Below are 57,671 nucleotides of genomic sequence, written 5' to 3' on the forward strand. Positions count from 1 at the left end.
TGGCCGCAGCAACGGCAGCATTGACGGCATCCTGATCGGCCAGCGCCACCTGAGCCACGACTTCACCGGTGGCAGGATTAAATACGTCCTGCTGACGACCGCTGGCAGAATGTAACACCTGACCATTTACATAATGCTGAATCATGAATGTCATAAGAAATCCTTAGTCAAAATTAGAAACTGAGTAGCAGATTAATCGACTCGCCATAGCAAATCCAATGAGTTATTATCAACAGCAATATAAATTTTCTTTATAAAGCATTCACCTGCAATTCGGGTTTTCTGGCTCAGGAGTTGTCATGGACATTGTCCAGCTGCGTTCTTTCGTTACCGTCGCCCGTGAAGGAAATCTGACCCGTGCGGCAGAAAAACTCCATTTGACGCAGCCCGCCGTGAGCCTGCAAATTAAAGGATTGCAGGAAAGCCTGAATCTGCAACTGTTCAGCCGCAGTGCCAGTGGCATGCGTCTGACCAACGATGGCGTCAAATTGCTGCCCTACGCTGAACGTGTGCTCAGCACGCTGACCGAATTTCGCCAGGCGGCAGATTCCCTGCATTCCACTATCAGCGGCGAGCTGGCCATCGGGACCATTCTCGATCCGGAATTTACCCGCCTCGGGGTGTTCCTGAAACGGCTGGTCGAAACCTATCCGCAACTGTCGACGCGTCTGCAACAAGGCATGTCCGGTTCGGTGCTACAGCAGATACGGGCAGGAACGCTGGATATTGGTTTTTATATAGGGGATATTCCTGATGATGGAAAAACGCCCTGCCACAGCACCGTACTCACCCATTTTACTTATCGCGTGGTGGCGCCCGGAGGCTGGCATACCCGGGTACTGGGCCAGCCGTGGGAAAGCCTGGCGCAACTGCCTTGGATCTGGACCCCACCGGAATCGGCGCATCATCGTCTGCTGGGTAAAATTTTTGCCGCGCTCGGCGTGACGCCGAATAAAGTGGCGCTGGTCGATCAGGAACCATCGATGCTTGATCTCGTCAAATCCGGCGTGGGTTTGAGCCTGATCCGGGATTCAATTGCGATCCGCGAAGCCCATGCGCATGGACTGGTGATTGCGGACGCCGTCAGCGTAGAAACTCAATTAAGCCTGATCTGTCAGGAAAAACGAAAAAATGACGCCATGATTGCAGCCGCATTCCAGTTGGTCCGGCAATGCTGGCAATTATTGATATAAACCGTAATTGATACGGAAAGTCAGATTACAATGCCCGGTTATGATGTCGTATTTCAACCGAACCTTCCGGGGGAAAATGATCGTGTCCAATTCACGCACTCTGGCTCTTTTTCTTGCACTCGCCACTGCTGTGCCTGCCCGGGCCGATGCAGGAAACATCCGGTTGCTGATACAGGAGTTCGCACCATTCACTTACACGGATAAAGATGGACAAATCCGCGGCTACGTAACAGAAAAAATCATGGAAATCATGAAGCGTGCCGGGGAAACGCCCGTGATCAGCAGTACCTCGCTGGCCCGTGGACTGAGTGCAGTATCAAGCGAGGACAACACCTGTCTGTTTGCATTCCGGCGTACCCCGGAGCGGGAAAACTCCTATCAATGGGTGGGGCCCCTGACCACCGACACCTGGGTTTTATATGGCCGGAAAAACGATAACCACCTTCTGAAAAAATTGGAAGACGCCAGGCCCTACACCATTGGTTCCTATAAGAATGCCGCCACCGGCCTGCAGCTGACGGCGCAGGGATACCGCATTGTGTTTGCCGGTGTAGATGAGGAAAACCCACGCCTGCTGGTAAATAAACGTATCGACTATTGGATCGTTTCAGAGCTGCACGGTATGCATATCGCACATCAGCAAGGTTATGCCGATGATATCGTGGAAGCCATCCGGTATAAGACGATGGAACTGAATATGCTGTGTAGCCTTCATATGGAAAAAAAGCGGATTGAGCTGTTCAATAAACTCAATAAAGACATCGATAACGACGGAACTATGGAAAAAATTTTACGTCAATACGGAATCAGATAATGGCACGTTCAACCAAAGCCAGTCACGCAGTACAACGCCTCAAGGAACGGAGCCAGGGGCAAATCTATGCGATGGTCAGCATGGCCGATGGCCGCTTTTTTCTGACCCGCCGCACCGGAGACCAGCCAGCGCCTGAAGTGCTGTGCGAACCGCTGGAAATCGACGACTTTGTCAGCTACGTCAACAGTCTGGAAAAACAGGCTGCTAAAAAGATCAGTAAACTGGATCAGGCATTTGAACAAAACCTGCAGCGTGCCAAAAATAAATCCTCTGTCTGAATATTTAATCACTGTATTGTCATTGAAGGAATCCACCATGAAACCTGCCCTTTCCGCCATATTGCTCAGCACCTGCCTGATTCTGCCAGCCAGCAGTGTCATGGCACAGATGCAAAGCGATACCCAGGAAGTCAGCAGCCGCCTGCAAAAAATCGACGTAAAAACCGGCAACGGTGAAGAAATCCAGTCCGGCAGAACAGCCGTCGTCCATTACACCGGCTGGTTGCATGACCCACTGGCAGCAAAGGAACACGGTCAGCAGTTTGACAGCTCGCGGGGCAGGCCGCCGTTCAGTTTCGTACTGGGATCGGGGAAAGTGATCAAAGGATGGGAGCAGGGCGTTGCCGGTATGAAAATCGGCGGCAAGCGAACGCTGATTATTCCGCCGGAGCTGGCATACGGCTCACGAGGCGCCGGTGGCGGCATCATCCCGCCTAATGCAGCGCTGATTTTTGATATCGAACTGATCGACATCCGCTAAACTACCGCAGTCATATCCAGTTACACGATGCGACGCTCATCGTGTTGCGCCAAAGGTACTGACAATGTCTCTTCCTCGCGCAGTATCACCGGATCAAATATGTAGATAACATAGAAAAAGCAGGAAACCGCCAGCACCAGCGCCAGCGTGCCGACGAAAAACAGGGGTTGCAGGCCTTCAGGAAAAATATACTGATACCAGCCGATCAGGCTCGATACCACCATCAGCGCAAAAGTCACATTCATCAAGCGCCGGGATTTCCATCTCATGGCGGCAGCAAACAACAGCATCACCAGTAAGGATAACGAAAAACTGATAACTCCTGACACAGGATGACCTCTCTGTTTAAATATCTAATAATAAATTAGCATAAAAAAATATAAATTCCTTGATTTTTTACAATCATTTTCTTTTTTACAGCGTCCATTTTCCTGAGGAAAAATTATGACTTATCTGTTAGCGCTGGATCAGGGGACATCCAGTTCGCGCAGTATCATTTTTAACCACCAGGGGCAGATTATTGCAGCGGCACAGCAGGAATTCCGTCAGATATTCCCGCAACCCGGCTGGGTGGAACATGATCCGGCAGAAATCTGGCTGAGCCAGTTTGCAACTGCCCGCCAGGCGTTGCGAAATGCCGGTTTGCAGGCGCAGGATATCGCTGCCATCGGTATTACCAATCAACGGGAAACCACCTTGCTGTGGGATAAACAAACCGGTCAGGTTTTATCGAATGCGATTGTCTGGCAGGACCGGCGCACGGCCAGCGTCTGCGAGTCACTGCGGGCGGACGGTCATGCTGGAACCATCCGGGAAAAAACCGGCCTGATTCTCGATCCGTATTTCTCTGCCAGCAAGCTGCAATGGCTGCTGCAACATCTGCCGGGCGCCATGCAGCGCGCGAAACGGGGTGAACTCGCATTCGGCACGGTCGATACCTGGTTAGCCTGGCAACTGAGCGAAGGCAAACTGCATGTGACGGATAGCAGCAATGCTTCCCGCACCATGTTGTTCAATATCCATACCGGGCAATGGGATCCGGCATTACTGGAATTATTCGGCATTCCGGCAGCGATCCTGCCGGAAGTGCATCCTTCCAGCCACCATTTCGGCGAAACACATCTGTTCGGCAGCCCGATTCCGATTGCCGGCATCGCCGGCGACCAGCAGGCCGCCTTGTTCGGGCAAGCCTGCTTCACGCCGGGCATGGCAAAAAATACCTATGGCACCGGATGTTTCATGCTGATGCACACAGGACAGCAAGCGGTCACATCCCATAACGGGCTGATCAGCACGGTGGCTTGCCAGACAGGAGACCAGGCGCAATACGCACTGGAAGGCAGCGTTTTTATCGGTGGCGCAGTCGTGCAATGGCTGCGGGACGGACTCAAGGCGATCCAACATTCACCGGATGTGGAGGCGCTCGCGGCCAGCGTTCCCGATTCCGGCGGTGTGGTATTTGTACCCGCATTTACCGGACTGGGTGCTCCTTACTGGGTGCCGGACGCCAAAGCTGCGATTGTCGGCCTCAGCCGCGGCAGTACCGTTGCGCATATCGCCCGCGCAGCCCTCGAATCCATCGCCTTTCAGACTACTGCCGTACTGCAGGCCATGATCAAAGATGCGGTATGCCCAATTACAGAATTGCGCGTCGATGGCGGTGCAGCGGCCAATAATCTGTTACTGCAATTCCAGGCCAACCTGCTGGGTATTCCCGTGGTGCGGCCGCAAGTGACAGAAACCACCGCGCTGGGTGCCGCCTGCCTGGCCGGGCTGGGTGCCGGCATCTTCAGCCATATCGACGAATGTGCATTGCTGTGGCAGACTGAACGTCAGTTTTTACCGACCATGAGCCGGGATCAGGCACAGGAATTCATGCAACACTGGGAAACGGCAGTAGGGCGGGTGCGCTGACCGGACAAACAGGCAGCCGGGCTTGGCGCGGATCATTGCTGCCGTTATCTGTCAGACAGCGTGGGTTTCGTTTTTTCAGGGAGACGGAAATGAAAGCGGTTCGATACACACTGGGTTTTCTGTTGCTGCTGGTGCTGGTTATCGTCGGTCTGGCCTTACTGCAACCGAATCATTACAGCGTCAGCCGCAGCATTCTGATCAGGGCAGCACCGGAAAAAATCTATCCCCTGATCGCAACGCCGCGTTTGTGGAAAAACTGGTCGGTCTGGAATCAACGTGATCCGGCCATGCAGATGCAGTTTTCCGGGCCGGACAGTGGTCAGAACGCAAGCTGGGAATGGAAGAGTAAAACCCAGGGAAACGGCGGCATGCGCTTTACCAGCGCCGTGCCCAATCGGGAACTGGCTTATGAGCTGCATTTCGAGGGCATGGGAAAACCATCGACCGGTACCCTGCGCATAGAAAAAACCGGTGATGGTTGTACTGTACTGTGGGATATGCAGGGCAACACCGAAGGAAATCTGATGATGAAGCTATTTCAGCCATTTATGGATAGAATGGTGGGTTCCGATTTCGATGGCGGTCTGAAAAACCTCAGAAAAATCGTGGAGCAGGCACCCTGATTTCCGGTATTCCCGCGCAACAACAGCAGGACCAGCCATCAGGGCGGCGCATTTTATTTCGCTATTGACTCTCATGAAACTCAAGTTTTCCCTGTTGCTGGCGATCAGCCTGATCAGCAGCATCTGTTTTGCACTGGAAACCCGGACAGCTGGCAAACCAGCCGGCAGCCCGCCCGATACACCGTCCCAGTCTGTATTCGTAGTCGGCGCTGAAGATTTGCCACAGGCTGCATCTGGCGTCCGGATCGATGTTCCGACGATGGAGCAGGAAAAGGTCAGACCCTCCATCCCGGTGACGGCAGCACAGGTCTGGTCAGGGCCAGTGCCTTTGTCCGGAGTCCTGTTTGTACTGGTCGCCTCCATGCCAGTGCTGGCTTCGCTATATTTTGCTTACCAACTGTTCCTGTTCATCCGCGCCCGCAAACGCCGCTTGTCTGTCCACCACAGAAACGAACCATAAATTTATTTACAGGCAGTCTGTTTTTCACGAAAACTTCATTGAACTGTCACCAGCCTGTCACCTGAGCCGCCTACAGTCTCCGTATCTATAACAATAGCCGGAGACGATGATGTCCAGCAAAGCACTGATAGATAGCGCGGTTTTCAATTCAACCACAGCTGGCCGTAAAGGCATTGCGGATAAACTGTTTGCTCACTGGTTCAGCCGCCTGGTCTATGCCCAGATCTGGGAAGATCCGCAATCCGACCTGCAGGCACTGCAATTGCGTCCCGGTGCCAATATCCTGACGATTTCATCCGGCGGCTGTAATGCGCTCGCTTATCTGTCGGCGGAACCTGCTGCCGTGCATGCAGTGGATCTGAATGCAGCGCATCTGGCGATGCTGAATATGAAACAGCAGGCCATCAAGCATCTGCCCGACTATGATGCAGTGCTCGCTTATCTCGGGAACGCCGACCAGACGGACAATCTGAAACGTTATAAACGCCATATCCGCCAGCACCTGTCAGACGATGCGAGTAATTTCTGGGAAAGTCGTTCACTGACGGGCAAACCGCGCTACCACTACTTCACCGATCAGGCTTATCAACACGGCCTGCTGGGGCAGTTTATCGGCATTGCGCATGTCTTCGTCCGCATGATGGGCGGCGACATGCGCAAAATGCTGGAAGCACGCAATCTGCAAGAACAAACCAGCCTGTTTGAACGCTACGTCGCACCGGCGTTTGATACCGCATTGTTTAAATTGATCGCGCGGCAACCGCTGGCGCTGTACAGCCTCGGCATTCCGCCATCCCAGTTTGAAGCTTTGAAAAACGATGCCCGCGACGGCTTGCACAATCTATTCAAAGAAAGAATGCGTCATCTGGCCTGCGATTTCCCGCTCGATCAGAACTGCTTTGCGCAGCAGGCGTTTGGCCGCCGTTACGACACCGGTAAACAGGCAGCGTTGCCCATGTATCTGCAGCAAACGCATTTTCCGGCATTGCGCCGCAATATCGACCGCCTGCATGCACACCACACCACCCTGACTGATTTCCTCAGCACCCAGCCGCGTGCGTCAATGGATGCCTATCTGTTTCTGGATGCGCAGGACTGGATGGATCAGCAACAGATCACTGCATTGTGGGAAGAAGTCACCCGCACGGCAGCACCGGGAGCCAAAGTGGTGTTCCGTACCGGCGGCAGTGAATCTCCGCTGGAACACAAGCTGCCTGCGGGCCTGCTCACCGCCTGGCAGACCGACCCAGCCCACAACAAGGCGCTATATGCGACCGACCGTTCGGCCATTTACGGTGGCATGCATCTGTATCAGAAAATCTGAACGCGTCGGCCTTGAAATGATTAACTCTCCATACGCACTCTGATATCTGCTGATTTGAATACCTCTTTACCACCTCGCATGGTGGCTGATGCCCTGTGGCTGCTGACCGCACGTTCACGCGGCGGCAACCACTGGGTCAGCAATAGCCATTGCGATATCCAGACCACCGACATCGGCGGCCATCCTTATCCGGTCAGCCTGCTGGACAACAGCGACTGGCAGGAAAGCTACGTATCCAGCCCGCGTTCCACCTGGCTGCGGTATGCACGGCAGGAAGCCCTGCGCCAGCTGCCGCCGCCATTATCCGCTTTGCTGAAAGCCGGATCCTGCCTGATTTTCGGCCCGCTGTCGGCGCTGCTGCAGGCCAGCAGGCTGGATCAGGCCGCTGTCATCGGCAATCATCTGGTATCGACCAATCTGTATCCGGCCTGGAGCTATGCCGAGTTACAATGCATGACAGAAGCCATGAGCACCCGCCACCCACAACGGCCACTGATGATACGCAACATCTGCCCGGAAGTATGCCCCGACCTGATGCAGCATCTGCAACAGCTGGGCTGGAACATGGTGCCGGCGCGCATGATCTATCTGTGCGACCCGCAACAAAAATCCGTCTGGAAACATAATCACGTCAAACAGGATACCCGTCTGCTGCAGGATGGTCAGGTCGAAATCGTTTCGCAGGATCAACTGACCAGCAGCGATCTGCCTGCCTTGCGCCAGTTGTTCCGGCAATTATTCATCGACAAACATTCCCACCTGAATCCGGATTTCAGTCTGGCATTTTTTGAACTGTGTCTGGAAACACGCTTCCTGGAGTTCAAAGCCCTGCGCTGGCAGGGACGCTGGGTCGGAATTCTGGGTTTGTATGCCCCATCCGGCAGCAACTGGCTGACGACTCCGCTGATCGGCTACGACACCAGTTTGCCACAAGAACTCGGTTTATACCGCCGCCTGATGGCATTACTGCTGCACGAAGCCCGTCAGCGCCAGCTTGGACTGCATTACAGCTCCGGCGCCAGCCAGTTTAAACGTGCCCGCGGTGGCGTTCCAGCACTGGAATACACTGCAATCCACGACCGGCATCTCCCAAGCCGGCCCAAAAGATATATCCGCTTATGGGAAAAATTATTCCAGCAATGGGTACCGGGTTTGCTGAGACGCGCTGACAAGCTGTTATAAACGTCGCGAATCGGCCATCAATCCTTCCGAATAGACACCCATTCAAGATTGGTAGAATCCTGAAATGTGCCATTTCTAGCCCTCCGATTACCTGTATGAGTATGCTTTAGCCTGTGGATAAAGCGCTGCATATCCCCAGACGGTTTTGGGGAAAACTCCTTTTTTGACGACAACCTTTTTTTTTATCCCAAAACTATACGTCAGTCATACAAAAATTATCCGAAGACCTATCCTGCAGCTAAACGATTGTTTACGTGGATAAATAGTGAGTTATCCACAAAAAATGGCGCCGTTAACTATTACTACTATGTATATATAAACTAAATACTATAAACGAAGGTTTTTCCCCATATGGCTCAAAATCTGGAATTTTGTTAAGTCTTCAAGATGACATTCTAAGAAGGAAAGTTTCTGAGATTCGTTTTTACAAATCTGTTTGAATCTGGCACATTAAAACGGCTATTCCTGAAAACCAATGCCGAAAATACTTCAACATTTTGCAAAATCCTGGCCATGGACTAACTCTGACAGATGAATGTCATGCGGTTTTGCCAAAAAACAGATTTCCGATTGCTGACTCGTTGGCAATGAACTCACAAACAAGCTCATTAGATGTACCAGCTGATCATATTTATTGAATCACACCGTAAAACAGTCCGGAATCAGGCCAAAAGCAACCTGAAAACAACAGTTTAAAAATATTTATTGTGGATAAGTGAGCCGATATCCACTGTATAGCTTGTGCGCAACAAACTCGACTGACGCTATGCTTATTTTTGTCCAGTTTTTATCATGCAGATATACAGACTTTTTTCACCTGTTTATCCTTGTGCTAATTCAATGATTCCGTGGATGTTTTCTTAGTTATCCACAGCTATAAGTGATCGTTAACAATCACCACTATGTATATATAAATTTATTCAAGTTAACACTATCCACAAGCTGCAACAGCGAAAAAACCACAGCGCTGAATTTCCTTTAGAATGCGTTACTTACCAGACCGGAACAGTTTCAGAAGATCGAAATTGCGCCAGCTGCGGTGGTGTTTTTTATTGACCGGACTAACAGGCTAACCACTGCAGGCGGGGCCGCAGTGCGTATCGTATCTTGAATCGAATTAAGGACGGTAAGCGGGGATGAAAATGCATTTTTTACGCTGATTTTTCTAATGAGTTTACGAGTATTGCAAGTACAAGATGCCGATATGATTGCCAGCTTATGGTTGCGTGGTGCTGCAGAAAGCGCGCAGACAGACAGTGCTTATCAGCCGCAGATTTCTTTAACGGAATATGCTGCCATTCTGCGTGACAACTTGCAAAACGGAGACAACCTGGGCTGGGGATTATTCGCTGAAGAAGATGGACAGCTGCTGGCGTATCTGACAGCCCAAGTGCGTTATCCGGAACAGGAATTCAGCCAGCAGCCTTATCTGTGTCTGCTGGATCTGGATGTGCATGTCGCTGCGTGCCGACAGGGATGCGCAGCTCGTCTGGTCAGCGCCGCAAAAGTGCATGCGCAACAACATCAACTCAGTCATATCGAGGTCAGCTGGCTGAGTGCCGACCCACAGGCAGCGGCTTTCTGGGCCAGTCAGAGAGCGACGTCCTTCCTGAGCCGTGGCCGTATTCATACCGCCTGAAAAATTCCTTGCGAACAGATTTTTAATAGCTAAAGTTTTTATAAAAAACAGGGAGTATATTATCCTGAACAAAGGGTTGTTACAGGTGGATATGGGGTGAAAATTGAGAAGGAAGTGTCGGGTTTTTACTAGCCTCATTAGTACTTATCCACAAATTCTTGTGAATAAATTCGATATAAAAAAAACCACCAAAATTCATGCTGAGGGTTTTTCTTGGATGCAAATGCCTGCGAATTCAGCTTCTATTGTTGTATTGCACTTTTCTTTAAGATGACGTTGCAAAAGCAGGATTTCATAGGGATAGGATGTCAGTCATTTACCACGCTGCAGCATAGATTGCGCGGGCATCGGTTAATCCCACTTCACGTGGATTATTGCCGAGCAGACGGGTTTGCAGCATTGCATCGGCGGCAAGACGATCCAGATCCTGTTGCTGAATGCCGACCTGGCGCAGACGGGTTTCTATTCCTGTCCGGAATGCCAGATCTTCCATTGCGCTGATTAAGGCGTTGCAGCGCGCTTCGTTACTGCCTCTGGCATCAGGAGCAATAATATCGGCCAGTTCTGCATACAGTTCAGACGCAGCAACAGCGTTAAACCGGAGGACATGCGGCAGGACCAGTGAATTGGATAAGCCGTGCGGCACATGGAAAATTCCGCCAATCGGGTAGGCCAGTGCGTGCACGGCTGCACAGGGTGCATTGGCGAAAGACTGGCCGGCCATCATGGCACCCAGCAACATAGATTGGCGGGCGACCAGATTCTGGCCATTAGTACAAGCCTGATCAATGTTATTCCAGAGTAATTTCAATGCCTGCCGTGCCAGCATATCGGATACCGGGTTTTTCTTGTGCCGTGTGGTATAGGCTTCAATCGCATGAACCATGGCATCAATGCCTGTTGCTGCGGTGACTTTAGACGGCAGACCAACCGTCAGCGAAGCATCCAGAACTGCAATATCGGCATACAGCTGCGGAGAGACTACGCCCATTTTAGTGGTTGCGCCTGTTGTTACGATGGATATCGGCGTGACTTCTGACCCGGTTCCGGCAGTCGTCGGTATCTGAATCAGAGGAAGGCGTTTTCCTGTCACATTATCAATCCCGTACATCGTGGATAAGCTCTGGGTATTTTGCGTAAGTACAGCGATTAACTTCGCCACATCCATTGAACTACCGCCCCCTAAGCCGATTACCAGATCGACTCCCAGTTCCCGTGCATTGTGAGCTGCCTCTAAAACAATGGCTTCAGGAGGATCGGCAATCACATCCGCAAATACGGAAACCTGGAGTTTTTCGCTGTGCAGGCTGTCGAGCACGGGTTGCACCTGTCCAGTTTTTAAAAAGCCCTGGTCCGTGATCAAGAGAAGATGGCGGCATGCTGGATAATGTTTAGACACCAGCGTGCCAAGCTGACGGGCAGCACCCAGCCGACTGACGATGTGCGGGACGGTCTGAAATTCAAAGCTCTGCATGGCCATACTCCCCATGTTGTGATGGTGATATTTGTTTTACCCAATGTTGGCAAGACTTGTTATGCTGCATAGCTTGCCAGATGTTGGGCACGATTAGATGAAGGTTAATAAATTTCATGATGGATATGCTGTTGCTGGGTATTACCGCTTTTTTTGCCGGTTTTGTTGATGCGATCGTGGGAGGTGGTGGGCTGCTGCAGGTTCCGGCTTTGTTTTCGATTATGCCCGGAACTGTTCCGGCAACCTTGTTGGGAACTAATAAATTTGCCAGCATATGGGGGACAGCCGTTGCTGCCCGCAATTATATGCAAAAGGTATCTGTGCGATGGAGCATGTTGTTGCCAGCCGCAATGATGTCTTTTGTGTTTGCTTTCCTGGGGGCTTATCTGGTGACCCATATTCCACCAACCCAGTTGCGCAAGGTTTTGCCTTTTATTCTGGCGGCGGTAGCAATTTACACATTTATGAAAAAAGATTTTGGCACGCATGACAGACCGCTGTTTTTCGGTAATAAAGAGATTGTGCTGGCAATGCTGGTTGCTGCCGCAATTGGGTTTTATGATGGTTTCTTTGGTCCCGGTACGGGCAGTTTCTTTATGTTTCTGTTTGTACGTATTTTTGGATATGACTTTTTAAGGGCATCCGTTGTCGCTAAAGTGCTGAATGTCGCTTGCAATGCTGCAGCATTATCCTGGTTTGGTTTCAGCGGACACGTGCTGTGGATATTAGGGGGTGTCATGGCTGTGTGCCAGATTGGTGGCTCGCTGTTAGGCAGTCATCTTGCCATCAGACACGGAACAGGATTTGTTCGGAAAATGTTTTTACTGGTGGTCGTGGCTTTAATTTGTAAAACAACTTATGACGGATTCTTTCGTGTGTAAATGTGTATCTACCTCCACCGGATCAAATTGTTTCACGTGAAACCTTGCAATATTAGGCGTTATTACGTTAATGATATTTATTGAGAGTTTAGTGCTACGTTTCACGTGAAACATAGCATTAAATTGTTTATGGCGCAGTTGGTGGGTGCGGGTAGGGGCTGAAAACAAACTATAATCCTGACTGTCCTTGTTTGTCAGAAGCTAGCCATGTTTTATCCCAAAGAATTCGATGTGATTGTTGTCGGTGGTGGTCATGCCGGCACCGAAGCCGCCCTTGCCGCTGCGCGGATGGGACAATCCACTTTATTATTGACTCACAATATCGAGACCCTCGGTCAGATGTCTTGCAATCCCTCCATAGGTGGGATAGGCAAGGGCCATCTGGTCAAAGAGGTAGATGCAATGGGTGGGGCGATGGCAATTGCAACTGATGAAGCGGGGATACAGTTCCGTATCCTGAATTCCTCCAAGGGGCCGGCGGTGCGTGCGACTCGTGCGCAGGCTGACCGGATTCTGTATAAGCAAGCGATACGTAGTCGCCTGGAAAATCAGTCAAATCTGTGGCTGTTTCAGCAGGCCGTCGACGATTTACTAGTCGAAGGTAATCGTGTGGTTGGTGCTGTGACCCAGGTGGGAATTCGTTTCCGTGCTCGCGCCGTTGTGTTGACTGCCGGGACTTTTCTGGATGGAAAAATTCACGTCGGTCTGAATAATTACTCCGCCGGCCGTGCCGGTGATCCTCCAGCGGTTTCCTTGTCAGCCCGTCTGAAGGAGCTGGCTTTGCCGCAAGGGCGCTTGAAAACGGGGACGCCGCCACGGATTGATGGTCGCAGTATCGATTTCTCTGTGATGCAGGAACAACCGGGGGATCTGGATCCAGTGCCAGTTTTTTCCTATATGGGGACAACCGCCATGCATCCCAAGCAGGTATCATGCTGGATTACCCACACCAATGAAAAAACCCATAACATCATCCGTGCCGGACTCGACCGGAGCCCGATGTATACCGGCGTGATCGAAGGCGTTGGTCCGCGTTATTGTCCGTCGATCGAAGATAAGATTCACCGCTTTGCCAGCAAAGAATCGCATCAGATTTTTCTGGAGCCGGAAGGTCTGACTACCAACGAGTTTTACCCCAACGGTATCTCGACCAGCCTACCATTTGATGTGCAGTTGGATTTGGTGCGTTCTATGCGCGGCATGGAAAATGCCTATATCCTGCGTCCGGGTTATGCGATTGAATACGACTATTTTGATCCACGTGGCCTGAAGTCATCGCTGGAAACCCGCCAAATTGAGGGCTTGTTCTTTGCGGGTCAGATTAACGGCACCACCGGTTATGAAGAAGCCGCTGCGCAAGGCATGTTGGCTGGCCTGAACGCCGCTCTGCAAACGCAGGGTAGGGAAGCCTGGGTGCCACGCCGTGACGAAGCTTATCTGGGTGTGCTGGTCGATGACCTGATCACCAAGGGTGTGCAGGAGCCCTATCGTATGTTCACCAGCCGTGCCGAATTCCGCCTTAGCCTGCGCGAAGACAATGCCGATATGCGTTTGACCGAGATCGGTCGCCAACTGGGATGTGTCAGCGATGCGCAGTGGCAGGCATTTGAAAACAAGCGCGAACAGGTTGCACGTGAAATGGAAAGACTGCGCACTACATGGGTTAATCCACGTATTCTGGCTGCCACTGAAGCGGAACGGGTGCTGGGTAAAGCTCTGGAGCGTGAATACTCGCTGGCTGATCTGTTGCGCCGGCCACAGGTCAATTATGAGAGCCTGATGAGCTTGCGCGGCGTTGAGCAGCAAGATCTGGCAGGCCCGGCTATTGCCGATCCGGCGGTACGTGAGCAGGTGGAAATCCAGGTCAAATATGCGGGTTACATCGACAGGCAGGCGAAGGAAGTCGAACGCCATGCCCATTATGAAAACCTGAAAATGCCGGTTGGTTTTGACTATATGGAGGTCAGCGGTCTGTCGATCGAAGTGCGCCAGAAACTCAATAAGCATCAGCCCGAAACACTGGGCCAGTGCGGCCGTATCTCCGGCGTGACGCCGGCAGCGATTTCCCTGTTATTGGTACACCTGAAGAAAAAAGGATTTAAGGAATTTATGGCAGCAGCCGGAACGACGCCTGAAACGGAGGGCGCAGAATGACGGTGATAGATACGGCAAGGCTGAAGCAGCGCTTGATTTCAGGTGTGCAAGAATTAGGTTTGTCATTGAATGAGTTCCAAATAGAAAAAATGATTGCCTATTTGTTATTATTATCTAAATGGAATTCTGTTTACAATCTGACGGCAATCCGTGATCCTCTGGAAATGGTCCGGCAACATCTGTTGGACTCTTTATCTGCCGCACCGGCTTTTGAGGGTGCGAAAAATGTTCTGGACGTTGGGGCGGGTGGCGGATTGCCGGGCATGATGCTGGCGATCGTTTATCCGTACATCAAAATCTCCATGATTGATACGGTCAGCAAGAAGACTGCGTTTCTGACGCAGGTAAAGACGGAGCTTGGTCTGACCAATGTCACCGTGTACACCGGGCGGGTTGAAAAACTGACGGTCGATGAGAAATTCGATGTGATTACCTCGCGCGCATTTTCCGAACTGGCCAATTTCATCAACTGGTCCGGCCATCTGCTGGCCGATGGCGGCCAGTTCATTGCCATGAAGGGCGTTGCACCTGTCCAGGAAATAAAACGCTTGCCAGCAGGCTGGCAGGCCACAGGCGTGCAGGCGCTGCATGTGCCAGGGCTGGATGCGGAACGTCATCTGGTGTTTGTGAAACGTATCGACAACTGATTATCTACTCACGGAAATCCTCTATGGCAAAAATCTTTTGTATCGCCAATCAAAAAGGTGGCGTGGGGAAAACCACCACCACCGTCAATCTGGCAGCCGGTCTTGCCAAACTGAATCAGCGGGTTTTGCTGGTCGATCTTGATCCGCAGGGGAATGCCACGATGGGGGCGGGGATTAATAAAGCCAAGCTCACAGCATCCGTGTACGAAGTTTTGCTGGGTTTATCCGATGTGAGCCGCGCCCGGCTACGGTCAGAATCCGGTCAGTTCGACGTGCTTCCTGCCAATCGTGAACTGGCGGGTGCTGAAGTTGAAATGGTCGAACTGGAAAACCGCGATAAGCGCTTACGCGATGCGTTAGCACAAGTTGGCGCGGAATATGATTTTATCCTGATTGATTGCCCACCGGCTTTATCCATGCTGACATTGAATGGTTTGTGCGCCGCGCATGGCGTCGTCATTCCGATGCAGTGCGAATATTATGCGCTGGAGGGATTATCAGATCTGGCCAATACGATCAAGAAGGTATCTGCCAATCTGAACCCCGACCTGAAGATCGTTGGCTTGTTGCGAGTCATGTTTGATCCGCGCATGACATTGTCTCAACAGGTGTCCGATCAGCTGGAACAGCATTTCGGTGACAAGGTTTTTAAAACGCTGATTCCGCGCAATGTCCGCCTGGCCGAGGCACCGTCGTACGGTATCCCCGGCGTGGTATTTGATCCTTCCTCTAAGGGTGCGCAGGCGTACATTGCATTTGGGGCGGAGATGGTCGAAAGAATTAAACAGTTAGATAAATAATATGGCGATCAAAAAACAAAAAGGTTTGGGGCGGGGATTAGATGCCTTGCTAGGCGGGGCAGGAGATTTTGCGGAGGCTGTTCCGAATGTGACCGGCTCACCCAGCAGCCTGTCCGTAACACAGATGCAGGCGGGTAAGTATCAGCCCCGTACCCGCATGGATGAAGGCGCTCTGGCGGAACTGGCTGCATCCATTAAAGCGCAGGGTCTGATGCAGCCGATTCTGGTGCGCCCGATCGGTCACAGCAATGGCATAACTCGCTATGAAATTATTGCCGGCGAACGCCGTTTCCGTGCCTCCCAGATGGCAGGCCTGGAAGAGGTGCCGGTACTGGTCAAGGATGTGGATGACCAAGCCGCGGCTGCGATGGCTCTGATTGAAAACATGCAGCGCGAAGACCTGAATCCTCTGGAAGAGGCGCAAGGCATACATCGTCTGATCACAGATTTTTCGTTCACTCATGAACAGGCGGCAAATGCCGTCGGCCGCTCGCGCAGCGCCGTATCCAATCTGCTGCGCTTGTTAAATCTGGCAAAGCCTGTGCAGACCATGCTGATGGCAGGCGATATTGACATGGGCCATGCCCGTTCCCTGCTGTCTGCCGATGGCGCAACCCAGATTCAGCTGGCGAATCAAATTGTCGCCAAGCGCATGTCGGTGCGTGAAGCGGAAAAACTGGTTGCAAAGACCGCTGCTGAATCTAATACCACCGGAAAACCACGTGATAAGGTCGAAAAATCACGCGATATCACCCGTCTTGAAGAAGAATTATCCGATTTGTTGGCAACGCAGGTGGTGTTAAAAATGGGAAGCAAGGGGCGTGGGCAGATGATCATTGATTTTGCCGACCTGGACTCGCTGGACGGAGTTATTTTGAGAATCCGTGGACAATAATATTATGATAACTATATTAATATGCCCCGGATTGTCTAATTCCGGACCTGCGCACTGGCAGACTTTGTGGGAACAATCCATGACACAGGCGGTTCGCGTTCAGCAGGCTGACTGGGATAATCCGACAAGAACAGCATGGATGGCAGGGCTGACATCGGCGGTCAGTGCGGTCAGCGACGAGATAATTCTGGTTGCGCATAGTCTGGGGTGTGCGCTGGTGGCGCACTGGATGGCCGCAGGAATGCCGGGTCTTTCCGGCGCACAAAAAATCAGGGGAGCTTTATTGGTGGCGCCGCCGGATGTCGGGCACACCGGATTTCCTGCACCTTGCTTCTCACCGATGCCAACAGTTCCATTTTCTTTTCCTGTGAAGGTGATTGCTTCGGACGATGATCCCTGGTGTGATATCGCAGTTTCGCGCGCCTGGGCAGAGGCCTGGCAGGCCGAGTTTCACAATATTGGTGCAAAGGGACACATCAACGGCGAATCCGGTCTGGGAGACTGGAAGCAAGGAAAAGACTGGTTATCTGAGCTGTTGAGTCAAGCCAGATAAGATGAAAATTTCTGGTGATGTCTCATTCTGGGGCATTGCATCAAACGTTTGACGATGTTACGCACAACCACGTATAATTCCGTGGTTTTGATTGGCGAGGGTTCGCGCTGCCTGATAATATTTTGTGGCAAATGACGCGAAATCAATCACCATTTGTAGATAAAGTGAGGAAGCAAGATGGCCCGTATCGTCCTGTTGCAATTGGCAACGGCATTGATTGCGGCTGCGCTGGCCGTGGTGTTCGGCAATGCTTCCGTTGCATTTTCTGCCTTGCTGGGCGGATTTTGTTGCGCACTTCCGAATGCTTTTTTTGCGTTGCGCCTGTTCATGAGCGCCCGAAAGCCCGGAGGAGCGAACCCGATGAGTTTTTTCATCGGAGAATTTTTCAAGATTACATTGACGATCACACTGTTAGCTGCGGTCGTCTACTGGTACCGCGATGTTAACTGGCCGGCCTTTTTGATCGCCTTCATTGTGGTGCTGAAAAGCTATTTCATTTTACTCTTTAGGCACTGATCATGAGCTCAGCTGAACAAGTCACTCCGTCAGAATATATAGCCCACCACCTGGGTCATCTCACCAATTCACACGCTCCGCAAACTTCTTTGTGGGATATGTCCTACATTAATATCGATACCGTGATCTGGTCCATTTTCTGTGGCCTGCTCGCTCTGGTGGTGATGTACATGGCTGCCCGTAAGGCAACTTCCGGCGTGCCGGGTCGTTTTCAGTGTGCGGTTGAAATGCTGATCGAGATGGTGGATAACAACGCAAAAAGTATCGTTCATGGCAATACCAGTTTCATCGCTCCTATGGCGTTGTCGGTATTTGTCTGGGTTGTTCTGATGAACTCTCTCGATTTTTTGCCGGTGGATCTGTTTTCGCAATGGCTCTTCCCATTGCTGGGTCTCGATCCTGAAATGCACCACCGCGTTGTCCCGACAGCCGACCTGAATGGCACACTCGGTATTTCTATCGGTGTTTTTGTTCTGATGATGTATTACAGCTTCAAGATCAAAGGTGTCGGCGGCTTCATTAAAGAATTGCTGAGCGCGCCATTTGGCCCTATGCTGTTTCCTTTCAATCTGGCATTGAATCTGGTTGAATTTGCTGCAAAAACTTTTTCTCTCGGTATGCGGTTGTTTGGCAATATGTTTGCCGGTGAATTGTTGTTCCTGCTGATTGCGGCATTGCTGGGCGCTTCCGATTCTATCGCCGGTGGTATTGGTCATCTGGTGCTGGGTTCTGCCTGGTCGATTTTCCATATTCTGATCGTGCCTCTGCAAGCGTTTATTTTCATGATGCTGACTCTGGTTTATATGGGGCAGGCTCACGAGGCGCATTGATTTAAGTTTTACATTTTTGGTTTTGTATTTGGTTTTGGTATTTTAATTTTAACTTTCAAGGAGTTTTCTCATGACTAACGTCGCTTTGGTTGCATTGGCTTGTGGTTTGATCATCGGTTTGGGCGCTTTGGGTGCTTGTATCGGTATCGCTATGATGGGTGGTAAATATCTGGAAGCATCTGCACGTCAACCTGAACTGATGGAAAAACTGCAAGGCAAGATGTTGTTGCTGGCTGGTCTGATCGACGCTGCGTTCATTATCGGTGTTGGTATCGCCATGTTCTTTGCAACTGCAAACCCATTCAAAGGCTAATTAGCTTTCCTTTTTCTACCGTGGGCCTCAAAAGCCTGCGGAACGATTAATTTGATAAGGAAACTAACGTGAATCTGAATCTATCTATGTGGTATCAGGCCGGGGTGTTTTTCATCCTGGCGCTGGTAACTGCGAAATTCATCTGGCCACCGGTGATTGGTGCAATTGATGAGCGCATGAAGCGCATTGCAGATGGTCTGGCTGCTGCCGATAAAGGCAAGGCAGAAATGCAGGCTGCTGAAAAGCGTGTGCAGGCGCAACTGGCTGCTGCAAGTGAAGAAGGCAAGACGCATATCAACAACGCGGAAAAACGCGCTGCGCTGATTATTGAAGAAGCCCGGAACACTGCCGCCGCTGAAGCTGCCCGGATTATTGCTGCTGCAAAAGCAGATGCCGATAACCAGGTGACCAAAGCGCGTGAAGAGTTACGTGACCAGGTTGCCACATTGGCAGTCAAAGGTGCAGAGCAAATTCTGAAACGTGAAATCAATGCATCCGCTCACGCAGATCTGTTGAATCAACTGAAAACCGAGCTGTAATCATGGCCGAACTCGCAACGATCGCTCGTCCTTACGCTGAAGCGCTGTTCCGTGTTGCCCAGACCGGTAACTTGTCCGCCTGGTCGGATCTGGTTGCCGAAATGGCGCAGGCTGGCGCGCATCCCGATGTACAAGCTCTTGCACACAACCCAAAAATCTCGGCTTCTCAAAAAGCTGAGATTTTCCTGTCTGCGCTCAAATCTCCGGTGACTGCTGAAGCAAAAAACTTCATCAGTACACTCGCTGACTATGATCGCCTGACTTTGCTGCCGGAAATCGCTTTCCAGTTTTACGCATTGAAAAACGCCCTAGAAGGCGCTGCCGATGCGGAAGTCACAAGCGCATTTGAAATGTCCGCAGCACAGTTGAGCGAGCTGGCGAGTACATTGGAACAGAAATTTGGCCGCAAACTGCACGCTACTGTCAAAGTCGATCCGGCTCTGATCGGCGGTGTGCGCATCGTGGTTGGTGATCAGGTGCTCGATACGTCGGTACGTGCCAAGCTGCAAAGAATGCATGTCGCTCTGACCGCGTAAGAACGAAATAAATATTAGGAGTTAGTATGCAACTCAACCCATCTGAAATCAGCGAGCTGATCAAGAGCCGGATTCAAGGCCTTGGCGACACTGCTGAGATTCGTAATCAAGGTACGGTGATTTCCGTTACCGACGGTATCTGCCGCATTCACGGTCTGTCTGACGCGATGCAAGGCGAGATGCTGGAATTCCCAGGCAATACATTCGGTCTGGCATTGAACCTGGAACGTGATTCCGTCGGCGCCGTTATTCTCGGCGACTACGAGCACATTTCCGAAGGCAATACTGTCAAATGTACCGGCCGTATTCTGGAAGTCCCTATCGGCCCTGAACTGCGCGGCCGCGTTGTCAACGCGCTGGGTCAGCCTATTGATGGTAAAGGTCCGATCAATGCAAAACTGACTGCGCCTATCGAAAAGATTGCGCCAGGCGTTATTGCACGTCAATCCGTTTCCCAGCCACTGCAAACCGGTCTGAAGTCGATCGACTCTATGGTTCCGGTTGGTCGTGGTCAGCGTGAATTGATCATTGGCGATCGTCAGACAGGTAAAACTGCTGTTGCGATCGACTCTATCATCAATCAAAAAGGCCAGGGCGTGACATGTATCTATGTCGCGATCGGTCAAAAAGCGTCGTCCGTTAAAAACGTAGTGCGTGCTCTCGAAGCTCACGGCGCAATGGAATACACCATCGTTGTTGCTGCAACTGCGTCTGAATCAGCAGCGATGCAATACGTATCCGCTTACTCCGGTTGCGCGATGGGCGAATACTTCCGTGATCGTGGTGAAGATGCACTGATCGTGTATGATGATCTGTCCAAACAAGCGGTGGCTTACCGTCAGGTTTCCCTGCTGCTGCGTCGCCCACCAGGCCGTGAAGCTTATCCAGGTGACGTGTTTTACCTGCACTCCCGTCTGCTGGAACGTGCAGCTCGCGTGAATCCAGACTATGTTGAAGCCTTCACCAAAGGTGAAGTCAAAGGCCAAACTGGTTCCCTGACAGCATTGCCTATCATTGAAACCCAAGCTGGCGACGTTTCCGCTTTCGTTCCGACTAACGTGATTTCGATTACTGACGGTCAGATCTTCCTGGAAACTTCCCTGTTCAACGCCGGTATCCGTCCAGCGATTAACGCTGGTATCTCGGTTTCCCGTGTTGGCGGTGCAGCGCAGACCAAGGTCATCAAAAACCTGTCCGGCGGTATCCGTACCGACCTGGCGCAGTATCGTGAACTGGCAGCGTTTGCGCAGTTCGCTTCCGATCTCGACGAAGCGACCCGTAAGCAGCTCGATCGCGGCGCACGCGTCACTGAATTGCTCAAGCAAGCTCAGTACGCGCCGTTGTCGATTTCGCTGATGGCTGTCACTTTGTTTGCAGTCAACAAAGGCTTCCTGGATGATGTCCCTGTGAAGAGTGTTCTGGCTTTCGAAGCCGGCGTACACAATTTCATGAAGACCAGCCACGCTGCATTGTTGCAGAAGATCGAAGAAACCAAGCAACTGGACAAAGATGGCGAAGCTGCCATGGCTGCCGCAATTGCTGATTTCAAAAAATCCGGCGCCTATTAATTTACTGTAGCTAGAAGGAGTCAATACTCATGGCTGCAGGCAAAGAGATACGTGGCAAGATCAAAAGCGTAGAAAATACGAAGAAGATCACTAAGGCGATGGAAATGGTCGCCGCATCCAAAATGCGTAAAGCGCAGGACCGGATGCGTGCGGCCCGCCCGTACAGTGAAAAAATTCGTCATATCGCTGCCAACTTGTCACAGGCCAACCCAGAGTACACGCATCCTTTTATGGTTCAGCAGGATCAGGCCAAGAAAATTGGTCTGATCGTTGTGACGACAGATAAAGGTTTGTGTGGTGGCTTGAATACCAACGTATTACGTCTGGTCACCAACAAATTGCGTGAACTCGAAGCTAAGGGTTCTAAAGTAGAAGCGGTTGCAATTGGTAATAAAGGTCTCGGTTTCCTGAATCGCATCAGTGCTCCGGTCGTTGCGCATGCTGTACAGCTTGGCGATGCTCCACATCTGGATAAGCTGATTGGTCCGGTAAAAGTACTGCTGGATGCTTATCAGGAAGGCAAACTCGATGCGGTTTACCTGAGTTACACAAAATTCATCAACACCATGAAGCAAGAGCCGGTGATGGAGCAGTTATTGCCTCTGACCGCCGACAAGCTGGAAGCAGATAAATCAGCCCATTCGTGGGACTACATCTACGAACCAGATGCGAATACCGTGATTGATGAATTGCTGATCCGTTATGTTGAAGCGCTGATTTATCAGGCCGTTGCTGAAAACATGGCGTCCGAACAGTCGGCCCGTATGGTCGCGATGAAGGCAGCAAGTGATAACGCGGGTAATGTGATTGGTGAGCTGAAGCTGGTTTATAACAAAACCCGTCAGGCCGCGATTACTAAAGAGCTCTCCGAGATCGTCGCCGGTGCGGCAGCGGTCTAAACTGAATTTAAATATTAAGAAGGAACGAACATGGCTAATGGCAAAATCGTTCAGTGTATCGGCGCTGTGGTGGACGTTGAATTCCCACGTGACGCGATGCCTAAGGTTTACGATGCCTTGAAAATGGAAGGCTCCGATCTGACTCTGGAAGTGCAGCAGCAACTGGGTGACGGTATCGTCCGTACGATTGCTCTGGGTTCTTCCGACGGTCTGCGTCGTGGCATGACTATCACTAACACTGGTAAGCCCATCATGGTACCGACCGGCAAAGCAACGCTGGGTCGCATCATGGACGTATTGGGTAACCCTATCGATGAATGCGGTCCTGTCAGCCATGAGCAGACAGCCTCCATTCACCGTAAAGCACCTGCTTACGATGAACTGTCCCCTTCGCAAGAACTGCTGGAAACCGGTATCAAAGTTATCGATCTGGTTTGCCCGTTCGCTAAAGGTGGTAAGGTTGGTCTGTTCGGCGGTGCGGGTGTGGGCAAGACCGTGAACATGATGGAACTGATCAACAACATCGCCAAGGCGCACAGCGGCTTGTCCGTGTTTGCCGGTGTCGGTGAGCGTACTCGTGAGGGTAACGACTTCTACCACGAAATGGCTGATGCAAAAGTGGTTGATCTGGAAAATCCGGAAAACTCCAAAGTTGCGATGGTGTACGGTCAGATGAATGAACCGCCAGGCAACCGTCTGCGCGTGGCTCTGACAGGTCTGACGATTGCTGAAGGTTTCCGTGACGAAGGCAAAGACGTGCTGTTCTTCGTGGATAACATCTACCGTTATACACTGGCCGGTACCGAAGTTTCCGCGTTGCTGGGCCGTATGCCTTCCGCTGTGGGTTATCAGCCTACGCTGGCTGAAGAAATGGGCCGTCTGCAAGAACGTATTACATCGACGAAAACCGGTTCGATCACATCGATCCAGGCCGTCTATGTTCCAGCGGATGACTTGACCGATCCATCGCCAGCAACCACATTTGCGCACTTGGATTCCACCGTTGTTCTGTCCCGTGACATCGCTTCCCTGGGTATTTACCCAGCGGTTGATCCACTGGATTCGACCTCGCGTCAGCTGGATCCACAAGTTGTGGGTCAGGAGCACTATGAAACAGCGCGCGCTGTTCAGGGTACTCTGCAACGCTACAAAGAATTGCGTGACATTATCGCGATTCTGGGTATGGACGAACTGGCGCCTGAAGACAAGCTGATCGTTGCACGTGCACGTAAGATGCAACGTTTCCTGTCTCAGCCTTTCCACGTTGCCGAAGTGTTTACCGGTTCTCCGGGTAAATACGTTTCACTGAAAGACACGATCAAGGGCTTTAAAATGATCGCGTCCGGTGAACTCGATCACCTGCCAGAACAAGCGTTCTACATGGTAGGTACTATCGACGAAGCAATCGAAAAAGCGAAAAAACTGGCTGCGTAAATTCAGCACTAGCGCTGCGGTCTGAACTACCGCAGCACAGCTTTTTCAAGCGTATACAAAGGGTCCGACATGGCACACACTATTCACGTTGACGTGGTTTCTGCAGAAGAGTCGATCTTCTCCGGTGAAGCCGAATTCGTCGCGTTGCCGGGTGAGGCTGGTGAATTGGGTATCTATCCAAAGCATACTCCGCTGATTACCCGTATCAAACCGGGTGCAGTACGTATTAAGGTTCCAGGTAAAACCGAAGACGAATTTGTTTTCGTCGCCGGCGGTTTGCTGGAAGTGCAGCCTGATACCGTCACTGTATTGGCAGATACGGCAATTCGTGGTCACGATCTGGACGAAGCCAAGGCCAGCGAAGCTAAAAAGCAAGCGGAAGAGGCACTGGCTAACCGTGATTCCAAGATTGACTATGCGCAAGCACAGGCAGAACTGGCATCGGCAATCGCCCAATTGGCAGCGATACAGAAATTACGTCAGAAGCGTTAATTCGCTTCACGAAATTTTTGTGACGACAGAAGTACAGAAAAGGCAGCCCTGAGCTGCCTTTTTTATTTTAATTGACGACGTAAAAATGCATCCTTCATCAGAAAATCCGGAATATCTGTTGCAATTGTTGGTTGCGAGTCGTGTTATCGCGGTTGTCGGCCTGTCGCCAAAAGCGCATCGGGCAAGTTACACGGTGGCTGCATACCTGCAGCAGCAGGGATACCGTATTATTCCTGTGAATCCCCGCGAAGCCGGCAAACGCATTCTCGGTGAGTTGTGTTATGCCAGTCTCACTGAGGCGAGCCTGGAACACAAGATTGATATCGTTGACTGCTTCCGCAATGCAGAGGATATTCCACCTATCGCCGACGAGACGATTGCAGCCGGCATCCCGTGTTTGTGGATGCAATCCGGCATAATCAATCAAGAGGCGGCAGAAAAGGCGCGCCGTGCCGGAATTTACGTAATCATGGATCAATGTCTGAAAATCGAACTGATGCGCTTGATCTGCCGTTGACGGCTGTTTTTGAAAAGGGGATACATGGATATTGCCGGATTGTGCAGACTCAGATCAGGTCTGGTGCTGAAGGAAGCCGATGCCGCGCGAAAGCTGACAGGCGCCGTAGCCGCGGGGATGACGGATGGTAAAGCAATCGATAAATTGCAAACCCTGAATCTGGCGGAAAAAATTGCCGAGATCCAGAACGTTTTTGTGGCGGCTAAACAATATAAGCTCCTGATTATTTTGCAGGGTATGGACACCTCGGGCAAAGACGGTACGGTTAAAGGTGTGTTTGGACAAATCAATCCGCTGGGTACCAGAACCGTTGCCTTCAAAGCGCCGGTACAGGTTGAAAAAGATCACGACTACTTATGGCGGGTGCACCGTGAAGTGCCGGGCAGCGGTGAAATAGTGATTTTTAACCGCAGTCACTATGAAGACGTGCTGATCAGCAAAGTTCACGGCTGGATCAGTGAGGAAACTTGTCTGCAGCGTTATGCGCATATCCGTGACTTTGAAAGGATGCTCAGTGAAACCGGAACCATCATACTGAAATTCTTTCTGCACCTGTCGAAAGCAGAGCAAAAACACCGTCTCGAAGAGCGGCTGGCCGACCCGGACAAATACTGGAAATTTGATCCGCAGGATCTGGCGGAGCGCACGCACTGGGATGCGTATCAGCGTGCCTATGAGCATGCGTTAGCGGCAACCGACAGTGACAATGCCCCTTGGTTTGTGATTCCCTCCGACTCCAAGACGCAGCGCAACCTGCTGATTGCAGGCATCGTATTGGAAAAGCTGGAAAGCCTGAAATTAAAATACCCGCCGATGAATCCGGCTTATCGCCGGTTTTTGGTGGAGTGACACTGTCCCGCTGTCTTCCCAGACCTGACCGGGTAATCAGACAGGTTTATTCGGGGTGTACAGATGTCTGTTGCACTGAACTCCGCATTGTGGAGGAAAATCGTGGGCTGATGGCGATGGTTGGTCATCATCCTTCATAAAAAGGCGTCAGGCAGTGGACAAAACCAGCTTACACCTCCCGATTTCATAGGCAGCCGCCGATGGAAACCTCTGGCAACAATGATTTTCAGAGGTAAACGAGAGGGAATGATCTTACTTATTCACAACCCTGAAAAACATTGCCATTGAGAAAAACAGCTAAATAATATGGCCATGATTAAATAATTTATTAAAATCATATAGTTACAAGATTATTCTATTAACTGTATTTAACAATTGAGCGCAACTAAGAAAAAAGAAAAAGCTATCCACAAAGTTATCCACAATAGTGGGACAAGTTTTTACGGAAACAGCAACTTGCGCAAGATCAGATGCTGATCGCAGCAGCTTAGGCGATAATGTGCGCAATTCAGAAAATTCTTATAGATTCAAACGATCATACAATCCGGAAAGTTAATACATGTCCAATCATTTTGCTCTGCTTCAGAACGATACATTTCTTAAGGCGCTCCTGCGTGAACCGACGGATTACACCCCGTTATGGTTGATGCGCCAGGCGGGCCGTTATCTGCCGGAATACCGTGCCACCCGTAAAAATGCGGGATCGTTCATGAGTCTGGCAAAAAATCCGCAGTTTGCCACTGAGGTGACGCTGCAACCGATCGACCGCTATGCGCTGGATGCTGCAATCCTGTTTTCCGATATTCTCACCGTTCCTGACGCAATGGGACTGGGTTTGTATTTTGAGGAAGGTGAAGGGCCTAAATTCGAGCGGCCGTTAAAAGACGAGAAAGACGTCATGGCGCTGAAAAAGCCAGAAGCTGGCAGTTTGCAATATGTATTTGATGCTGTGACGGAAATTCGCCGTGCATTGAATGGTCGCGTGCCGTTGATCGGGTTTTCCGGCAGTCCGTGGACTCTGGCCTGCTACATGGTTGAGGGGCAGGGTTCCAGAGAGTTTCACAAGGTTAAAACCATGATGTATCAGCGTCCTGATCTGATGCATCATATCTTGCGCACCAATGCCGATGCGGTCGTCGAATACCTGAATGCGCAAATTGAGGCTGGTGCCCAGGCTGTGATGATTTTCGACAGCTGGGGCGGTGCGCTGGCCGATGCGGCATATCAGGAGTTTTCTCTGTCTTATATGCAAGATATCGTGCAGCGGTTGCACAAAGAACAGGATGGCCGCCGGGTGCCGTCGATTGTCTTTACCAAGGGCGGTGGTTTATGGCTGGAACAGATCGCGCAGACAGGAGCTGAGGCGGTAGGGCTGGACTGGACGATGAATCTGGGCCAGGCGCGTCGTCTGGTCGGTGACCGGGTTGCGCTGCAAGGCAATCTGGATCCCGCAATCCTGTTTGCCAAGCCGGATCAGATCCGCCACCTGGTGAAGGAGACGCTGGACTCGTATGGCACTCCCAATGCTGGTCATGGTCATGTTTTTAACCTCGGACATGGGATCTCACAGTTTACGCCGCCGGAATCGGTTAGCGTACTGGTTGATATGGTGCATGAGTACAGTCGTCAGCAGCGCCAGAATGCGGCATGAACAGAAGTTGCATGCCCGGAATTCATGCAAAATCGGGTGTGCAATGCAATATTAAAATGAATAGAAAAGGGCATATTCTTTCTTTGAAAAATCATAATACAAAAATAAGCACGCCGGTGCTGTATGTTGCCATGCAAAAACCTGTATTGATGCGCTTCTTCAGCCATAAATCGATGGAAATGCAAGTCAGATAAGGGGCTGAATTTTATAAAACCAGATAAATCCGGCCTCAGTTATGCACAAATCCGGAGCATGCAAAAAGAAAGTGAGAAATTTTTTTTGTAACTTCCGGTGATTTTTATAAGTCATTGATTTTTAATGATAAAAAATGCTGCTGTAAGATTGTGCATTTTGTTGAAACCCGCATGATTATTGGTAATAACCCATGTCAAGAGATTTTTTTCCACAAAGTTATGCACAGAAATTGTGGATAACTGGAAAACCGCTATGAAATCAATGCTTAACGCAGGTTTTTGAGAAAAAATAACGCTGGTGAATTCTATTTTTGTACGGGTTGCGCTCGATACCCCACTTGACAGGTTTTTTGATTACCGGTTTTTGCCGGCCGATACGGAAACCGGATTACCTCCGGTAGCCGGCTCTCTGGTACTGGTGCCATTCGGCCGTCAGGAAGTGATTGGCGTTGTTGTTGCGACCATGGATCAGACCGGGATTGCGCCAGACAAAATCAGGGATGTCATCGCTGTGCGTGCTCAGCTGCCGCCGTTAGGCAGCGCATGGCTGACGATGGCGATGTTTGCGGCAGATTACTACCAGCGACCGCTCGGTGAAGTCATGCTGCCTGCCTTGCCCAAAAATCTGCGTGTCGGCAAGAGTGTCGCTCTGGACCGCGCCCTCAAGAAGATTGCCAGACAATCTGCAACAGGCGAGATGTCGCCTGATCATGTGCCAGCGCTGAATCCGCCACAGCAGGCGGCGGTTAACGCGATTACGCAGCAGGCCGGTTATACGGCGCATCTGTTATTCGGCGTGACTGGCAGCGGCAAGACCGAGGTATATCTGCAAAGTGCCGCCCGCATTCTGGCTGCTTCCCCGCTCGCGCAGATTCTGATTCTGGTGCCGGAAATTAATCTGACACCACAATTGGAAATGCATGTTAGACAGCGTTTTCCCGGAATGCCAGTAGCCAGTCTGCATAGCGGTTTGGCGGAAGGTGAGCGCACGCTTCACTGGTTGTCGGCGCATCTGGGGCAAGCGCGCATCGTCCTCGGAACGAGGCTGGCGATATTTGCCTCCATGCCGCATTTGCAACTGATTATCGTCGATGAGGAGCATGATCCGTCCTACAAACAGCAGGAGGGCTTGCGCTATTCGGCGCGTGATCTGGCCGTCTGGCGGGCGCATCAGTTGCAGATTCCGGTGGTGCTGGGTTCCGCGACACCTTCGCTGGAAAGCTGGCAGGCAACGCAGAATGGCCGCTACCGGCAGCTGGTACTGACGGAAAGAGCGGTGCCGGATGCCGTCTTGCCGTTGATTAAAATCATCAATCTGGAACGTGAAAAACCCAGCGATGGACTAACACCAAGATTGGTCGCCGCGATTCGCCTTCGCCTTGAGATGGGTGAGCAATCACTACTGTTTTTGAACAGGCGTGGTTATGCCCCTGTGCTCACCTGCGATGCCTGCGGCTGGATCAGTCAATGCAGTCGCTGCACTGCCAACCTGGTTTTGCACAAAGGCGACCACCGCTTGCGCTGCCATCATTGCGGACTGGAGCAGCGGATTCCGCGTGCTTGTCCTACCTGCGGCAATATTGATCTGCAGCCATTAGGGCGCGGAACCCAGCGGTTGGAAGAAACTCTGTCGGCTATTTTTCCGGAGGCCAGGGTTTTCCGGATTGATGCCGATTCGACCCGGCTCAAAGGCAGTGCTGCTGCCGCGTTTGAACGGGTGCACGAAGGCGGGGTGGATATTCTGATTGGCACGCAGATGGTTGCCAAAGGACATGATTTCAAACGCTTGACGCTGGTGGCGGCGCTGAATCCTGATGCTGCTTTGTTTTCTCAGGACTATCGTGCCAGTGAGCGATTATTTGCTCAGCTGATGCAGGTTGCCGGGCGTGCCGGCCGCACCGCAAGAGCGGATGGCGGCAATCCTGCCGAGGTGCTGGTTCAGACCCGCTACCCAGATCATCCGCTCTACCATGCGCTGATGAAACATGATTATCCGGAGTTTGCCGCAGATTTGCTGGAGGAGCGCCGTCAGGCCCAGTTGCCGCCATTCATGTATCAGGCCCTGTTGCGCGCTGAAGCCCGGGAATTGCAGACCGCACTGGAATTTTTGCAGCAGGCGGCAGGCCGGATCAACCTCGCTGGGGTGACGGTGCATGATCCGGTGCCGATGACCATGACCCGGGTGGCAAACCGTGAGCGGGCACAATTGCTGATCGAATCCGCATCGAGACCCGTCTTGCAGGCTTGCATGAAAGTCTGGATGGGTGAGCTGCGCAGTATGAAGACGCGATTGCGCTGGTCACTGGAAATCGATCCCGTCGATATATGACACCAGACCGCAGCGCCTGTGAATGTTGCAAATCAGCAGATCTGCTGGTTGTGCGAACCTGTGGCGGCGTGGTGCTGTGGTTTGCCTATCCCAAACAGAGTTCGCAACGTTTTCACTGTGAATTGAAGCGCGATCGCGGTTGGCATCCGTGATGCGCAGCCGGTTTCGATAGGGTGCGTCAGGTCGTGATCGATGCCGGCGGTCGGCACTGCGTTTCCGGCACACCGCATACATCCGGGATCCAGGCAGAAAGACGGGTATCGCGCAAACATAGCGTTCCGGCAAGAAAAAAGGGACTCGGGTATAGTGTACACACTGTCGGTGACTACAGGACGGAATACTTTATGCTCACAACGTCGCAATTGCACAGTTATCTGGATCGTCTTTCCTGTCAGGGCGATCTGCGTCCTGGTCTGTCTTTGTTGACCCGTTTGCATCAGGCTCATCTGCAGCAGATTCCGTTTGAGAATCTGGATATCCGTCTTGGCATTCCGATCGATCTTGCGCCGGATGCCCTGTTCCGGAAGATTCTGGACGACCGTCGTGGTGGATTTTGCTACGAACTGAATTACGCATTCAGTTTGCTGCTGACCCGGCTTGAGTTTCAGGTACGCCTCATTGCCGCGGAGGTATATAACGGACACGGTTATGGTCCTGCATTTGATCATTTGCTGCTTGCGGTCGGGCTTGAAGACGGCTGCTGGATTGCCGACGTTGGCTTTGGCGACTGTTTCCGCACCCCGCTACGGATAGGTGGGGAGGGCATTGTTGAGCTGAAAACCAGGTATTTGTTACAACAGGACCCGGAAATGCGCTGGGTCCTGTATCAGGCCCGGGAAGGGCAGCCGCTGCAGCCACAATACCGGTTTGTGCTGCAAGGCTATGAACTGGCGGCTTTTTTACCCATGTGCCGGTACCAGCAGACATCGCCTGATTCCCACTTCACCCGGAAATCGATTTGTTCTGTTGCCACGCCGCAAGGCCGGATCAGCCTGTCCAACGATAAATGCATCGTGACCACAGACGGCCGCCGGCAGGTATCGGGTCTGCGCAATGCGACAGAGTATCGCACCGCGCTACAAACCCATTTCAACATGACGCTTCCTCCGGACGCTCGCATCGAGCGCCTGCTATCACACGCCCGCCAGCTAACGCCATTTAACCAAATACACCATTTTCCCGGGGAAATGCGCTGATCTATGAAAAGCCCAGACAGCTTCATGTCAGTAAAGTGATACAAAATTTAAAACAATTTTACAATCTTGTTTGCCTCACCCAGTTAAGGTACATTGCGATAGATGCCAGTATTTTTCTGTAGTATGGCAACAAAAACAGTGGCAATTAACGACATGTAGAAGCAATTAATTGCACTCAAAAAACATTTTTTGAGGAAATATTTCTTAAGCAGGTTAGAATTTGTGCAAATCATTTTCACGAATTGACCATACGGACAATCCATTGCTTTGTTTTCTTATCGGACACTTGCAGAATTGGTACGTTTTATTCAAAAACTCTATCAGGCGTGGCTGACCCGGGGAATTTATACCCGGTTATTTACTCCTGTTTTGTTGTTGCTTCTGGCCGCAGCAGTGCTGCGCTATGAATTACTGATTCGTAATGAGCTGCACGATGTCCGGCAGCAGATTCAGGTGCAGTCCATTTATCTCGCACGCATGCTGAGCCCCGAACTGTTGCAGAAAACCAGAGATCACGACAGCACAGCCATTGTCACCCAACTGCAGCAGGAGCTACAGACTGACCGGACTCTGCAGGGATTGGTGTGGCAATATCAGCACACCCAACTGTGTGCGCTGCAACCGCAGCCTGTCAGCCCGCAGACACCGGCATGGTTCGTGTCAATGCTGAAATTTCCGGCGACCCAGGAATACCGTGCCACCATGCCGACAGATCAGGCGGCTACGCTGGTGGTGACGTTTAATACGGCAGAGGCGGTCAACCGGATCTGGCACAAGGTGGTGATCCAGCTGGAAATTTCCGGGGCGTTGATCTTCCTGATTTATCTGCTCATGGGCTTCGTATTGCGTGCCAATGTACAAAGTCTGCGTCGTCTGGTGGCGGTGACAGAACAATTCAAACATGGTGACTATACTGCGCGTCTTTCAGCCTCAGGAACAATGGAGGCACGTGCTCTGGCACAGAGTTTCAACGATATGGCAGAGGAAGTGCAAAAACTGCTGTCGACTTTGCAGCAGCGTCAGCGCGAGCAAAGCGAGCAGTTGCATTTTACCTGGCAAGTGCTGACGGCCCTGCCGATACCCACTTTTTTCAGCGATCAGCACGGACGCTGCCGTGGTGTGAACCCGGCTTGGTGCCAGATGTTTGGCATGCAGCAAAAAGAGGCGGTTGGCCGGTCAATGCGCGAATTACTCTCGGCTGCCGATATCAATGGCGACCTGACCACGTTGACCGGACAACCCGAAGGCGCACGCGGAACAGAAGTGCAGATTTCGCGGCAGGGGCAGACTGTGGTGGCATTGTACTATCAGGCGACATACACCAGTGTCGACGGGGAATACGCGGATACGATCGGCTCGCTGGTAGATATCAGTGACAGGAAAAAAGCCCAGGCAGCGCTGGCGGAACAGAAAGAACGGGTTGAAACCACCCTTGATTCGATTGGCGATGGCGTCATCAGTTGCGATGCCAACGGCCAGATACTGACACTGAACCGGGCTGCGCGCGAGTTGACGGGCTGGCATCAGCATGAAGCCGAAACCCGGGCCTTGCACCAGATTTTTGCGCTGACGGACACCAAACAGGCAGCCGCCCTGCGCCAGTTCATCACCCAGGTGCCAACACAAAGCGGATCATACCAGGCCAGCAATCTGATTTTGCTGACCCGTTCCGGTCGCCAACTCGATATCGACCTGACCGCTGCGCCAACCAGACAAAAAGATGGTGTGGTGCGCGGCTGGGTGCTGGTTTTCCGTGATCTCAGCGAAACCCGGCATCTGCTGCGCCAGATCAGTTGGCAAGCCGGCCATGATCTGCTGACCGGTTTGCCGAATCGGGCCTCTCTCAATGACCATTTCCAGCAGGCGATGCACTCCGCCCAGGAAAAGCAGCAAATGCTGGCCGTATGCCTGATGGACCTGGACCATTTTCAGGCGGTGAATGAGCGTTACGGTCAGGAGTTTGCGGACAAGCTGTTAAAGCAGGTTGCTGGCAGGCTGGAGCGTTACGTTGGTCAGGATAACCCGGTTGCCCGGCTGGGCGGGGATGAATTTGTTGTTCTGTTGCAGAATCAGTCAGATACCAGCCAGATTCAGGCCAGTCTCTCCGGGTTACTGGCAGAACTGGGTAAGCCTTACGACATTGACCAGCGCCACGCCACGATGACGGCCAGCATTGGCGTTGCCGTGTATCCGCAGGATGAACATAGTCCGGATGTATTGCTGCGCTATGCCGACCAGGCAATGTACCAGGCCAAGATCAGCGGCCGCAATAAATTTCATCTGTTCGACGCGCAAAAGGATGAAGAGGTCAGAACCCGGCATAACCAGCGCGCGCGCATCCGCGAGGCATTGTTGAAAGACGAGTTTGAACTGTATTACCAGCCGAAACTGAATATCCGGGAGGGCAGGATTATCGGTATGGAAGCCCTGATCCGCTGGAATCATCCGGAGCGCGGCGTGGTCGGGCCGATGGAATTTTTGCCGCTGGTTGAGTACAGTGATCTGATTATTGATATCGGTAACTGGGTCATCCATCAGGCTTTGCAGCAGCTGAGCGAATGGCTGGCGCGCGGTCATCGTTGGGTGCTGAGTGTCAACATCGCGGCACGACATTTCCAGCACAGCGATTTTTTGGAAAACCTGCGGGCAGACCTGACCCGTTTTCCCGATGTGCCGCCGCAATATCTGGAAATTGAAATCCTCGAATCCGCTGCAATTCAGGATATCCAGCATGTGCGGGAAATCATGCTGGCGTGTCAGAATCTGGGTGTGCGGTTTGCGCTGGATGATTTCGGTACCGGGTATTCTTCCTTATCGTATCTGAAACGCTTACCGGCGGATATCCTCAAAATCGATCAGAGTTTCGTGCGCGACATGCTCGACGATCAGGATGATCTGGCGCTGATTGGTGCTATCGTCGGGCTGGCAAGTGCATTCCGGCGTGAAGTGATTGCCGAAGGCGTCGAATCTGCCGAACACGGCATTGCCCTGATGCATCTGGGCTGCGATCTGGTACAGGGATACGGCATCGCACGGCCTATGCCGGTAAGTCAGGTGGAAATCTGGGCGCAGCACTATGTACCGCCCGTGTTGTGGCAGCAAAGAGCGTAAAAAAAGCGCACCGTCCGATGCGCTTTTTTTCTGACTGGATAAAACAGCACTGACTATGCAGCGATGTTAAGGACACGTTTTATTTTGCCGGATAGCGAATCTGCATTTCCTTCAGCAGATTATCCGCATGATCGACTTCCTTCATGACCCACAGCATGTAACGGATATCGACATGAATCGCGCGGGTGATGGCGCTGTCGAAATACCAGTCCTTGGTGATGGATTCATAAGTAGAATCAAAATTCAGCCCCACCAGCTCGCCGTTTTTATTTAACACGGCAGAACCCGAGTTACCGCCGGTGGTATCCGCACTCGACAGAAAATCTACCGGCACCGTGCCAAGCGCCGCGTCTTTGAACGCGCCGTAACGTTTTTCACGGATCGCTGCCAGCAGATTATCCGGTGCGATGAATGGCGCTTCACCGGTATGTTTTTCAACGATACCTTCCACCGTGGTAAACGGGCCTTTGCTGACGCCGTCACGCGGACTGTAAGGCGAGACCGTACCGTAAGTCACGCGCAACGTGGAATTGGCATCCGGGTACACAGGTTTGCCCTGCGCTTGTTTCCAGGCGATCACCGCCTGCATGTATTGCGGAATCACGCGTTCCAGATTGCCATCCACTTCCATGCGGCGGTCTTCGAGCGACATGCCGGTGTCATGCAGTTTCACTGCCAGCTGGATGAACGGATCACCGGATTGTTGAAAGCTATTCGCATCCTTGTTCAGCCATGCCAGCCGCCTGGCGGTATTTCCGAGTTCGGATTGGCGGTACAGCGCAACAACCGATTCCGGGGTCGGCAACAACAGATCTAGTCCATGCGGCCGCAGTCTGGCGTCGATCTGGTTGTAGCGTTGCAGGGAAGCGGTGTAGCGCGCCTGATCTACATTCGGCAGGAAGGATTGCTCCAGCCGGTTCAGACGGGCGGTGATGAAAGATACATCGCGCTGCTGGAATCCGGCTTTCCGCTCCGCATCCGGCTTACTACTTTCCAGCGCCAGCCGGTAAAGCGTACGTGCGCTTTTCAGCAGATCGCTGTTGGTGGCGACCGACCAGGCAAATTCTTCCTCGGTCAACGCCATATCGCTGGCGATGACTGCATCCAGTTCTTTCAGCAGCGAAGTGTCGCTCCTGTGTTGCGCATACCACTGGCGGAATTCTGTATCCTGTGCATCCTTGATCGCAGCAATATCCTTGCGGGCAAAACCTGCCAGCAAACCCTCGGTCTTCTTCAGCCGGTTATTGATGCTTTTGACCACGCTCGCGTAGCGGACTTCGGCATTGGCGTTACCGCTGGTCGCTGCCGCGATGACCGACAGATCAGACTGATAGTCAGATATCCGCGCCGGATAGCTGACATCACGCGCAAAACGGATTTCTGCCGGCAATTTATAACGGCTGGTTGTGCCCGGATAGCCCGCCAGCAAAATGGCGTCGCCATTCTTCAGACCCTGGGCCGATACCACCAGAAAATCTTTAGAGTGATACGGCACGTTATTCACCGAAGGATCAGCCGGACGGCCATCTTTACCGACATATGCGCGCAGGAAAGAAAAATCGCCGGTATGACGCGGCCATTCAAAGTTATCCACCTCACCGCCATAATTACCGATCTTGTCCGATGGCGCATACACCAGACGCACATCGCGGATCATCATCTGACGTATCCGGTAATATTCCAGCCCGCGATGAAAACTCGGCACCGAGCAACGATACGCTTTATCCTGCTCGCAATCCGCGATCAGAGTCTTGATCTGTTTTTCCACGTGCTCATGGCGCTGCTTGCCCGACATTGCCGGCGTGATACCGCTCAATACCTGCGCCGTTACGTTTTCCACTTTATCGGTGATATACATACGCGAATCCGGGCCGGCAGGTAATTCTTCAGCGTGGGTTTTCGCCAGAAAGCCATCGCTGATGTAATTTTTTTCTGCTGTCGAATTACGTTGCACCGCCCCATAGGCGCAATGATGATTCGTCACCATCAGCCCGCTGTCAGACACAAACGACGCCGAGCAACCGCCCAGCGACACTATCGCGCTCATCGGATGCTTGGATAAATCCGCCAGCTTTTCTGCCGGAATTGTGATGCCTATACGTTTCAGCTCGGTTTTTAACTGCGGCAACTGATGCGGCTGCCACTGACCTTCATCGGCATAGCTCAGCGGGCTGCTGGCCAGACTCAGCCCGGCCAGTGCCAGACTCCATGCATACGATTGTTTCAACTTATTCTCCGTCAGTGGTCAAAAGCGCTGGCACAGTGTGCGGCCAGCGCGTTGCAGGTGGGAGCGGGTGAACAGCGCCAAAAAAGCATCAGATGTGATGCGAAAACCGTGTCTGGAGAATACCCAGATGCACACATGCAGCAACACGCATCACATCAGAACAGCGCCGTACTCCGCTCATTATTATCGAATTGCGACTCCAGAACCAGACTCACCACCGCAGGAAAAGTTCCGGCAAAGAATGAAATTTGACAGATATCTTTACGAACGTAAAGAGAAAAAGGAAAAATTATTTACATTTATCCGATGCAGCATTGGTCAGAATAGTAGACTGCAAGTAGGGCAATGATCCGCACGCGCAGACGGCAGCAGCTCACCCGACTAATTTCTGGCACCGGACTACAAACCCATCCATCATCATACAGCGTACCAAAACGGCATTATTACTTTCAGACATTCACTGCTTGTGCAGCTCAGATAGCTTTCTGTTGTGAAACAAAATTTTTGTACGGTATACAAGTGCAGAAGCAGTCTAGATGCGCCTTTCAAGGAGAGTGAGGAAAATTGCCTTTTTTGACATTCCGCGTTAAGCTTCACTTTTTTTGTTACATAAAAGTCAGGCTTTAGTCTTCTCACTCAACCAAAGAATGGACATCATCATGGGTAGTTATGTCGAAGGAACTCTGATCAAAGACGAAAAGGTAATCTACGAAGGAAAAATTAGTATCTGGTCACTTCTTCCACTAATTATTCTTGGTTTCATTTTCATGTTTTTCTACGGCATCGGAATACTGTTCTGGATTGCGGCAGCAATACGTTACATCACCACTGAGCTTGCATTCACAAACAAACGTGTAATCGCAAAATTCGGTTTTATCAGCCGTAGAACAATCGAACTGAATCTCACAAAAATTGAGAGCGTCCAAGTTAACCAGGGAATTCTTGGGCGGATTTTCAATTTCGGCACGCTTGTAATTTCCGGCGCGGGCAATCCTCAGGCACCGATCCCTGGTATTTCAAATCCTATGACTTTTCGTCGTTCATTTATGGAATATCAAGATCAAGCGCGGGCAGCCTAACTCGTATAAGGGATCGCGTCTTGAATCTGCCTATTCCGAGGCACCAAGCCCGGCTGTGATTCAGGTTTTGCGCATGCGATGTTTCACATCACTGACTGAGCCAGTGTGCGCGATGTGATTCTGTTTCCGTGTACGCCGGACAGTGTAGCGTTCTGATTTTTTGGTTCGTTTATTTTAGTTTGATGAGAAAGGGTGGCGTTGGCTGCTCTTTTTTTATTGTTTGCCTGATGCTTACACGATGTGTTTTGAGTTGATTTGAGTTGATTTAGCCTGCACTTTTTGTCGACTCGGCGATACCTGTTCTTTATCAGGTATCACCAAAAAATCCAACACCATGCGAGTTTTAATAGGATGGAAACAAATTGCATTTATTTACGCGGACATCAGATGAAGGATCAAAAATAATGAGTAACGAAAATCTTTTTCTTCAATTAAATAACGGTACCGCCGCGAGTTATGAGGTCGCCACGCAGGTGGATCTGAAAAATTTCCAGAATGATTTTCTGAGCTACCTGTCTGCTGGAAAGCAGCCGCCGTCTGCGCTCAAGCCGTATGAAGTGAAACAAAACGGCGTTAAACTTTTCCTGGCGATTGATTTTTCTAAGATCACATCTGTGGCGATCAAAGATGATGGTGGCCGGCCTGCGTAATGGCATGGCGGCCAAGATGTGAAAAAGCGGGTGCCTCAGATACACCCGCTTTACTGCAACGCATTCCTATTGATGAAATCAGTTCGGGTTTTACTCCGCCAGCATTTCCCGTTTAACCCGGCGCGCCATTTCCCAGTCGAGCTCCTGATCGCGCTTTTTTTCCAGTGCGTCGATGTGGCGCAGTTTTTTTCCTTCCACAAATTCGCCCGATAAGATCAGGCGCGGCTTGCTGTCGGCGGAGATCATGCCTTGCTTTGCCCACGCCGAGCGGGGCAGGTTGGAGCCGGCGAAGATGCCGTAGTCTTTACCGCAGCTGATGCCTTTTTCGCCGATCACTGATTCACCGGCCTTGATGTATTTGGCGGCATACAGAGTGGCGCCACTCGCGATCCAGCGGCCGGCGTGAATTTCGCCAAACAGGCTGCTGATTTCTCCTTTGGCGCGGATGCTGCCCCAGCCGCTGATGTCGCCCTGACTGCCGATGCTGCCGGCCGCAATATTCCCCTGACAGACGATTTCTCCGGCAAACAGGCTGCCGCCGGTCACGATGTCGGTTTCGCTGAAGACTTCGCCCTGGCAGTTGCAGTCGCCGCTGACATAGATGCTGCTGGCTGCCAGATGGCCGCCGACAAACTGGACTTCTGCCGCATCCAGATCATCGTCAAGTTGCAGGTTGCCCTGGCAATCCAGATCGGCGCAGGATAAATAGCCCAGCCCCTGAATATCGCCGGAGCCGCCGGGCAGTTCGCTCTGCGCATGGCGCGCCAGAATCGCCGGATGCACCAGCAGATCAATGAAATTGTCTTCCGTTTTCAGTTTGCGTTGATCGAGTTCCAGCACGCGCGCCATCCATTCGGCGCTGCAGCCGGTTTTGACCAGAAACTCGACGTCGATATTGCCACCTGCATCCAACGTCTGACCGATGTACAGGGATTGCACCTGGATATCGCCGGTGACGGTGAGTTTGCCGAGGCAAAACACTTCTTCGGCAATCAGGTCGCCGTCAATCAGCAGATCACCACCGACGATCAACTGGGTCGTGATGGTGACGTCACCCAGAATATGCACATCGCCGGTGCTGGAAAACTGCTTGCGTTTGAGTGTTTTTGCCTGAACCGGCTCGGGAGCGGCAGGCAGGCTGGCGGAAGGGGCGGCGCGTCGGGTCATGGCAGGCTTTCATGAAAGAGGGGGCGAGGGAATTTGCCCGCCATTATCCCAGACTCAGGGCAGGAATATGTGCAGATCCCGATTTTTCCGCGTTTACAGTGATCTGCGGCACTGGCACAGAGGCCGCAATTGGAGATGCGTCCTGCACCGGTAGCTTGCAAGAATGCGAAATCATGGGTCATTAAATTGACGCAAAACAACAGATTTTGCTTTTTGGGGCTGAAAAGCATCAGTCTGAGCGGAAATTCTCACGAAATTCGATTTTTATAACATATAATAACAATCATTCTCATTTGCTTTTATTGATTTTAACCAGATCAACCCGACTTCTGCCTGATCACGTTTGATCTCTTGCCCGCCTTTTTTCCTGATGACTATGCGCTTTCCATTTCGTTTCATAAATAAATCGCAGGCAACTGCCTCTTTCTCTTATCCCGGGTCAGCCGGGATGGTGCTGCAGATCGGTCTGGTTGCCGTGCTGGCAGCCTGTGGCGGTGGCAGCAGTGCCGGTCCTGCTGCCCAGCCTGTGGGCGCGAATATCAGTCCGGCTGCGCAAGTCGGTGAGAAAATTTTTAAGGATGTGAGCCTGTCGGCGTCCGGCAAGATGTCGTGCGCAAGCTGTCACGATCCGGCGCATGCCCATGCCCAGAGCAATGACCTGAGTGTTCAGCTGGGCGGTCCGCAACTCGATGTGCCGGGTTTTCGCGCGGTGCCGTCGTTGCGCTACCTGAATCTGACGCCTGCCTTTGGTTTTGACAGCGAAGGCAAAGCCAAAGGCGGATTCACCCGCGATGGTCGCGCCGACACCTTGGCGGCTCAGGCTGCGACACCGTTTCTGGCAGCGCATGAGATGGCAAACAAAGATGCGGCCGACGTGGTCAGTAAAGTACAGCAAGGCAGCTATGCCAATGAGTTTAAAGCCGCTTTCGGCAGCACGATTTTCAGTAATACCGACAATGCGTTCGACCGCATTCTGTACGCCTTGCAGCAGTATCAGAAAGAAGATGCGGATTTTCATCCGTATGATTCCAAATACGATCGGTTTTTAGCAGGCCAGGCAGTTCTCAGTGATGCCGAATTACGTGGTCTGGCCTTGTTCAATAATCCGGTCAAGGGCAATTGTGCGGCCTGCCATACCAGCAGCAAGGGCGCAAATGGTTTGGCACCGTTGTTCACCGATTTTTCTTATGACAATCTCGGGGTGCCGCGTAATGACCGCATTCCGGCGACAGCCAGTTCTGACTATTTCGATCTGGGCCTGTGCGGTCCTGACCGTACCGACCTCGCCAGCCGCACTGAGCTTTGCGGCGCTTTCAAAGTGCCGACGCTGCGCAATGTCGCGACCCGCAAAGTGTTCTTCCATAACGGCAGATTCAGCAACTTGCGCGATGTGGTGAATTTTTATGTCCGCCGCGATACCCATCCTGAAGAGTGGTTTCCGCAGATGGCAGACGGCACGGTCTGGAAATTCAATGATTTGCCGGCAGCCTATGTCGCTAACGTGAACACCAAGGAAGTGCCTTATAACCGCCAGCGCGGCATGGCGCCGGCGTTAAGCCCGGCCGAGGTGGACGATGTCGTGAAATTCCTCGGCACCTTAAATGACGGTTACCGGCCATAAATGCTTCTAAACGTTTCTCCTGACTTTGACGAACATTCTTAAACAACATAGCAAATCTTTGCAGAAAGCCCATGATGATTTCCAACAAATACCTTGTCCGCAGCCTTTGCGCTACCCTGATTAGCACCGCTTTCCTCGCGCCGGCGCAGGCGGGAGAAACCGAGTTGCTGCAAAAGATCGAAAAACTGGCAGCAGAGCTTGAAGCCATCAAAGCCGAGCTGGCGGCGACCCGGCAAAAAACAGAAGTCGTCGAGAAAAAGCAGGAAGCGATCAGCACAGAAGTCGCCCGGGTAGCGGCTGCGCCGGCAACTCCTGCCGCTGCGCCGATCACCGAATCACAACTGGATGCGCTGCGCAAAACCTTGCAGCAGACCGTCATCAGCAGCTATGGTGAAATCGGTTACAACCGCCCGCGTAATGCAGCCAGCCAGACGCAGACTGACGTTGCCCGCGCCGTCATCGGCGTGACCCATCGCTTCAGCGAGAAAACCAAAATGGTGGCGGAATTTGAATGGGAGCATGCGATTGCCTCCAAAGGCGACAATGGCGAAGCGGCGGTCGAGCAGCTGTATGTGGAACACGAACTGAAGCCGGGCCTGCAGGCGAAAGCCGGGCTGTTCCTGATTCCTGCCGGGTTCCTGAACACCAGCCATGAACCAACTTCTTACTACGGTGTGCAGCGTAATTTCGTCGAGACAGCGATTATCCCGACTACCTGGCGCGAAGCGGGTATCGGGCTGTCCGGCACGCATGAAAACGGCTTCAGCTGGGATGCCGGGCTGACTACCGGATTTGACCTGACCAAGTGGGATGCGACTTCCAATGATGGCCGTTCTTCGCCGCTGGGCGCGATTCATCAGGAAGGACAGCTGGCAAAATCCAGGGATCTGAGCTTGCATGGCGCGATCAACTGGCGTGGTATTCCGGGTGTGTTGCTGGGCGGTTCGGCTTTCAGCGGCAAGGCAGGCCACGGCACCAGTGGTTTTGCCGCGAACGATGCGCGGGTGACGCTGTGGGAAATGCATGGCCGCTATAACCCTGGCAAGCTCGACTTGACTGCGCTGTATGCACGCGGCACCATCAGCAATACCGATGCCCTGAATCTGACGTTTGTCGGTCAGCCGACGCCGGTGCCGTCATCGTTTGCCGGCTGGTATCTGCAGGGTGCGTATCAGGTCTGGAAAAATGAAGATTACAGCCTGACGCCTTTCATCCGCTACGAGCAGTTCAACACCGCAAAATCGTATGCACCGGTACCGCAAGGATTGGGTGTCGCTGCGGCAGAAGATGAAAAAGTCACGACTATCGGTCTCAGCTTCAAAGTTGGCGAAGGGGTGGTCTTTAAAACCGATTACCAGAAATTCCGTCTCGACAGCAGCCGTGACCGCTACAATCTCGGTGTTGGCTACTCCTTTTAATATTCTTTGATGCATCCTCTGACTCCAACCACGCTGACGCTGCTGGCTGCTGCCAGCAGCAGCGCATTTGCGACCCAGTATCTGACCGCAGAGCAGGCGCAGCAAACGATCTTCCCGGAAGCGAATCGCTTCAAACCGCAACCGCTCCAACTCAGCGCTGAGCAGATGAAGCTGGTGGAAACGCTGGCAGGCTTGCCTGCGCGTTCGGTCTCGTGGCGCGTCACCGCTGCCTATCAGGATGAAAAACTGCTGGGCTACGTGGTGCTGGATGATGTGATTGGTAAGTTTGAACTGATTTCGTATGCAGTCGGCCTGCTGCCGGATGCCAGTGTGCGGCAGATCGAAATTCTGGCGTATCGTGAAAGCCATGGATTTGAAATCCGCAATGCTAACTGGCGCCGGCAGTTCGCCGGAAAAACCGCTGCACAGGGTATCGCAGTCGGCGAGGGAATTGCGAATATCAGCGGCGCTACCCTGTCCTGCACCCATGTGACTGACGGCGTGCGGCGGATTGCCGCCATTGCCCGGATTGCGCTGAAAAAATGATGCGCCGCGCCCAGCCCTGGTTGGGCACCCTGGTGGAAATCAGTCTGCCCGATACCCTGTCGCAACCCAGTCTGCATGCGGGGTTTCAGGCTGCTTTTGACGTCATGGCAGCGGTACACCGTGCCATGAGTTTTCATGCGCCCGACAGCGATATCAGCCGTTTTAACCGGGCCGCGACAGGCGCTGTGCTCCGGCTCGATCCGCACACGGCGACGGTGCTGCGCACCGCACTGGACATGCAGCAGATCAGCACCGGCATCTTTGACATTCGTCTTGCCAGCCGTCTGGCGGCCTGCGCCATGTTGCCCTCGCCTCAAGTGCCGCCGGTGTTTGAGCCGGGTCAGCAGGCCTACCGGTTTCTGGATGCGCTGTGCGTGGAAAAATTGCGCAACGACTGGCTGGATGTCGGCGGTATTGCCAAAGGTTATGCGGTCGATGCCGCGCTGGCTGTTTTGCAGCAGCAGGGCATTTCGGATGCGGTGGTGAATGCCGGCGGGGATGTACGCGTCATGGGGCAGCACCGGATTCAGTTGCGCGATCCGCTGCAACCGCAGCAGGCAGCTGGCGAAATTCTGGTATCGGATCACGCGCTTGCGACTTCGGCCATGTATTTTTCACAGCAGACGGTGCAGGGGCAGGCTGGCAGTGCCTTATTTGATGGGCGTTCCGGCTTGTCGCTGTCCGGCCCGCACAGTTACAGCGTGCTGGCTGAGACTTGCATGGTGGCCGACGCACTGACCAAAATTCTGGCTGCCACCGGTGATGCCGATCACTCTTGTCTGGCCCGGTTTCAGGCAAAGGCGCTGATCCTGTGAACGGACTTTGACCGGATGACCAGAGTACGGTCTGTTTTTAAAATTTTTTACCTAGCTATCCGCCATGCGTACCCATAAACACAGTTTGCATCATCCATCCCTGGCTGCCGCTGCCAGGCCGCATTTCAGGTTGGAGCGCTGGCACCGGCGAGGCCTGTATCTGCTGTTCGCCATACTGTTTGCCAGCGGCATCAGCTGGCTGGTGGCGCATTACTGGCTGCGGGTGCCGGGAGAGTTTGGAGAAAGCATTCACCCGCTGGAACACTGGTCCATGCAATGGCATGGCGCGCTGGTGCTGCCGGTCAGTTTCCTGATCGGCAGCATGCTGTTTCAGCATATGCGCCGGGCGCACCGTGCCGCATGCAACCGCGGCAGCGGCTGGAGCATGGTGTTACTCCTGCTCTGGCTGGCGCTGACGGGTTACGGTCTGTACTATCTGGCGAGTGAAAACTGGCGGCCTTACTGGTCGCTGGCGCACTGGCTGACAGGCTGCGCCCTGCCGGCGCTGCTGGTGCTGCATATTTGGCTGGGACGCCGGAAAACGGGACGCTGACGCCTGTGACGGCAGGTCAGCTGGGCAGGGCATCCAGCCGGCCGGTTTCTGCCAGCTCGCGGATGACCCGGATGGTGTCGATGTCCGCTTCTTCATACGCCGATTTGCGGTAGTCGTTATACATCTCATTAACTTCGTCTTCCGCTTCGCTGGCGCCGTCTTCGTACACAAAGCGCACGAACAGGCTGTCTGGCTGCGGTTCCTCGATACGCATACGCAGCGAAGACTGCGGAATATCGCCCTGTGCCGCGACGTCATAATGCACATGTTCCAGATGCACAAAACTGACCGTGTCGGTCACGCTCAGTTCACCGTAGCGCAGCGTGCGTTGCATGCTGGCTTCGGTGCGACCGGTAATCAGCGCTTCATCCAGATACGGAATAAACAGCTTGGGGGATTCCGCCCGTAGCACCAGGCCGCGCCACAGCTGTTCGCGGCTGATGGTATCGGACAAGGGGTCGAGAATATCGTTGATTTCAACGAGATGTTCAAATTTCATGACAGTGCCTCAAGAAGATATTTGCCTAGTTTACTCCCGTTGCCGTGCCACCGGTGAAAACGGCGCTGACCCGGTGACCGGATACAATAGGGGTTGCCCAGCATTTTTGTCAGCTTCTATGTCCCACGGTCTGAATTCCCCGCAACGCAACGCAGTTAACTACATGGACGGCCCTTGTCTGGTGTTGGCCGGGGCGGGCTCGGGTAAAACGCGGGTGATTACCCAGAAAATCGTCAATCTGATTGAATTGCATGGCTACGACCCGAAACATATTGCGGCGTTGACCTTTACCAACAAGGCCGCGCATGAAATGCAGGAACGTATCGCCAAACTGCTGGCCGAGCCGCGTCAGGCCAGGCAACTGACGGTATCGACGTTTCACTCGCTGGGCGTGAAAATTTTGCGGCAGGAAGCGCAGGCGCTGGGTCTGAAAGACCGCTTTTCAATTATGGACAGCGACGATTGCTTTTCGCTGGTGCAGGATCTGGCGATCACCACCGACAAGCAATTAATCCGTCGCATACAGACCGCGATGTCGCTGTGGAAAAATGCGCTGATCACGCCTGAGCTGGCGCTGAAGCAGGCAAAAGATGATGATGAAGCGACGGCGGCGCGCATATACGCAAGCTATGTCGCCACGCTGTCGGCGTATCAGGCGGTGGATTTCGATGATCTGATCCGGCTGCCGGTCGAGCTGTTCCGCAATAACGAACAAGTGCGCGACAAATGGCAGCGCCGCCTGCGTTATCTGCTGGTCGATGAATATCAGGACACCAATACCTGCCAGTATGAGCTGGTGAAGCTGCTGGTGACCGGCGTCGGCAAAAAACCGATGTTTACAGCGGTGGGCGACGACGATCAGGCGATTTACGCGTGGCGCGGTGCGACCATCGAAAATCTGAAAACCCTGCAGGTGGATTTTCCGGGTCTGGAAATTATCAAGCTCGAACAGAATTACCGTTCCAGTACCCGCATTTTGCAGGCGGCGAATGCGGTGATCGGGAATAATCCCAAACTGTTTGAAAAATCGCTGTGGTCGGAACATGGCCTCGGTGACCCGGTCAAAGTGCTGGGCATGCAGGATGATGAACAAGAGGCGGAACAAGTCGCCATCATGATCTCTGCGCATCGCTTTGAGCGGCGTGCCAAGTATTCCGATTATGCGATCCTGTACCGCGGCAACCATCAGGCGCGCGTGATTGAACAGGCGCTGCGGCGCGAACGGATTCCGTACACGATTTCCGGTGGCCAGAGCTTTTTTGACCGCGCCGAAATCAAAGACATCATTGCTTATCTGCGCCTGATTGCGAATGAAGACGATGACCCGGCGTTCATTCGTGCAATCACCACGCCGAAACGCGGGGTCGGTCAGGCAACGCTGGAGGTGCTGGGTGCATTCGCCGGACAGTGGCAGTGCTCGCTGTTTGCCGCCGTGTTCAAAGGCGGCATCGAAGCGAAACTGACTGACCGCCAGTTACGTCCTTTGCGCGAATTCTGCACCTTCATCAATCAGGTTGAAGCGCATGCTCATCGTGAAGGTCATGCCAGCGAATTACTCGACGATCTGATGAAGGAAATTAATTACGAAGGCTATCTGTACGACAGCTTTGATGACCGCGCCGCGCAAAACAAATGGCAGAACGTGCTCGATTTTACCCAGTGGCTGAAAACTAAAGGCAGCGGCGGCAAAGATGGCACCGACGATCACCGCAGCCTGCTCGATCTGACGCAGATGGTGGCGCTGATGTCGATGATGGAAGGCAAGGACGAAGAGCCCGATGCGGTGCGCATGTCCACCTTGCACGCGTCGAAAGGGCTGGAATATCCGCACGTATTTCTGGTCGGCGTTGAGGAAGGCATTTTGCCGCATAAAGGCGACCCCGATACACCGATAGATATCCTGGCGGCACGCATAGAAGAAGAACGGCGGCTGATGTATGTCGGCATCACACGCGCGCAGCGCAGTCTGCATATCACCTGGTGCAAGAAGCGCAAGCGGGCAGGGGTTGCCGTGCATTGCGATCCTTCGCGCTTCATCAAGGAAATGAAACTCGATGAAGGCGACGCCGTGCCGACCGAGGCCGAAGTGCTGACGCCCAAAGAACGGCTGGCGAATCTCAAAGCCTTATTATCGACGCCGAAAGCAGAATGATTTATCATCAATTGATTGCATAATTGATAAATTCAACAGATGAATCTGCCGACACAGCTGGTTTCCGGGACACATTCTGATCCACCACGGGTTGATGGTGCGCCATCCGGGCCGGCAGCGTGGCACTGGCGGCGTGAGCTGCAGGAATTTACCCGTTTTGTGCGCCGTCCGTGGCGCGGGCGGCCGCAGACGGGGCAACCGGCGAGGGTACAGGCCCGGCGCCTGTTGCTGATGCTGGCCCTGTGTTATGGCTTCATCCTGTGCATTGCCCTGCCGCTCAGTGCCGGATTGAGCTGGCTGGGGCTGGACAGCGACGAGGAGCCACTGTCATTTTTATTCTTTGTCACGGCAGTCGGTATTGCACCGGTGATGGAAGAGCTGATTTTTCGCGCCGGTCTGCGTCAGGCCGCCTACACGCTGTTCATCGGCCCGCCGCTGATCGCCAGCATGATCGGCAGCTGGCCTCTGGTGCTGACGTTGGGCGGCTTTGGCACATTGTGCGCCATCATCGACCGGCTCTGGCAACACCGTTTGTCTGCCGGTGAACTCCGCTTGCTGAAACTGCGTCGTGGGCGCCGCTTTCTGCACCGTTATCCGCTGATATTCTGGATCTACGCGATTGGTTTTGGCCTGACGCATATCCATCATTTTTCTGCCGATGGCTGGCTGGTGCTGGCGTTGCCGCTGGCGGTGCTTGCCCAGACGTTTGCCGGTGTTGCGCTCGGCTACCTGCGCCTGCGTTACGGGCTGGTGCATTCGATGCTGCTGCATGCCCTGTACAATCTGACAGCCTGTGTGCTGGCGCTGATCATCGGCTGAATCGGTCATCGCCGGCACGACGCTGAGTATGGTATCGTGCTGCCCTGATGCACGTGTCAGTCCTTGTGCCGGGATGGTAAACTGCGCATTCCCCCAGAAAAACAGGAAGCAGCTGGCGCAACACTGATATGGCGCACCAGCGCTTGCACCGATATTCTCATGAACCAGCACCAATTCCCTCCGGAGCAGACCGAAGGCGTCTACCGCGCGATTCGCGAACGACGCGATATGCGGCACTTTTTACCGGAGCCGGTACCGCCTGAGCAGTTATTGCGCTTCATCCGCGCTGCGCATCAGGCTCCCAGTGTCGGCTATATGCAACCCTGGCGCTTCTTGCGTATCACGGATGCCGGTCTGCGTCAGCAATTGTATGAACACGTGCAGCAGGAGCGCACCGCGACTGCCGGCGCGCTTGGTCAGCGGGCAGAAGAGTTCATGCGACTCAAGGTTGAGGGGATACGAAGTTGCGCTGAAGTGCTGGTGGTGGCCTTGGTGGATGGGCGCGAAAAATATATCTTTGGACGGCGCACCATGCCGGAGATGGACATGGCGTCAGCGTCATGTGCGATTCAGAATTTCTGGCTTGCAGCGCGTGCTGAAGGCATTGGTGTCGGCTGGGTATCGATGTTTGATCCGGATGTAGTGCGCACACTGTGCCATATGCCGGAAGGCAGTGCGCCGTTGGCGTTGCTGTGTGTTGGCCAGGTCGCCGAGTTTTACGCTGCCCCCATGCTGGAAACCGAGGGCTGGGATCAGCATCGGGCGCTGAGCGAGTTATTGTACGATAACCGCTGGGGGCAACACTGCGATTCCCTGCTGGGGGACGTATCTTGAATGCCGGTTTCAGCGCGACCGAGCATGCCTGGCTACCCTTGCAGGATCCGCAGGAAATAGAAGCCTGGATGGATTTGCAAAGCCGCGAACTGCAACAGCTGATCGGGCAGAAACCGACACAGGGACAGGGCGTCTGTTTTACGCTGATCCACGGCGGGGAAATTTATCTGCATACCAATAGCGACGGCGACATATTGCTGGACGTGACGCCGGAAGCGGAATGGGTGCAGCCGGTGCTGAGCGCGGTGACCGCTACTGCACCGCCGCGCGGGCAGATCTGGCTGCTGCAGGGACATTTGCTGGTCCAGCTCCTGATTGGCTTGAACAGCCTGATTGCCTCCAGCCGGCTGGTGTTGCAGCACGCTTACCGCATACGCGGCTGACGGTGCCGCTTTGCAGATCATTCGTGTCGGGTGAGGATCACAAAGGATAAGGTATGGAATCTCTGATGCGCTCACCCGGCGAGACAGTGGCATGTCAGCTGGATGCTTATAACGCGAAACAGCTGGAGCATTTCATCTCGTGCTGGGCCGAGGATGCCGAGTATTACGCGCATCCTGCCACCTTGCTGGCAAAGGGCAGGGCAGCGATCCGCGAGCGTCACCGGCAACGTTTTCTGGAGCCGGATTTACACGGACAACTGATCAGCCGGGTAGTGCTGGGACAGCAGGTGATTGATCATGAAATCGTGATCCGGAATTTTCCGGAAGGTAAAGGTCATGTCGAAGTCGTCTGCATTTACCAGGTCGAGAACGGGCTGATTGCTAAGGCCTGGTTCCTGATGGGCACACCGGTTCTGGCGTCGCCGTAGCCGGTTGCTGAGTTTGCGCTGCGTTCGGGTTGAGGTTGCTGGTGGCAAGCACCTGTGCCCGCCGCCGCGATGCTCACCGTGACTGGCGTGATCGCTGTTTTACTGCACCACGCCATTGCGGTTAATCAGCACAATGCGCGAGCCACCGGCTTTTTTCACATTCACTTCCGCTTCGCTGGAACCGTTGACCTTGATGCTGGCGGTGTCGAGCAACAGTTCTTTGGCGCGCAGGTCGCCGGAGCCATCCACCGTGGCGCTGAGATTTTTTGCATTGCCGCGCAGATGGCAGTTACCCGAGCCGTGCATCTGCAGCGCGATCACGGCCGCATTATCGAGTGCTGCCGAGACGTCGCCGGAGCCGGATAACTCGGCCTTCAGACTTTGCCGGACCGATTCAAAATTCAGATCGGCCGGGCCGTGGTTGGTCAGCACCACCTGATCGGCAAACAGTCTTTTCGCATCCACATCGCCGGAGCCAAACACCTGCAATTCCAGCAAGGCGACGTCGCCTTCAAGATTGGCATCGCCGGAACCATGCAGCTGGATCATGGCCTGTTCCATTTTCCCACCCTGCACCTGAATGTCGCCAGAGCCGTTGGCATCGATTTGCAATTGCCGGATCTGCCCCTGCAACTGAATTCCGCCGGAGCCGTTCTGACTGACTTTGACGCTGGTATTGCGCAGGTCTTCGGCGCGTAGGTCGCCGCTGCCATGCAGCTCGATTTGCAGCGCTTCGCTGACCGTCATCATGCTGATATCGCCGGAGCCGCTGATGCGGATATCGGCGCGGCTGGTGTGCAGCCGGTGCAGGTCAATGTCGCCGCTGCCGGAAGCTTTGACAGTCAGCGCATTGCTTTTGCCGTCGAGCCGCACATCGCCTGAGCTGTTTTGCTGGAGTGTGAACTGAGCAGTCTGCAAGTCATTGACTTCGATATCACCGCTGCCGTTTTGCTGCAGATTCTGCAAGGCCGGCATGGTGACGTGGACGGTGCCGGGGTGGCTGTTCCAGGTAATGTGGTAAGACTGACGTTTACTGCGGATCAGCAGACAGTGGTTTTCCACCACGGTTTCGATTTCCGGCACCAGATTGTCGTCGCCGCTGACTTCCACCGCCAGCTTGCTGCCGCGGTCGACGCGGACGTCGAAAAAAGTCTGATTTTCAATACTGTCAAAGTCTGTGACCGGTCTGTTTTCTGTCACGATATGACCGCTGCCGCGGATGTCGTCGCCGTTGATCTGGACATCGCATCCGGCAAGCAGGAGGGGCAGCAGGCTGACCCAGGCGAATGATCTGAACATAATGGAAGTCGCGTTATAAAAAGAATCAATCAATTAATGAATAATAAACAAAACCGAAGTGTAGTCGTAAATCTGTCCGATTGCGCAATGCTTTGCGACAGACTGCAAAATCGCTGCCTTCAGCGGTGATTTGGAGGTGATTCGGCAGGAATTTCTGCTGACAGGCTTCCCATCTGCGGCTGGCGCTACTACACTGCCGGGTAACGTGTCTGAGTCGTAGCGGCTCGGACGATGAGAACAGGAATCCAGTGAATCATTCCGCTTTATGAATACACGCCGCCAACTTCTGAAAAGCAGCCTGCTTCTGACGGCTGCCGGTCTGTTCCGCCAGAATGTATTTGCCGCTGGCGCTGGCACCGACAACAGCAAAGCCGCTCAGCTGGAACCGCCGCCAGACCTGTTCGATTCGCAGGCGCTGGACATTGATTTCTGGGTCAAGCCGCGCACCCTCGATCTGGTACGGCCGCAATCGGGAGAGCGCAGCAAATTACTGTACTGGAAAGACGGCGACCTGATCGACAGCGCTTATCAGGAGTTGTGCCATCTGCTGCGCGATGTGAACGGCAAGAAAACCATGGCGATGGATCCGAAATTACTCGAAACCCTGTGGGCGACCCAGGCATATGTCGCCCGTTTCGGTATGAACCGGCCGCTGGAAATTTTGTCCGGTTACCGCACACCCGAGTCAAATCGCCGTCTGATCGAACAGGGTGTTCCTGCCGCCAGAAAATCCCTGCACATGGATGGTCGGGCGGCAGATATCCGCATCGCGCAACTGCATGAAGAGGTACTGGGCGGACTGATCAGCAGTTTCCGTCAGGGGGGCGTCGGATTTTATTACCGCGCAACGGCCAATGGCGGCTGGATTCATACCGATACCGGCTTGCAGCGCAGCTGGAAGGGTTGATGCCAGCGCCGCTGGAAAAAGCGGTAAAAAGGCTGAAAAAATTCGCTAAAAAAATCCCGGCATTGACCGGGATTTTTTTATGGTCAGCAAACACTATTTGACATGGCTGCCTGCATCGGAGCTGGGAACCGTACCAAGCGCAGCGGCCTTGGCCTTGGCTTCGTCAAGCGCGATATACACGCTCATCCTGGCAGGATCGATATAGCGGCGGAATGCCGAATTGACCTGTTCCAGCGTCAGTGCGCGCAGTTTGTCATCCATCGCCTGTGACCATGCCCACTGGCGCTGCAGGTACAGATTGCTGTTCCAGCCGTCAGCCAGCGCGGTATCGCTGGTTCGTCCCTGTACCCGTTGCTGCAACATGCCGGATTTTGCCTTCGCCAGTTCTTCTGCGGTGAAACCGTCTTTCAGGGCTTTGATCAGCTCTTCCCGGATCGCCTGTTCCAGCCTGGCCATATTTTGCGGGGCAGCGCTGGCATTGATGCTGAAACTGCCGACCGGGTCGATTTCACCTGCGCTGAGACTGGAGCCGCCGCCGTAAGACAGGCCGTCTTTCTGGCGGATGCGTTCCATCAGGCGCGAATTCATGCCGGAGCCACCGAACAGGTAATTAGCCATGCGCAGTGCCGGATAATCGTCATCGTTCTCCCGCAGCGCCAGTGTCAGGGCGCTGGCATAGACCGCATTTTCCTTGTCCGGCATGTTGAACACGCGGCGTTCGGCAGGCGGGTCGGCGCGCCGGTTCACCATGCGGGTATAAGGGGCCGGGCTGTTCCAGCCGGCGAAGGCGGTCGCAATCGCGGCTTTAACGGCTTCGGTATCCATATCGCCCACAATCGACAGCTCGCCCTTGGACGCGCCGTAAAATTCGCGGTGGTAAGCCCGGATCTCGTCCAGCGTCACGGCGCGCAGATCGGCAATCGCTTCATCCAGTGTTTTCGGAGCGCGGAAATCGTCTTTGGGATAGACGTTGAAATGCTGCGCCATCTCGCGGCCGATGATGGCGCCCGGTTCTTTGCGGGATGCTTCGAGTCCGACTAAGCTGCGTTCGCGCAATTGCCGGAATTCGTTTTCCGGGAAGCTGGCTTCCCGCAGCACATGCGCGACCAGCGCCAGCGCCGCCGGCAGATGCTGCCTGGTGGTCTGGAAGGAAAACAGGCCACCGCTCATTTTCAGTTTCGACATTTCATCGGCCAGCTGGGCGCGGTCGTACTTGCTGGTGCCGGTCGCGAGCAAGGCGCTGGCCAGACTGGCGACCGTGCTTTTGTTGCGCAGGCTTTGTTCATCGCCCCAGTGCAGGCTCAGCGAGACATTCACGGTTTCACCGCGGTTTTTCTTGGGCAGCAGGGCGACCTGCAGATGGCCGATGGTGCTGAGCTGGGTGCGGCGGTCGATGTTGGCCGGTGCCGGATCAAAGGCTTCGCCGCTCAGGGTGCCGGCTTTGGGCTGAAAGTCTTTCATGACTTCCGCCATGGTGGGCGCGGTGGGAATGTCTGCCCGCTGCGGTTTGTCTTCGGGAATGAACATGCCGACCGTGCGGTTGTCGCGCACCAGATAGCGTTTGGCCGCTGCGCTGACCTGTTCGGCGGTGATCTGATCGGTGTCGTCGCGGTCTTTGAACAGATAGCGCCAGTCGCCCATGGCGATGTATTCCGACAGGCTGATGCCGAGGGATTCGTGGTTGTTCAGCATTTTTTCGTAGGAATTGGCGGTGTCGCGTTTGATGCGCGCCATTTCTTCTGCGGTCGGCGGATTGTTTTTAAACTCTTCAATGCCGGCCAGCAGCGCATCTCTGGCGGCTTCCGGCGATTCGCCTTTTTTGACGATCGCACCGATGATCGCCAGACCCGGTTCGACATAGCCCATGCTGCTGGAAAACACCTGAACCAGTTTGCCGGTTTCGACCAGTTGTTTGTGCAGGCGACCGTAGGGCGCGGTGGTCAGGATGCTGCGGGCAAAGCTGATGCCGTCACGGTCGGCATGCAGGCCGGCGGGCACTTTATAGCCGATCATGACAATCTGGATATCGCCGCTGCGGCGCACTGTAAAGCTGCGTTCGCCGTCCTGGGTCGGCTCAGTGGTCCAGAACTGCGGCAGGCTGCGTTGAGGTTTGGGGATCACGCCGAAGGCATGGTGTATCCATTGCAGCACCTTGCCGGTATCGAATTGTCCGGCCACCAGCAACACGGCATTATCCGGCTGGTAATAGGTGCGGTAAAACGCCTGCAGGTTGCCGATTTTGACGTGTTCGATGTCGCTGCGGTTGCCGATCGTGGCGTTGCCGTAGTGATGCCAGTCGTAGGCGACGCTCTGCATGCGTTTCATGAGCACGCTGCCGGGCGAGTTTTCGCCGCGTTCGTATTCGTTGCGCACCACGGTCATTTCGGTGTCGAGGTCTTTTTGCGCGATGTATGAATGCACCATGCGGTCGGCCTCCATATCCAGCGCCCATTTCAGGTTATCGTCGTCGGCCTGAAACAGCTCGTAGTAATTGGTGCGGTCGGTGGTGGTGGTGCCATTCATGCGCATGCCGCGCCGGTTGAATTCTTCGGTGATGTTGCGGTGCGCCGGTGTGCCTTTGAACATCAGATGTTCCAGCAGATGCGCCATCCCGGTTTCGCCGTAGTTCTCCTGGCGCGACCCGACCAGGTAGGTCATGTTGACCGTCACGGTCGGTTTGGTATTGTCCGGCATCAGCAGCACTCGCAGGCCGTTCGGCAGGCGGTATTCGGTGATGCCTTCCACGCTGGTGATCTGCTGCATGCCTTGCGGCAGGTTTGCTGCCAGCAGCGCCGGTGTGGTGAATAGCAAAGCCCCGCCCAGCACCAGGGCGCGCAGGACAGGTTTCATGGATAAACGGGTAACAGCAAATGGTTGGGACATAACATTTCCGATGGAAAAGCGTGACAGGTAAAAAATATACTGGGGGGAGTATCTAAAAAACCCTTTTACTCATAAGGACATCAGGTCGGTTTCGTCATAAATAAGGGGGAGTATCCGGATATTCTGGTCAATTCTCCAGCAAATATTTCAGTAAATATCTCAGCAGGTATTTCAACATGCCGCGGTTCAGCCTGAGTTCAGTGCGGTAAGCATGGAGAACAATCAGGCAACAGCGATCACAAGGATTTGCATGTCGGGCGAGAGCCGGCTGGCTGGCGCGGAAGTCAGTCCTGAGACGGTAAGCGCACCAGGCGCTGGCTGCCGTTCCATTGCTGGCCGGGCAGCAATTGCACCGGACGCATTACCGCCGCTGCTTCCACGCACAGCATGCGCTGCTCGCCGCCGGGCTCCAGATCGGTAATTTTGACAGCGCCAGTGGCTCCCGGGTTCCATATCACCGCGTCAGGAAAGCCGATGCCCGTGATTTGCAGGCGCTGCTGCGGCTGCGCGAGGGTCAGCGTGGCAGGCACATTGGCGTAGATGCGGTCGGTTTCGCCGTTGATTTCCAGTGCCGGCGCGGTTTCAGGGCAATGCTCCTGCCCGCTGACGGTATCGCGGTATTCTGTACCTTGCAGGCCGTGCAGCCGTGCCTGCCGGATGTCGGCGAGCGCCAGATAAGTGTGCAGCGCGCTGGTGAAACTGAACGCGGTATCACCGGTATTGCGCACCGAAAACGTCACTTCCAGCGCCTGACCCAGCACCCGCACCGTCAGTCCGGCTTCAAATACATGCGGCCAGAGCGTCAGGCTGGCGATATTTTCCTTCAGAGAAAAAACCGCCAGCGCAGCGCCGTCGCTGTCCGTCCACTGTTGTTGTAACTGCCAGTCGGCGGTGCGCGCAAAGCCGTGTTTCGGCAGCGCGCCGAGACCGGAAAACTGCGGAAAGATCAGCGGAATGCCGCCGCGGATGGCGATACCCTGGCGGAATGTCGATGCCTTGCTCATGAACAATTGTTCGGTGCCGCTTGCCGGTATCCAGGAACACACGTGAGCGCCCTGATGGCAGATAGTCGTCGTGGCGCCGTCGGCTGCCGTCAATTGCAGAAACTCCATGAAATACGCATCCTCTCGGGTGGCTGAAAAAGGGGGAGCAGCTATTTTATGCCATGCACAGGGCGGCCGGCGGGAATCCTGCTGTTTAACTCCGGCACGGCAGATCGTTCGCGTTGCAGACAGCTTGCGCTGTTTTGCCGGTATAGCGGCTAATGCGCAACACCGGGCACGGTGGTGGCAAAAATAGCGGGCCGGCACCGGCAGTTTGCTGCGGCTTTTCGGCTAACATGCGGTGACGTATGCGCTGGCAGTGATGGTAAAAAGCCTGCTGCGCTGTTTTTTTCTATCCCCATGCCAGCAAAGGAAGACCGATGACATTGCGCCGATTGACCGTATATTCCATCTTGAGCCTGGGATGTGCTTTGCTGCCCGTCGTCGCCAGCGCCGCCAATAAAATGACGCCGGTGCCGGATCATAGCGATGAACTCGCGGTGCAGGCGCAGGCCATCCGCCGCGGGCAGCTCACCGCCACGGCGCTGCTTGAGCGCTACCAGGCCAGAATTGCGGCGCACAACCCTGCGCTGCAGGCCGTGATCGTGACTGATCCGCAGGCAAAAGAAGCCGCCGCCCGGTTCGATGCGCTCAAAAAGCGGCGTGGTGCGCTGGCTGGCCTGCCACTGCTGCTGAAAGATAATATCGATGCCCAGGGCATGGTGACCACAGCCGGTTCGCTGGCGCTGGCGGATAATCTGCGGCAAAAAGATGCGCCGCTGGTGACCCGCCTGCGCGACGCCGGCGCCATCATCGTCGGAAAAACTAATCTGTCGGAGTGGGCCAATCTGCGCTCGTCCAAATCGACCAGCGGCTGGAGCAGCGCCGGCGGACAGGTGCGCAACCCGTATGCGCCTGAGCGCAGCGCCTGCGGCTCCAGCTCCGGCTCCGGCGCCGCCGTGGCCGCGCGCATGATCCCGGCCGCCATCGGCACTGAGACGGACGGCTCCATCGTCTGTCCGGCCGCGGTGAATGGGCTGGTCGGCCTGAAACCGACCATCGGCTTAGTCAGCCGTACCGGTATTGTACCGATCAGCCATTCTCAGGATACCGCTGGTCCGATGACGCTGACCGTCCGGGATGCCGCCATGGTGCTCAATGCACTGGCCGGCAGTGATCCACAAGACCCGGCCACCGCGCAGGCTGACCGCCGCCGCGCCCATGATTACACCGCCGGACTCAGCAGACGGGCCCTGCGCGGCAAGCGTCTCGGTGTGGTCGGCAAGCTCAGTGACGGTTACGATGCCGAAATCCGTACGCTGTATCAGCACAGTCTGGAATTGTTGCGGGCACAGGGCGCTGTGCTGGTGCCGGTGGAGTTGCCGAATCCCGATGATATCGAAAAAGATGAAATGACGGTGCTGTTGTATGAATTCAAAGCCGACCTGAACGCCTATCTGGCCGGTACGCCGGACAGCGTTCAAACCCGCAGCATGGCCGACGTGATTGCGTTTAACCAGCAGCACGCCAGCCAGGTGATGCCGTATTTCGGCCAGGATCTGATGGAGCAGGCGCAGGCCACCGGCGGTCTGCAGGATGCCGCCTATCAGCAGGCGGCTGCCCGTGCCCGGCAGAAAACCGGCAAGGACGGCATCGACGCCATCATGAAAAAATACCGGCTCAATGCGCTGGTGGCGCCGACGACCGGTGTGGCCTGGCCGATTGATTATCCAGCCGGGGATGCGGTGGCCGGCAGTGCCAGCACACCGGCGGCGGTGGCTGGTTACCCGCATCTGACGGTACCGATGGGCTTGGTGCGCGGGCTGCCGGCAGGCATTTCCTTTTTTGCCGGCGCCTGGCAGGAAGCGGCGCTGCTGAAGATCGGCTATGCGTTTGAACAGGCCAGACCCGCCCTGCCTGCGCCAGTGCTGAACCACTAAGCTGCAGCATCTCGTGCCAACGCTGTGACGGCAGCGTTACCGTCACAGGCAGTTAAACTGCAGAACTCAGCGGTGCGCCGCCAGAATCAGATCCGCCGCTTTTTCCCCGATCATCATGGTCG

55 protein-coding genes (2 of these 55 running past the window's edge) are annotated in these 57,671 nt (G+C 53.7%); 45 read left to right on the plus strand and 10 right to left on the minus strand.

What is annotated here, in order from left to right; genetic code table 11:
• Nucleotides 1-154, minus strand: partial view of a CoA-acylating methylmalonate-semialdehyde dehydrogenase gene (locus tag HV832_RS07825; protein ID WP_176803008.1) — the beginning only. The gene continues 1,343 nt to the left of window position 1, outside the view; 154 of the gene's 1,497 nt are visible here — the first part of the coding sequence; its start codon is at nucleotides 152-154; the stop codon falls past the left edge of the window.
• A 145-nt stretch (nucleotides 155-299) separates the two neighbouring features.
• Between HV832_RS07825 and HV832_RS07830 the strand changes: the two genes are divergently transcribed.
• The 4 genes from HV832_RS07830 to HV832_RS07845 all read left to right on the plus strand — a co-directional run bounded on the left by HV832_RS07830 (nucleotide 300) and on the right by HV832_RS07845 (nucleotide 2,766).
• The gene (locus HV832_RS07830; RefSeq protein WP_176803009.1) at nucleotides 300-1,193 is read left to right on the plus strand and encodes a LysR family transcriptional regulator; all 894 of its coding nucleotides are present in this window, start codon (nucleotides 300-302) and stop codon (nucleotides 1,191-1,193) included.
• Nucleotides 1,194-1,275: 82 nt separating this feature from the next.
• Nucleotides 1,276-2,007 (plus strand): substrate-binding periplasmic protein, encoded by a 732-nt coding sequence (locus tag HV832_RS07835; RefSeq protein WP_176803010.1) that lies wholly within the window; start codon nucleotides 1,276-1,278, stop codon nucleotides 2,005-2,007.
• The gene (locus HV832_RS07840; protein ID WP_176803011.1) at nucleotides 2,007-2,285 is read left to right on the plus strand and encodes a hypothetical protein; all 279 of its coding nucleotides are present in this window, start codon (nucleotides 2,007-2,009) and stop codon (nucleotides 2,283-2,285) included. Before HV832_RS07835 ends, HV832_RS07840 begins: the two co-directional genes overlap by 1 nt.
• Nucleotides 2,286-2,322: 37 nt before the next feature.
• Nucleotides 2,323-2,766: an FKBP-type peptidyl-prolyl cis-trans isomerase gene (locus HV832_RS07845; RefSeq protein WP_176803012.1), complete on the plus strand. Its 444-nt coding sequence runs from the start codon at nucleotides 2,323-2,325 to the stop codon at nucleotides 2,764-2,766.
• A gap of 20 nt (nucleotides 2,767-2,786) precedes the next feature.
• On the opposite strand, the gene HV832_RS07850 is transcribed toward HV832_RS07845, so the two are convergent.
• Nucleotides 2,787-3,011 carry a hypothetical protein gene (locus HV832_RS07850; protein ID WP_176803013.1) on the minus strand — a complete coding sequence of 75 codons (225 nt, stop codon included), beginning with the start codon at nucleotides 3,009-3,011 and terminating at the stop codon, nucleotides 2,787-2,789.
• 199 nt (nucleotides 3,012-3,210) lie between these two features.
• Between HV832_RS07850 and glpK the strand changes: the two genes are divergently transcribed.
• The 6 genes from glpK (at nucleotide 3,211) to HV832_RS07880 (ending at nucleotide 9,908) form a co-directional block, all read left to right on the plus strand.
• Nucleotides 3,211-4,680, plus strand: coding sequence for a glycerol kinase GlpK (gene glpK / locus HV832_RS07855; protein ID WP_176803014.1), 1,470 nt, complete (start codon nucleotides 3,211-3,213; stop codon nucleotides 4,678-4,680).
• A gap of 89 nt (nucleotides 4,681-4,769) precedes the next feature.
• Nucleotides 4,770-5,303, plus strand: a complete 534-nt coding sequence (locus tag HV832_RS07860) for an SRPBCC family protein (RefSeq protein ID WP_176803015.1) — start codon at nucleotides 4,770-4,772, stop codon at nucleotides 5,301-5,303.
• A 73-nt stretch (nucleotides 5,304-5,376) separates the two neighbouring features.
• Nucleotides 5,377-5,763 (plus strand): hypothetical protein, encoded by a 387-nt coding sequence (locus HV832_RS07865; RefSeq protein ID WP_176803016.1) that lies wholly within the window; start codon nucleotides 5,377-5,379, stop codon nucleotides 5,761-5,763.
• A gap of 106 nt (nucleotides 5,764-5,869) precedes the next feature.
• Nucleotides 5,870-7,087, plus strand: coding sequence for a BtaA family protein (locus HV832_RS07870; protein ID WP_176803017.1), 1,218 nt, complete (start codon nucleotides 5,870-5,872; stop codon nucleotides 7,085-7,087).
• Nucleotides 7,088-7,141: 54 nt separating this feature from the next.
• Entirely contained in the window at nucleotides 7,142-8,269 is a 1,128-nt protein-coding gene (locus tag HV832_RS07875; protein ID WP_176803018.1) for a hypothetical protein, read from the plus strand.
• Nucleotides 8,270-9,437: 1,168 nt separating this feature from the next.
• Nucleotides 9,438-9,908, plus strand: a complete 471-nt coding sequence (locus tag HV832_RS07880) for a GNAT family N-acetyltransferase (RefSeq protein ID WP_176803019.1) — start codon at nucleotides 9,438-9,440, stop codon at nucleotides 9,906-9,908.
• 316 nt (nucleotides 9,909-10,224) lie between these two features.
• Here HV832_RS07880 and HV832_RS07885 read toward each other — a convergent pair whose 3' ends face one another.
• The gene (locus HV832_RS07885; protein WP_176803020.1) at nucleotides 10,225-11,382 is read right to left on the minus strand and encodes an iron-containing alcohol dehydrogenase; all 1,158 of its coding nucleotides are present in this window, start codon (nucleotides 11,380-11,382) and stop codon (nucleotides 10,225-10,227) included.
• Nucleotides 11,383-11,498: 116 nt separating this feature from the next.
• On the opposite strand from HV832_RS07885, the gene HV832_RS07890 reads away from it, so the two are divergent.
• The 21 genes from HV832_RS07890 to HV832_RS07990 all read left to right on the plus strand — a co-directional run bounded on the left by HV832_RS07890 (nucleotide 11,499) and on the right by HV832_RS07990 (nucleotide 34,286).
• A complete protein-coding gene (locus tag HV832_RS07890) occupies nucleotides 11,499-12,263 on the plus strand; it encodes a TSUP family transporter (protein WP_176803021.1) in 765 nt (254 codons plus the stop codon).
• 207 nt (nucleotides 12,264-12,470) lie between these two features.
• Nucleotides 12,471-14,417 (plus strand): tRNA uridine-5-carboxymethylaminomethyl(34) synthesis enzyme MnmG, encoded by a 1,947-nt coding sequence (gene mnmG, locus HV832_RS07895; RefSeq protein WP_176803022.1) that lies wholly within the window; start codon nucleotides 12,471-12,473, stop codon nucleotides 14,415-14,417.
• Nucleotides 14,414-15,064 carry a 16S rRNA (guanine(527)-N(7))-methyltransferase RsmG gene (gene rsmG, locus HV832_RS07900; RefSeq protein ID WP_176803023.1) on the plus strand — a complete coding sequence of 217 codons (651 nt, stop codon included), beginning with the start codon at nucleotides 14,414-14,416 and terminating at the stop codon, nucleotides 15,062-15,064. Before mnmG ends, rsmG begins: the two co-directional genes overlap by 4 nt.
• A gap of 23 nt (nucleotides 15,065-15,087) precedes the next feature.
• A complete protein-coding gene (locus HV832_RS07905) occupies nucleotides 15,088-15,864 on the plus strand; it encodes a ParA family protein (RefSeq protein WP_176803024.1) in 777 nt (258 codons plus the stop codon).
• Between the two features lies 1 nt (nucleotide 15,865).
• On the plus strand, nucleotides 15,866-16,759 hold the full coding sequence (locus tag HV832_RS07910) for a ParB/RepB/Spo0J family partition protein (RefSeq protein WP_176803025.1): 894 nt from the start codon (nucleotides 15,866-15,868) through the stop codon (nucleotides 16,757-16,759).
• 4 nt (nucleotides 16,760-16,763) lie between these two features.
• Complete coding sequence (locus HV832_RS07915) at nucleotides 16,764-17,312, plus strand: RBBP9/YdeN family alpha/beta hydrolase (RefSeq protein ID WP_176803026.1); 549 nt, start codon at nucleotides 16,764-16,766, stop codon at nucleotides 17,310-17,312.
• A 177-nt stretch (nucleotides 17,313-17,489) separates the two neighbouring features.
• The gene (locus HV832_RS07920; protein WP_176803027.1) at nucleotides 17,490-17,828 is read left to right on the plus strand and encodes an ATP synthase subunit I; all 339 of its coding nucleotides are present in this window, start codon (nucleotides 17,490-17,492) and stop codon (nucleotides 17,826-17,828) included.
• Nucleotides 17,829-17,830: 2 nt separating this feature from the next.
• Nucleotides 17,831-18,658, plus strand: a complete 828-nt coding sequence (gene atpB, locus HV832_RS07925) for a F0F1 ATP synthase subunit A (RefSeq protein ID WP_176803028.1) — start codon at nucleotides 17,831-17,833, stop codon at nucleotides 18,656-18,658.
• A 70-nt stretch (nucleotides 18,659-18,728) separates the two neighbouring features.
• Entirely contained in the window at nucleotides 18,729-18,971 is a 243-nt protein-coding gene (atpE, locus tag HV832_RS07930) for a F0F1 ATP synthase subunit C (protein WP_176803029.1), read from the plus strand.
• Nucleotides 18,972-19,039: 68 nt separating this feature from the next.
• Entirely contained in the window at nucleotides 19,040-19,510 is a 471-nt protein-coding gene (locus HV832_RS07935) for a F0F1 ATP synthase subunit B (RefSeq protein WP_176803030.1), read from the plus strand.
• 2 nt (nucleotides 19,511-19,512) lie between these two features.
• Nucleotides 19,513-20,046, plus strand: a complete 534-nt coding sequence (locus HV832_RS07940) for a F0F1 ATP synthase subunit delta (protein ID WP_176803031.1) — start codon at nucleotides 19,513-19,515, stop codon at nucleotides 20,044-20,046.
• 26 nt (nucleotides 20,047-20,072) lie between these two features.
• A complete protein-coding gene (atpA, locus tag HV832_RS07945) occupies nucleotides 20,073-21,614 on the plus strand; it encodes a F0F1 ATP synthase subunit alpha (protein ID WP_176803032.1) in 1,542 nt (513 codons plus the stop codon).
• A 29-nt stretch (nucleotides 21,615-21,643) separates the two neighbouring features.
• Nucleotides 21,644-22,513 (plus strand): F0F1 ATP synthase subunit gamma, encoded by an 870-nt coding sequence (gene atpG / locus HV832_RS07950; protein WP_176803033.1) that lies wholly within the window; start codon nucleotides 21,644-21,646, stop codon nucleotides 22,511-22,513.
• A gap of 30 nt (nucleotides 22,514-22,543) precedes the next feature.
• Nucleotides 22,544-23,947 carry a F0F1 ATP synthase subunit beta gene (atpD, locus tag HV832_RS07955; protein ID WP_176803034.1) on the plus strand — a complete coding sequence of 468 codons (1,404 nt, stop codon included), beginning with the start codon at nucleotides 22,544-22,546 and terminating at the stop codon, nucleotides 23,945-23,947.
• Between the two features lie 69 nt (nucleotides 23,948-24,016).
• Complete coding sequence (locus HV832_RS07960) at nucleotides 24,017-24,439, plus strand: F0F1 ATP synthase subunit epsilon (protein ID WP_176803035.1); 423 nt, start codon at nucleotides 24,017-24,019, stop codon at nucleotides 24,437-24,439.
• 85 nt (nucleotides 24,440-24,524) lie between these two features.
• Nucleotides 24,525-24,956, plus strand: coding sequence for a CoA-binding protein (locus HV832_RS07965; protein ID WP_176803036.1), 432 nt, complete (start codon nucleotides 24,525-24,527; stop codon nucleotides 24,954-24,956).
• 24 nt (nucleotides 24,957-24,980) lie between these two features.
• Nucleotides 24,981-25,805, plus strand: coding sequence for a PPK2 family polyphosphate kinase (locus HV832_RS07970; RefSeq protein WP_176803037.1), 825 nt, complete (start codon nucleotides 24,981-24,983; stop codon nucleotides 25,803-25,805).
• Between the two features lie 559 nt (nucleotides 25,806-26,364).
• Nucleotides 26,365-27,456 carry a uroporphyrinogen decarboxylase gene (hemE, locus tag HV832_RS07975; RefSeq protein ID WP_176803038.1) on the plus strand — a complete coding sequence of 364 codons (1,092 nt, stop codon included), beginning with the start codon at nucleotides 26,365-26,367 and terminating at the stop codon, nucleotides 27,454-27,456.
• A 492-nt stretch (nucleotides 27,457-27,948) separates the two neighbouring features.
• Nucleotides 27,949-29,979, plus strand: a complete 2,031-nt coding sequence (locus HV832_RS07980) for a primosomal protein N' (RefSeq protein WP_176803039.1) — start codon at nucleotides 27,949-27,951, stop codon at nucleotides 29,977-29,979.
• A gap of 344 nt (nucleotides 29,980-30,323) precedes the next feature.
• The gene (locus HV832_RS07985; protein WP_176803040.1) at nucleotides 30,324-31,175 is read left to right on the plus strand and encodes an arylamine N-acetyltransferase family protein; all 852 of its coding nucleotides are present in this window, start codon (nucleotides 30,324-30,326) and stop codon (nucleotides 31,173-31,175) included.
• A 294-nt stretch (nucleotides 31,176-31,469) separates the two neighbouring features.
• On the plus strand, nucleotides 31,470-34,286 hold the full coding sequence (locus HV832_RS07990; RefSeq protein ID WP_176803041.1) for an EAL domain-containing protein: 2,817 nt from the start codon (nucleotides 31,470-31,472) through the stop codon (nucleotides 34,284-34,286).
• Between the two features lie 79 nt (nucleotides 34,287-34,365).
• Here HV832_RS07990 and HV832_RS07995 read toward each other — a convergent pair whose 3' ends face one another.
• Nucleotides 34,366-36,489, minus strand: a complete 2,124-nt coding sequence (locus HV832_RS07995; protein ID WP_399310270.1) for a S46 family peptidase — start codon at nucleotides 36,487-36,489, stop codon at nucleotides 34,366-34,368.
• 683 nt (nucleotides 36,490-37,172) lie between these two features.
• Between HV832_RS07995 and HV832_RS08000 the strand changes: the two genes are divergently transcribed.
• Together HV832_RS08000 and HV832_RS08005 are read left to right on the plus strand one after the other, a co-directional pair.
• Nucleotides 37,173-37,592: a PH domain-containing protein gene (locus tag HV832_RS08000; protein WP_176803042.1), complete on the plus strand. Its 420-nt coding sequence runs from the start codon at nucleotides 37,173-37,175 to the stop codon at nucleotides 37,590-37,592.
• 404 nt (nucleotides 37,593-37,996) lie between these two features.
• Nucleotides 37,997-38,242 (plus strand): hypothetical protein, encoded by a 246-nt coding sequence (locus HV832_RS08005; protein ID WP_176803043.1) that lies wholly within the window; start codon nucleotides 37,997-37,999, stop codon nucleotides 38,240-38,242.
• Nucleotides 38,243-38,332: 90 nt separating this feature from the next.
• On the opposite strand, the gene HV832_RS08010 is transcribed toward HV832_RS08005, so the two are convergent.
• Nucleotides 38,333-39,409 (minus strand): polymer-forming cytoskeletal protein, encoded by a 1,077-nt coding sequence (locus tag HV832_RS08010; RefSeq protein WP_176803044.1) that lies wholly within the window; start codon nucleotides 39,407-39,409, stop codon nucleotides 38,333-38,335.
• Between the two features lie 448 nt (nucleotides 39,410-39,857).
• Here HV832_RS08010 and HV832_RS08015 point away from each other — a divergent pair, with 448 nt between their 5' ends.
• From HV832_RS08015 to HV832_RS08035, 5 genes are all read left to right on the plus strand, one after another.
• Nucleotides 39,858-41,030 (plus strand): cytochrome-c peroxidase, encoded by a 1,173-nt coding sequence (locus HV832_RS08015; RefSeq protein WP_176803492.1) that lies wholly within the window; start codon nucleotides 39,858-39,860, stop codon nucleotides 41,028-41,030.
• 71 nt (nucleotides 41,031-41,101) lie between these two features.
• Nucleotides 41,102-42,448 (plus strand): hypothetical protein, encoded by a 1,347-nt coding sequence (locus tag HV832_RS08020; protein WP_223827172.1) that lies wholly within the window; start codon nucleotides 41,102-41,104, stop codon nucleotides 42,446-42,448.
• Nucleotides 42,449-42,457: 9 nt separating this feature from the next.
• A complete protein-coding gene (locus HV832_RS08025; protein WP_176803045.1) occupies nucleotides 42,458-42,994 on the plus strand; it encodes an FMN-binding protein in 537 nt (178 codons plus the stop codon).
• Nucleotides 42,991-43,809: an FAD:protein FMN transferase gene (locus tag HV832_RS08030; RefSeq protein WP_223827173.1), complete on the plus strand. Its 819-nt coding sequence runs from the start codon at nucleotides 42,991-42,993 to the stop codon at nucleotides 43,807-43,809. The genes HV832_RS08025 and HV832_RS08030 overlap by 4 nt, the downstream gene beginning before the upstream one ends.
• Nucleotides 43,810-43,873: 64 nt before the next feature.
• Nucleotides 43,874-44,362 carry a DUF4405 domain-containing protein gene (locus tag HV832_RS08035; RefSeq protein WP_176803046.1) on the plus strand — a complete coding sequence of 163 codons (489 nt, stop codon included), beginning with the start codon at nucleotides 43,874-43,876 and terminating at the stop codon, nucleotides 44,360-44,362.
• A 16-nt stretch (nucleotides 44,363-44,378) separates the two neighbouring features.
• Here the strand turns inward: HV832_RS08035 and HV832_RS08040 are convergent, their stop codons facing one another.
• Nucleotides 44,379-44,861 (minus strand): SRPBCC family protein, encoded by a 483-nt coding sequence (locus HV832_RS08040; protein ID WP_176803047.1) that lies wholly within the window; start codon nucleotides 44,859-44,861, stop codon nucleotides 44,379-44,381.
• Between the two features lie 118 nt (nucleotides 44,862-44,979).
• Here HV832_RS08040 and HV832_RS08045 point away from each other — a divergent pair, with 118 nt between their 5' ends.
• From HV832_RS08045 to HV832_RS08065, 5 genes are all read left to right on the plus strand, one after another.
• Nucleotides 44,980-47,013, plus strand: coding sequence for a UvrD-helicase domain-containing protein (locus HV832_RS08045; protein WP_176803048.1), 2,034 nt, complete (start codon nucleotides 44,980-44,982; stop codon nucleotides 47,011-47,013).
• 39 nt (nucleotides 47,014-47,052) lie between these two features.
• Complete coding sequence (locus HV832_RS08050) at nucleotides 47,053-47,832, plus strand: CPBP family glutamic-type intramembrane protease (protein ID WP_176803049.1); 780 nt, start codon at nucleotides 47,053-47,055, stop codon at nucleotides 47,830-47,832.
• Nucleotides 47,833-47,991: 159 nt separating this feature from the next.
• Nucleotides 47,992-48,666: a 5,6-dimethylbenzimidazole synthase gene (bluB, locus tag HV832_RS08055; RefSeq protein ID WP_176803050.1), complete on the plus strand. Its 675-nt coding sequence runs from the start codon at nucleotides 47,992-47,994 to the stop codon at nucleotides 48,664-48,666.
• Nucleotides 48,663-49,049: a hypothetical protein gene (locus HV832_RS08060; protein ID WP_218131993.1), complete on the plus strand. Its 387-nt coding sequence runs from the start codon at nucleotides 48,663-48,665 to the stop codon at nucleotides 49,047-49,049. Before bluB ends, HV832_RS08060 begins: the two co-directional genes overlap by 4 nt.
• A 53-nt stretch (nucleotides 49,050-49,102) precedes the next feature.
• Nucleotides 49,103-49,477: a nuclear transport factor 2 family protein gene (locus tag HV832_RS08065; RefSeq protein ID WP_223827174.1), complete on the plus strand. Its 375-nt coding sequence runs from the start codon at nucleotides 49,103-49,105 to the stop codon at nucleotides 49,475-49,477.
• A 99-nt stretch (nucleotides 49,478-49,576) separates the two neighbouring features.
• Here HV832_RS08065 and HV832_RS08070 read toward each other — a convergent pair whose 3' ends face one another.
• Nucleotides 49,577-50,776 carry a head GIN domain-containing protein gene (locus HV832_RS08070; RefSeq protein WP_176803051.1) on the minus strand — a complete coding sequence of 400 codons (1,200 nt, stop codon included), beginning with the start codon at nucleotides 50,774-50,776 and terminating at the stop codon, nucleotides 49,577-49,579.
• A 265-nt stretch (nucleotides 50,777-51,041) separates the two neighbouring features.
• Here HV832_RS08070 and HV832_RS08075 point away from each other — a divergent pair, with 265 nt between their 5' ends.
• On the plus strand, nucleotides 51,042-51,683 hold the full coding sequence (locus HV832_RS08075) for a YcbK family protein (protein ID WP_176803052.1): 642 nt from the start codon (nucleotides 51,042-51,044) through the stop codon (nucleotides 51,681-51,683).
• Nucleotides 51,684-51,776: 93 nt separating this feature from the next.
• Here the strand turns inward: HV832_RS08075 and HV832_RS08080 are convergent, their stop codons facing one another.
• Both HV832_RS08080 and HV832_RS08085 read right to left on the minus strand, forming a co-directional pair.
• Nucleotides 51,777-54,566, minus strand: coding sequence for a M16 family metallopeptidase (locus HV832_RS08080; protein WP_223827175.1), 2,790 nt, complete (start codon nucleotides 54,564-54,566; stop codon nucleotides 51,777-51,779).
• Between the two features lie 284 nt (nucleotides 54,567-54,850).
• On the minus strand, nucleotides 54,851-55,678 hold the full coding sequence (locus HV832_RS08085; RefSeq protein WP_176803053.1) for a D-hexose-6-phosphate mutarotase: 828 nt from the start codon (nucleotides 55,676-55,678) through the stop codon (nucleotides 54,851-54,853).
• 311 nt (nucleotides 55,679-55,989) lie between these two features.
• Between HV832_RS08085 and HV832_RS08090 the strand changes: the two genes are divergently transcribed.
• Nucleotides 55,990-57,549, plus strand: coding sequence for an amidase (locus HV832_RS08090; protein WP_176803054.1), 1,560 nt, complete (start codon nucleotides 55,990-55,992; stop codon nucleotides 57,547-57,549).
• A 66-nt stretch (nucleotides 57,550-57,615) separates the two neighbouring features.
• On the opposite strand, the gene HV832_RS08095 is transcribed toward HV832_RS08090, so the two are convergent.
• Nucleotides 57,616-57,671 carry the 3' portion of a GMC family oxidoreductase gene (locus HV832_RS08095; RefSeq protein WP_176803504.1) on the minus strand. It continues 1,543 nt past the right edge of the window, so the window shows 56 of its 1,599 coding nt (coding positions 1,544-1,599); its start codon lies beyond the right edge, outside the window; the stop codon is at nucleotides 57,616-57,618.

Origin of the sequence: Cognatundibacterium oligocarboniphilum (genome assembly GCF_013377855.1) — a bacterium.
Taxonomy (GTDB): Bacteria; Pseudomonadota; Gammaproteobacteria; order Burkholderiales; family Burkholderiaceae_D; genus Undibacterium; species Undibacterium oligocarboniphilum.

Coding starts and splice junctions, on each gene's coding strand:
- HV832_RS07915 (WP_176803026.1), top strand. CDS start 16,764: ATGATAACTATATTAATATGCCCCGGATTGTCTAATTCCGGACCTGCG.
- HV832_RS07850 (WP_176803013.1), bottom strand. CDS start 3,011: ATGAATGTGACTTTTGCGCTGATGGTGGTATCGAGCCTGATCGGCTGG.
- HV832_RS08030 (WP_223827173.1), top strand. CDS start 42,991: ATGATGCGCCGCGCCCAGCCCTGGTTGGGCACCCTGGTGGAAATCAGT.
- HV832_RS08045 (WP_176803048.1), top strand. CDS start 44,980: ATGTCCCACGGTCTGAATTCCCCGCAACGCAACGCAGTTAACTACATG.
- bluB (WP_176803050.1), top strand. CDS start 47,992: ATGAACCAGCACCAATTCCCTCCGGAGCAGACCGAAGGCGTCTACCGC.
- HV832_RS08075 (WP_176803052.1), top strand. CDS start 51,042: ATGAATACACGCCGCCAACTTCTGAAAAGCAGCCTGCTTCTGACGGCT.
- atpG (WP_176803033.1), top strand. CDS start 21,644: ATGGCTGCAGGCAAAGAGATACGTGGCAAGATCAAAAGCGTAGAAAAT.
- atpA (WP_176803032.1), top strand. CDS start 20,073: ATGCAACTCAACCCATCTGAAATCAGCGAGCTGATCAAGAGCCGGATT.
- HV832_RS07965 (WP_176803036.1), top strand. CDS start 24,525: ATGCATCCTTCATCAGAAAATCCGGAATATCTGTTGCAATTGTTGGTT.
- HV832_RS07885 (WP_176803020.1), bottom strand. CDS start 11,382: ATGCAGAGCTTTGAATTTCAGACCGTCCCGCACATCGTCAGTCGGCTG.
- HV832_RS08005 (WP_176803043.1), top strand. CDS start 37,997: ATGAGTAACGAAAATCTTTTTCTTCAATTAAATAACGGTACCGCCGCG.
- HV832_RS07920 (WP_176803027.1), top strand. CDS start 17,490: ATGGCCCGTATCGTCCTGTTGCAATTGGCAACGGCATTGATTGCGGCT.
- HV832_RS08080 (WP_223827175.1), bottom strand. CDS start 54,566: ATGTCCCAACCATTTGCTGTTACCCGTTTATCCATGAAACCTGTCCTG.
- rsmG (WP_176803023.1), top strand. CDS start 14,414: ATGACGGTGATAGATACGGCAAGGCTGAAGCAGCGCTTGATTTCAGGT.
- HV832_RS08010 (WP_176803044.1), bottom strand. CDS start 39,409: ATGACCCGACGCGCCGCCCCTTCCGCCAGCCTGCCTGCCGCTCCCGAG.
- HV832_RS08085 (WP_176803053.1), bottom strand. CDS start 55,678: ATGGAGTTTCTGCAATTGACGGCAGCCGACGGCGCCACGACGACTATC.
- HV832_RS08050 (WP_176803049.1), top strand. CDS start 47,053: ATGAATCTGCCGACACAGCTGGTTTCCGGGACACATTCTGATCCACCA.
- glpK (WP_176803014.1), top strand. CDS start 3,211: ATGACTTATCTGTTAGCGCTGGATCAGGGGACATCCAGTTCGCGCAGT.
- HV832_RS08065 (WP_223827174.1), top strand. CDS start 49,103: ATGGAATCTCTGATGCGCTCACCCGGCGAGACAGTGGCATGTCAGCTG.
- HV832_RS08090 (WP_176803054.1), top strand. CDS start 55,990: ATGACATTGCGCCGATTGACCGTATATTCCATCTTGAGCCTGGGATGT.
- HV832_RS08070 (WP_176803051.1), bottom strand. CDS start 50,776: ATGTTCAGATCATTCGCCTGGGTCAGCCTGCTGCCCCTCCTGCTTGCC.
- HV832_RS07905 (WP_176803024.1), top strand. CDS start 15,088: ATGGCAAAAATCTTTTGTATCGCCAATCAAAAAGGTGGCGTGGGGAAA.
- HV832_RS08035 (WP_176803046.1), top strand. CDS start 43,874: ATGCGTACCCATAAACACAGTTTGCATCATCCATCCCTGGCTGCCGCT.
- HV832_RS07940 (WP_176803031.1), top strand. CDS start 19,513: ATGGCCGAACTCGCAACGATCGCTCGTCCTTACGCTGAAGCGCTGTTC.
- HV832_RS07970 (WP_176803037.1), top strand. CDS start 24,981: ATGGATATTGCCGGATTGTGCAGACTCAGATCAGGTCTGGTGCTGAAG.
- HV832_RS08015 (WP_176803492.1), top strand. CDS start 39,858: ATGGTGCTGCAGATCGGTCTGGTTGCCGTGCTGGCAGCCTGTGGCGGT.
- HV832_RS08040 (WP_176803047.1), bottom strand. CDS start 44,861: ATGAAATTTGAACATCTCGTTGAAATCAACGATATTCTCGACCCCTTG.
- HV832_RS07890 (WP_176803021.1), top strand. CDS start 11,499: ATGATGGATATGCTGTTGCTGGGTATTACCGCTTTTTTTGCCGGTTTT.
- HV832_RS07880 (WP_176803019.1), top strand. CDS start 9,438: ATGAGTTTACGAGTATTGCAAGTACAAGATGCCGATATGATTGCCAGC.
- atpB (WP_176803028.1), top strand. CDS start 17,831: ATGAGCTCAGCTGAACAAGTCACTCCGTCAGAATATATAGCCCACCAC.
- HV832_RS07830 (WP_176803009.1), top strand. CDS start 300: ATGGACATTGTCCAGCTGCGTTCTTTCGTTACCGTCGCCCGTGAAGGA.
- HV832_RS07985 (WP_176803040.1), top strand. CDS start 30,324: ATGCTCACAACGTCGCAATTGCACAGTTATCTGGATCGTCTTTCCTGT.
- HV832_RS07845 (WP_176803012.1), top strand. CDS start 2,323: ATGAAACCTGCCCTTTCCGCCATATTGCTCAGCACCTGCCTGATTCTG.
- atpE (WP_176803029.1), top strand. CDS start 18,729: ATGACTAACGTCGCTTTGGTTGCATTGGCTTGTGGTTTGATCATCGGT.
- HV832_RS08025 (WP_176803045.1), top strand. CDS start 42,458: ATGCATCCTCTGACTCCAACCACGCTGACGCTGCTGGCTGCTGCCAGC.
- HV832_RS07840 (WP_176803011.1), top strand. CDS start 2,007: ATGGCACGTTCAACCAAAGCCAGTCACGCAGTACAACGCCTCAAGGAA.
- atpD (WP_176803034.1), top strand. CDS start 22,544: ATGGCTAATGGCAAAATCGTTCAGTGTATCGGCGCTGTGGTGGACGTT.
- HV832_RS08000 (WP_176803042.1), top strand. CDS start 37,173: ATGGGTAGTTATGTCGAAGGAACTCTGATCAAAGACGAAAAGGTAATC.
- HV832_RS07910 (WP_176803025.1), top strand. CDS start 15,866: ATGGCGATCAAAAAACAAAAAGGTTTGGGGCGGGGATTAGATGCCTTG.
- HV832_RS07865 (WP_176803016.1), top strand. CDS start 5,377: ATGAAACTCAAGTTTTCCCTGTTGCTGGCGATCAGCCTGATCAGCAGC.
- HV832_RS07860 (WP_176803015.1), top strand. CDS start 4,770: ATGAAAGCGGTTCGATACACACTGGGTTTTCTGTTGCTGCTGGTGCTG.
- mnmG (WP_176803022.1), top strand. CDS start 12,471: ATGTTTTATCCCAAAGAATTCGATGTGATTGTTGTCGGTGGTGGTCAT.
- HV832_RS07870 (WP_176803017.1), top strand. CDS start 5,870: ATGATGTCCAGCAAAGCACTGATAGATAGCGCGGTTTTCAATTCAACC.
- hemE (WP_176803038.1), top strand. CDS start 26,365: ATGTCCAATCATTTTGCTCTGCTTCAGAACGATACATTTCTTAAGGCG.
- HV832_RS08020 (WP_223827172.1), top strand. CDS start 41,102: ATGATGATTTCCAACAAATACCTTGTCCGCAGCCTTTGCGCTACCCTG.
- HV832_RS07960 (WP_176803035.1), top strand. CDS start 24,017: ATGGCACACACTATTCACGTTGACGTGGTTTCTGCAGAAGAGTCGATC.